Raw genomic sequence first — 57,671 nt, 5'->3', positions numbered from 1 at the left:
CGCAAAGTGTTGCTGACGACGGGGCTTTTCCTCGTCTACGCGGAGCTGTTTCCCGGCCAGTTGTACGTGGCCGACTGGCAAACGGCACTGACAGGGGCCGTGATCCTTGGCGTACTCAACGGGTTGCTGAAGCCGGTGCTGAAACTGCTCACGTTCCCGCTGACCATTTTGACCCTGGGGCTTTCCTTGCTGATCCTGAACGCCTTAATGGTCAGCCTGATGACCCAGGTCGTGGCGGGGATCTCATTTTTCACCTTCGGCAGCGAGTTGGTGTTTGCACTTCTCGTCAGCGTGGTCAACGCCACGTTGGGGGAGCCGCACCAGCGCCGCTAACCCCAAGCCAGGCACAGCGCCTGGCTTTTTGTGTGGCCCGGCCACCTGTTAAATGACGGGCAGTGATGATACACTATTAGCAATGAGTGAAAGGCGGGGTAGAGCCGATGGCAGATCGAGTCTCAGTCAAGCAGCTGGTTAAAGATGTGAACTTGCTGGTGTATAGCGGTGAAGCGTACCTAGCGGAGCGACAGGTGGTCGTGAGCGACATTTCACGGCCTGGCCTGGAGCTGACCGGGTACTTTAATTACTATCCGCACGAACGGATCCAGCTTTTTGGCCGCACGGAAAGCGCGTTTGCGCGCAACATGACGGCGGCGGAGCGGCTGGTGATCATGCGGCGGATGGCCGCCGAGGACACCCCGGCCTTTCTGGTGTCGCGCGGCATTGCGCCGCTGCCGGAGATGCTGACGGCGGCCGATGCGGCCCACGTGCCGGTGCTGGGCTCCCAGCTGCCGACAACGCGGCTGTCCAGTCTGCTGACGGATTACCTGGAAAGTCGCTTGGCAGAGCGGCAGAGCATGCACGGCGTCCTCGTCGACCTGTACGGCTTGGGGGTCATGATCACTGGAGACTCTGGCGTTGGGAAGTCCGAAACGGCGCTGGAGCTGATCCAGCGGGGCCACCGGCTGATCGCCGACGACCGCGTTGACGTTTACCAGAAAGACGAACAAACCATCGTGGGCGAGGCGCCGGCAATTTTGGCCCACCTGCTCGAGATCCGCGGCTTGGGGATCATCGATGTGATGAACCTCTTTGGGGCCGGGGCCGTGCGCTCCCATGCCAATATCGACCTGATCGTTCACTTAGAGAACTGGACCAAGGACAAGCAGTTTGACCGGCTGGGTTCAGGCACCCAAAGCCAGCAGATCTTCGACGTTGCCGTGCCGAAGATCACGATCCCCGTTAAGGTCGGCCGCAACTTAGCCTCGATCATTGAAGTGGCGGCGATGAATTTCCGTGCCAAGTCGATGGGCTACGACGCGACCAAGACCTTTGAGGACAATTTGAACAATCTGATCAAATCAAATGAGCAGGCGGATCAGGCCAAGCCCGAAACGCCCGATAGTGAGGGATAACATGATTGCAGCTTTAAATCCGATCGCGCTGCGGCTTGGCGGCCTCGAGGTCCACTGGTACGGCGTGATCATCGCGTGTGGGGTCCTGCTGGCCGTTTGGCTGGCGACCCGGGAAGCAAACGCCCGCGGGATTGGGGAAGATCACATCATCAACCTCGTCCTGTGGGCGTTGCCGTTTGCCCTGATCGGGGCCCGGCTTTATTACGTGGCGTTTGAGTGGCCATACTACAGCGCCCACCCCAGCCAAATCATCGCCATTTGGAACGGCGGCATCGCGATTTACGGGGCGCTGATCGCCAGCGTGATCGTGTTTCTGATTTACTGCCGGAGCAAGTGGCTGCCGGCGTGGCTGGTGTTAGACATTGCCGCCCCGACGGTGATGATTGCGCAAAGCATCGGCCGGTGGGGCAACTTCATGAACCAGGAGGCCTTTGGCGCGAAGACGACCCTGACCTACCTGAGAGGCCTGCACTTGCCAGAGTTCATCATCCAACAGATGAACATTGCGGGGGCCTACCGCCAGCCGACGTTCCTGTACGAATCGCTCTGGAACCTGATGGGGTTTGCGCTGATCATGAGCGTGCGCCATCACAAGGGGTGGTTCAAGCGCGGAGAGATCTTCCTGGGCTACGTCATGTGGTACAGTTTCGGCCGTTTCTTTGTTGAAGGAATGCGCACGGATAGTCTGTACCTGATGCCGGGGCTGCGGGTCTCGCAACTGCTGTCGGTCGTGCTCTTCCTGGGCGCACTGGGAATGGTCGTGTACCGCCGGCGCCAAAGCGTGCCGTGGTACATGGACGGCTTTTCACTGAACAACTTATAGGAGTGATCTTGTGACTGAAAAAATCGCCGTACTAGGCGCCGGCTCTTGGGGCACGGTGCTGGCCAACTTACTCGTAGAAAACGGAAAGACGGTCGCGCTGTGGACGCATGATCCAAAGCAGGTGCCGGAGATCAATGAGCAGCACCGCAACCAGCATTACCTGCCGGAGTTTGCCTTGCATGATGACTTGAAGGCCACCAGTGACCTGAAAGCGGCGATCAACGGGGCCGCGGTCATCCTGTTTGTGGTGCCGACCAATGCGATCCGCAGTGTGGCCGAACAGGTCGGCCCGCTGCTTGAAGGGACGCAGCCGATCATTGCCCACGCGGCCAAGGGGCTGGAGCTCAACTCCAAGTTGCGGGTCTCTCAGGTCCTTCAAGCGGTGCTGCCGGCAGGGCAGTACCGCGGGCCAGTGGTGATCTCCGGGCCCAGCCACGCCGAGGACGTGTCGACCAAGGACATCACCACGCTCACGGTGGCCGCGACGGACGTGGCCGCGGCCCAGGTCGTTCAGCGTTTATTCATGAATGATTACTTCCGCCTTTACACCAATACGGATGTGCTAGGGGTCGAACTGGGGGCCGCGCTTAAAAATGTGATCGCAATTGGTGCCGGGGCGCTCCACGGCCTCGGCTACGGGGACAACACGAAGGCCGCCTTGATGACGCGCGGGCTGGCGGAGATCACGCGCCTGGGGACGCACATGGGCGCCAACCCCATGACCTTCATCGGGCTCTCTGGCGTTGGCGATCTGATCGTGACCTGCACCAGTGTCCACAGCCGCAACTGGCGGGCCGGGAATGCCCTTGGGCAAGGCCAAGAGCTCGCCGATGTGCTGGCCAACATGGGCATGGTGGTCGAAGGCGTCTCCACTGCCAAGGTCGTCCACGAACTGGCCCGCGAGCAGGACTGCGACATGCCGATCTCAGAGGCCATTTACCAGGTGCTTTACCAAGGGGCCCCGATCAAGACGGTCATCACGGATCTGATGGCGCGGGAAGGTAAGCCGGAATTTGATTTTGGGCTGACTTTACAAACCGCTCCGAAGCAGGTATAGTAGCAGGAGACTTACAAAACGTAAGCAAAACTGCGTGAAGGAGTGTTTGCCATGGCAAAACAATATGATGTGATCGTGATCGGTGCTGGCCCAGGGGGCATGACGGCGGCGCTCTACGCCTCGCGTGCCAACTTATCGGTACTGATGCTGGACCGCGGGATCTATGGCGGCCAAATGAACAACACCGCCGCCGTGGAGAACTATCCTGGATTCAAATCCATCCTGGGGCCAGACCTTGGTCAACAGATGTACGACGGTGCGACGCAGTTTGGCGCCGAGTACGCGTACGGCAACGTGACGGATCTGACCGATGACGGTCCGCTCAAGACGGTGGTGACCGACGAAGGCGAGTTCCAAGCCAAGGCCGTGATCATTGCGACCGGCGCCGAGCACCGCAAGCTGGGTGTCCCCGGCGAAGAAGAATACGGCGGCCGTGGGGTTTCCTACTGCGCGGTCTGCGACGGGGCCTTTTTCAAGGGCCAAGAGGTGGCTGTGATCGGCGGCGGTGATTCCGCGGTCGAAGAAGGCCTTTACCTGGCCGGCCTCGCGTCCAAGGTCACGGTGATCCACCGGCGCGACCAGCTGCGCGCCCAGAAGATCATTCAGCAGCGGGCATTTGCCAATGACAAGATGCACTTCGTCTGGAACGCACAGACGGAGGAGATCCTCGGCGATGACAACAAGGTCACTGGGGTGCGCTACCGCGACAAAGTGACGGGCGAAGAGCACGTCCTGCCCGCCGCAGGGGCGTTCATCTACGTCGGCATCAAGCCGCTGACCGATAGTTTCAAGCACGCCGGCGTCCTTGATGAGGACGGCTGGATCCCGACGGATGAGCTGATGGCGACCAGGGTGCCGGGGATCTTCGCCATCGGTGACGTTCGGGCCAAGAACCTGCGCCAGATCGCCACGGCGGTCGGCGAAGGCGGCCAGGCCGGGCAAAGCGCCTTTAACTACATCCAGAGTCTTCAAGATGAGCAGCTCAAGGCCGGCGCCGTGCCGGAAGCAAAATAAGCGATCAAACACCGAAGGGACCCTTCGGTGTTTTTCTTTGGCCTTGGTGAGATTTACCTGGATTGGATTGAAACAGCCTGCCGCTATGCGATAATGAAAGGGATGTCAGGACCGTTGGGTGGGAATTGTTGACGCGGGCTTTATTTGAAATCCGGGAGTACAATGACCCTGTAAAATGCAGCCTGAACAAAGAACAGGAGCTGATCACATGGGATACAAGGAAAACTACCAGGCGTGGGTGCAGGCCCCAAACCTGGACGCAACGTTGAAGGCAGAATTGAGCACGATGGACGAGGCGACCCAGGAAGAGGCGTTCACCGCGCCAATGAGTTTCGGGACGGCGGGGATGCGCGGCATTATCGGGGCCGGCATTGGCCGAATGAACATTTACACCGTCCGGCAGGCCACTGAGGGCCTCGCCCGGTTCATGGACACCTTGCCGGCCGCGCAAAAGCAGCAGGGCGTGGCGATTTCATTTGATTCGCGGTATCAAAGTCAGCAGTTCGCCCAAGAGGCGGCGGCGGTGCTCGGCGTGCACGGCATCCCCAGTTACGTGTTCGACAGTCTGCGGCCGACCCCTGAGCTGTCGTTTGCTGTTCGTTACCTCAAGACATACGCAGGCATCATGATCACCGCCAGCCACAACCCGAAGCAGTACAACGGCTACAAGATCTACGGCCCTGATGGCGGGCAGATGCCGCCGGAAGCGTCCGATAAGATCACGGAATACGTCCGCAGCGTCACCGACCTTTTTGGCATCAAGGTGATGGACGTTCACGAACTGCGCGAACGTGATTTGATGCACATCATTGGCGAGGGCGTCGACGAGGCCTACTACAAGGCCGTCGCCTCAGTCACGATCAACTCAGAGCTGGTCCACACGGTGGGCAAGGGCATGAGCCTGATCTACTCGCCGCTCAACGGCACCGGCCGCATCCCGGCCCAGATGGTGCTGCGCAACGCAGGGTTTGAGAATTTCGAGCTAGTGTTGCCGCAAGCCACCGCGGATCCGGAGTTTCCAACGACGCCGTTCCCGAATCCTGAGTTCCCGCAGACCTTCGACCTGGCCATCGAAATGGGAAAAAAGAGCCACGCCGACGTGCTGATCGCCACGGATCCCGATGCCGACCGGCTCGGCACCGCGGTCTGGACTGGCAGCGACTATCAGCTGCTGACGGGCAATCAGATCGCCAGTCTCTTGCTGCACTACATTCTTGAAGCCCGCAAGCAGGCGGGCACGCTGCCGAAGAACGGGGCAGTGGTGAAGTCGATCGTGTCCACCGAGCTGGCAACGGCGATTGCCAAGGACTACGGTGTGGCCATGATCAACGTCGAGACCGGGTTCAAGTTCATCGGCGACCAGATCAAGCAGTACGAGGCCACCGGCAGCCACGAGTTCCTGTTTGGGTTTGAGGAAAGCTACGGCTACTTGATCAAGCCGTTCGTCCGCGACAAGGATGCGATCCAGTCGACCGTGCTGCTCGCTGAAGTGGCCGCCTATTACAAGTCACAGGGCAAGACCCTGTGGGACGGCATTCAGGCGTTGTACGACCGGTACGGCCACTTTGCCGAAAAGACGGTTGGCCTGGACTTCCCTGGCCTAGAAGGGCCAAAGGAAATGGCGGCCCTGATGACCAAGTTCCGGGAAGAAGCACCGGCGGCCTTTGCTGGCGTGAAGGTGGCCAAGACAGAAGACTACAAGCTGCAGAAGACCACCACGGCGGCTGGCAGCGTGACCCCGATCGACATGCCGGTCTCCGATGTGCTGAAGTACGTCCTCGAAGACGGCACGTGGATCGCGATTCGGCCTTCTGGCACCGAGCCAAAGGTCAAGTTCTACGTGGGCACCGTGGCTGATTCTAAGGACGCAGCGGACCAGAAGCTGGCGGCCTTTGAAACTGCACTGACAGAATTTAAGAACGCATAAAAGGCTGCTGACCGGGGCGCACTTAGCGAGATGGGTAGCCTAGGTGAGGGCATTGCCGCCGTTTTTTGGCGGCGAGGCCCTCACCGTAGCTAACCACTCTCGCGTTGCCCCGGGAAGCGCGACTAAGGAAGGCTGCTGACCGGGGCGCACTTAGCGAGATGGGTAGCCGCTACGCATGTCAGCCCGTATGCCATAAATGGCGACGGGCTGATCATAGCCTAGGGCATTGCCGCCGTTTCTTGGCGGCGAGGCCCTCACCGTAGCTGCTGCCGCATGTCAGCTTGTACGCGCTATGCGCTACAAGCTGAGCAAACCACTCTCGCGTTGCCCCGGGAAGCGCGACTAGGAAGGCTGCTTCCCGGGGCGCACTTAGCGGGCAAGGCAACCGCCAAGGCTTTCCGGTAGGCACTTAATCATGGCAATGAGGCGCTTTGCATTTTCTGCGAAGCGCTTTTGTCTGCCCCTTGAATCCTGGCGGCAGGCGTGGTAAGCTTTGACAAATTTGCGTGAGGAGGCCGTTATCATGGGCATGCATCAGTACATTCAGGGACTGGGGAACTTGGAGACATTGCGGCGCGCCCCAGGGTTCTTCAAATACGCCGAGCACAGCGTCGCGGCCCATTCGTTCAAGGTCGCCGAGATCGCCCAGATGCTGGGCGACATCGAAGAGCATGCAGGCAACACCGTGAACTGGCAGATGCTTTACGAGAAGGCGCTCAATCACGATTATACGGAGCGCTTTATCGGCGACATCAAGACGCCCGTGAAGTACGCGACGCCGGCGCTGCGCTCGATGCTGGCCGACGTTGAGGAATCGATGACCGAGAACTTCATTCAAAACGAGATCCCCGCGGAGTATCAGGACACCTATCGCCGCCGCTTGGGTGAAGGCAAGGACGCCACGCTGGAGGGCCAGATCCTCAGCGTGGCGGATAAAGTGGACCTGCTGTACGAGTCCTTTGGCGAGATTGAAAAGGGCAACCCTGAGCGCGTGTTTGTTAATATTTACACCGAGAGCCTGAGCGTGATCATGAGTTTTGAGGCCATGCCAAGCGTGCAGTACTTCCTGGCGGAGATCCTGCCGGACATGTTGAACGAGGAATTTGCCGACCGTGATATGCTTAAGAAGTTGACCCGGTCGGTGATGGCGAAATAATCGTTGCCGCCGACGCGAATGTTTGTTCGCTATGGTATAATAAGTGTCAGTCAAAAAGTTGGGATCTCGATTCCGACTTTTTTGTTGCACGACGCCCGCAGCGGTCTTGCGGCGCAGAAGTGGAGGTAAGCCAATGATCACACGAATCGCAGATAAAAAATTCGACCTGGTTTCGCCGTACAGTCCAGCCGGTGACCAGCCCGAGGCCATTGCCAAGCTGACGAAGGGCTTTGAAGAAGGCAAAAAGGAGCAGGTCCTCTTAGGGGCGACCGGGACCGGGAAGACGTTCACGATGAGCAATGTGATCGCCAACCTGAACAAGCCGACGCTGATCTTGTCGCACAACAAGACGCTGGCCGGCCAGCTCTACGGGGAATTCAAGGAGTTCTTCCCGCACAACGCGGTGGAGTACTTTGTTTCGTACTACGACTACTACCAGCCCGAGGCCTATGTGCCGAGCTCAGACACTTACATTGAAAAAGACTCGGCCATCAACGACGAGATCGATAAGCTGCGCCACAGTGCGACCTCAGCGTTGCTGGAGCGCAACGACGTGATCGTGGTGGCGTCCGTGTCCTCCATCTTCGGCCTGGGCTCCCCGACGGAGTACCGCGACCACGTGCTGTCACTGCGCAAAGGCATGGCGATCGACCGCAACACCCTGCTGCGGCAACTGGTGGACATTCAGTTTGACCGCAACGATATTGATTTTCAGCGCGGGCGCTTCCGGGTGCGCGGCGACGTGGTGGAGATCTTCCCGGCCAGCCGCGACGACCACGCGATCCGCGTCGAGTTCTTTGGCGATGAGGTCGACCGCATCACCGAAGTCGACGCTTTGACCGGCGAAGTCATCGGCGAGCGCGACCAGGTCTCGATTTTCCCGGCGACGCACTTTATGACCTCTGACGACGCGCTGGAGCGGGGGATCGATAGCATCGCTAAGGAGCTGACCGGCCGGCTGAAGGAGCTGCGCGATCAGGGGAAGCTCCTGGAGGCGCAGCGGCTGGAGCAGCGCACGAACTACGACATCGAAATGTTGCGCGAAATGGGTTACACCAACGGCATTGAGAACTACTCGCGGCACATGGAAGGGCGCAAGGCGGGCGAGCCGCCGTACACTCTGCTGGACTTTTTCCCGAAGGACTTCATGATCATGGTCGACGAAAGCCATGTCACCATGCCGCAGGTCCGCGCCATGTACAACGGGGACCGGGCGCGCAAGCAGACGCTGATCGATTACGGGTTCCGGCTGCCGAGCGCCTTGGACAACCGGCCGCTTAAGCTGAACGAATTTGAGCAGCACGTCAACCAGATCCTCTACGTCAGCGCGACGCCTGGCCCGTACGAACTGGACCGGGTGCCAAAAGAGGACATCGCCGAGCAGATCATTCGGCCGACGGGGCTGCTGGATCCAAAGATCGAGGTGCGGCCGATCATGGGCCAAATCGATGACCTGACCTCGGAGATCAACAAGCGCATCGAGCACAACGAGCGGGTCTTCATCACCACCTTAACGAAGAAAATGGCCGAGGATCTAACAGATTACCTCAAGGAAGAGGGCATCAAGGTCGCCTACCTGCACTCCGACATTAAGACGCTGGAGCGCACCCGGATCATTCGCGATTTACGGCTGGGCAAGTACGATGTGCTGGTCGGCATCAATCTGCTACGGGAAGGGATCGACGTACCGGAAGTGTCTTTGATCGCGATCCTGGATGCGGATAAGGAAGGCTTCCTGCGCGCGGAGCGGTCGCTGATCCAGACCATTGGCCGCGCGAGCCGCAACGAGCACGGCAAGGTCATCATGTACGCGGATCACGTCACCGATTCGATGCGAGCGGCGATCGACGAGACCCAGCGGCGGCGGACGATTCAGATGGCCTTTAACGAGAAGCATCACATCACGCCGAAGACCATCATCAAGCCCATCCGCGACGCGATCTCGGCGGTCGATACCAGCGGCACCGCGGATCCGGACAAGGGCCGCAGTTTTGCCGAAGTCGACCTGCACGACATGAGTGCGGCCGATCGCAAGCAGCTGATCGCCAACCTGCGGACTCAGATGCAGGCGGCGGCCAAGAAGCTGGACTTTGAGCAGGCCGCCACGCTGCGGGACACCATTTTGGAACTAGAGGCAGAAAAGTGAGGATTTATGGCGAACGATAAAATTGTGATCCACGGGGCAAGAGCCCACAACCTGAAAAATATCGACGTGACGATCCCGAAAAACAAACTGGTCGTCATGACCGGGCTCAGTGGTTCGGGTAAGTCGAGCTTGGCGTTTGACACGCTGTATGCAGAGGGCCAGCGCCGCTACGTCGAGAGTCTGTCGGCCTATGCCCGTCAGTTCCTGGGGCAGATGGATAAGCCGGACGTGGACTCGATCGACGGGCTGAGTCCCGCCATTTCGATCGACCAGAAGACCACGTCGAAGAACCCCCGCTCGACGGTGGGGACGGTCACCGAGATCAATGACTACCTGCGCCTACTGTGGGCGCGGATCGGGACGCCGATCTGCCCTAATGACGGGACAGTGATCTCCAGCCAAAGCGTGGAACAAATGGTCGACCGGGTGCAGAAGCTGCCGGATAAGAGCCGCATTCAGATCCTGGCGCCGGTGGTGCGGCGCAAGAAGGGGGGCCACAAGAAGGTCCTCGAGAAGATCGTCCGCGAGGGCTACGTGCGCATGCGCGTGGACGGCGAGATCATGGACGCCTCGGCGAGCGTCGAGCTCGATAAAAACAAGAACCACGACATTGATATCGTGATCGATCGCATCGTGGTCAAGCACGGGGATGCCGACAACCGCTCGCGGCTGTTTGACTCCTTTGAGGCGGCGCTGCGGCTGGCTGACGGCTACGCCAACGTCGACGTGATCGGCGGCGAACCGTTGGTGTTCTCCGAGCACTTTGCCTGCCCACTTTGCGGGTTCACCATTGGGGTGCTGGAGCCGCGCCTGTTTTCCTTCAACGCGCCGTTTGGGGCCTGCCCGGAGTGCGATGGCCTCGGCGAAAAGCTTACCGTCGACGTGGACTTAGTCGTGCCTGATCCCACCAAGTCGATCCAGGAGGGGGCCATTGCGGCATGGTACTCGGCCACCTCGACGTACTACCCGGCCATGCTGGAGCAGGCCTGCAAGGCGTTTAAAATTCCTATCGCCAAGCCGTTCAACAAGCTCACCGACCGCCAGCGGGACATTGTCCTGAACGGGAGCCACGGCAAACCGTTCCACTTTCACGCGGATTCCGATTTCGGCGGCGTGCGCGACGTCACGGTGCCGTTTGAAGGGGTCTTGCCGAACATCGAACGCCGCTACCGGTCGAACAATTCGCCGTTTGGCTCCGACCAAATGCGCCAGTACATGACCGCGCTGGTCTGCCCGGTGTGCCACGGCAAGCGCCTGAATCGGCAGGCCCTCGCGGTGAAGGTCGCCGGCAAGGACATTGCCGAGGCCTCGGCGCTTTCAATCAAGGACGCGCTGCCGTTTTTCCAAAGCGTCAACTTGACACCGACCCAGGCCGTGATCGCCAAGCCCATCGTCAAAGAAGTGGACGACCGGCTGTCGTTTCTGGAGAACGTGGGGCTGGACTATCTGACCTTGTCGCGGTCCGCCGGCACCTTGTCCGGGGGGGAAGCGCAGCGCATTCGGCTGGCGACGCAGATCGGTTCGAACCTGTCCGGCGTGCTTTACATCCTTGACGAGCCGTCGATCGGGCTGCACCAGCGCGATAATGACCGGCTGATCGCCTCACTGAAAAAGATGCGCGATTTGGGCAACACCCTGATCGTGGTCGAACACGATGAGGACACGATGCTGGCGTCGGATTACCTCATCGACGTCGGCCCTGGTGCCGGCGACAACGGCGGCCGCATCATGGCTGCCGGCACGCCTAAGCAGGTGATGCATTCGCGGAAGTCGCTGACGGGGCAGTACCTGGCCGGCAAGAAGTTTATTCCGGTGCCGGCTAAGCGGCGCGCCGGCAGCGGCAAGGTGATCCGGCTGGAAGGTGCGGCGGAGCACAACCTGAAGCACATCAACGTCGATTTCCCTCTGGGCAAGTTCATTGGGGTGACCGGGGTCTCAGGGTCCGGTAAGTCGACCCTGGTCAACTCGATCCTGAAACGGGCGCTGGCGCAGAAGTTGTACCGCAACTCGGAAAAGCCGGGTCAGTACACGAAGCTTCAGGGCTGGCAGAACATTGAGAAGCTGGTCGACATCGACCAGAGTCCGATCGGCCGCACCCCGCGCAGCAACCCGGCAACCTACACCGGTGTGTTCAATGACATTCGGGCTTTGTTTGCCCAAACCAATGAGGCCAAGCTGCGCGGCTACACGCAAGGCCGCTTCTCCTTTAACGTGAAGGGCGGCCGCTGCGAGCACTGCAAGGGCGACGGGATCATTAAAATCGAGATGAACTTCCTCCCAGATGTGTACGTGCCCTGCGAGGTCTGCCACGGCACCCGCTACAACTCCGACACGCTGGAAGTGACGTACAAGGGCAAGAGCATCGCCGACGTGCTCAACATGACCGTCGACGAGGCGGTGAAGTTCTTCGCGGCGATCCCCAAGATCGCGCGCAAGCTGCAAACCATCGTGGACGTCGGCCTCGGCTACGTCCAGATGGGCCAAAGCGCGACGACCCTGTCCGGGGGCGAAGCGCAGCGGATGAAGCTGGCTTCCGAGCTCCAAAAGATCTCCACCGGCCGTAATTTCTACATTTTGGACGAGCCGACCACCGGGCTGCACACGGACGATATCCGCAAGCTGCTTGAGGTCCTGCAGCGGCTGGTCGATGAGGGCAACACGGTGCTGGTGATCGAGCACAACCTTGACGTCATCAAGACGGCGGATTGGCTGATCGATCTTGGGCCGGAAGGCGGCGACGGCGGCGGCCAGGTCATCGCGACCGGAACGCCGGAGACCGTGGCGAAGGTCAAGGCCTCTTACACGGGCCAGTACCTCGGCCCGATCCTTAAGCGGGACAAGGCCAGGGCGGCAGCCCAGGCCGCCGAAGGGTAGCCATGCGGGTTTTGCTTGTCTATTCTTAAACCGGCCAGTATGATTGACTCAAGAGGTGGCAGATATGTTTAGACAAACTCATTTTGGCTTCGACTGGGGCGAGCTTTTCACGGGGGTGGCCCTCATCATCGCCGGCATTGTCGTCCTGCATCATCCGGGGGCGACGATGGCGGCCTTGACGTTCCTCTTCGCGCTAGTCGCGATCATCCGCGGCATTGCGACGCTCGCTAGCTTCTCGCGGCTGCGGGCGCTGACGGGCGGCTTATCCTGGGTCAGCCTGGTGGCCGGGGTCTTGGACATCCTGCTGGGCATTGTTTTCTTGTTCGATCTTCAGGCGGGGGCAATCACGTTGGCGTACTTGTTCGCCATCTGGTTCCTGATCGACAGTGTCGCGGGGCTGATCAACGCGGGGCACATGCGCAGTGCCGGCACGGGCTGGTTCATTCTGACGCTGGTCCTTGACGTCTTTGCGGTAATCGTCAGCCTGCTGTTGATCATGCAGCCGGTCGTGGCCGCGGTCGGCATGATCGTGCTGCTGGCTGCGGACTTCCTGATCCTGGGACTCAACGCGATCTTGGTCGCGTTCGCCCGGCGGCAAATTTAAGCAGGATTATCGATGCGTCGCCCTAAAGGGGGCGGCGCTTTTTTGTAAGGTGCAGAGAGCTCGCGCATTTAGCGGGATGGGCGGCGAGGCCTCAGGCGTAGCTGGCCACTCCCGCGTTGCGAGCTCGCCGCCCGATTAGCCAAGGTACGCAGAAGCCTTGCTCTTAGCCCAGTTACCAAGGGCGGGAATCACTGTTTTTGACCGGCCGACACGCCAGGACTGTTGATGGCACGCCCGGCATGCTACAATGGACCAAGAAAGAAGGGATACGATGGCAGAGACTTTGAATCTCGTGGTGATCACTGGCATGTCTGGCGCCGGCAAGACCGTCGCCATGCAGTCGTTTGAGGACCTGGGCTACTTCACCATGGATAATATGCCGCCCGCTTTACTCCCTAAGTTCTGGGAGCTAGTCAAGGAAAGCGGCAAAATCACGAAGATCGCCCTAGTGATCGATCTGCGCAGCCATGCGTTTTACGACCAGATCAACGACATGCTGGCGAACCTAGACAACACTGCGTTTGTGACCACCAAAATTGTGTTCCTTGACGCGACGGACGCCGAGTTGGTGTCGCGCTACAAGGAGACCCGCCGCAGCCATCCCTTGGCGCAAGAGGGCCGGCTGATGGACGGCATCAGAAAAGAACGTGGCCTGTTGACGGAGCTGCGCAACCGGGCGCAGATCGTGATCGACACCACCAACCTTTCGCCGCGGCAGCTGCGCGAGAAGCTGTTTGTGACGTTCAAGTCGGCGGATCATCCGACCTTCCACCTGGAAGTGATGTCGTTCGGCTTTAAGTACGGGCTGCCGATCGATGCCGACATCGTCATGGACGTGCGCTTCTTACCCAATCCCTACTACGTCCAGAAGTTTCGGGACCGCGACGGCCGCGACCGGGAAGTTTACGATTACGTGATGGACAACCCGGCGGCGGAGCAATTCTACCAGCAGTTCTACACCATGCTCGCCAGCATCATGCCCCAGTACCAAAAAGAGGGTAAAAGCAGCGTGACGATCGCGATCGGCTGCACCGGCGGCCAGCACCGCAGCGTGGCCTTTACCGAGCGCGTGGGCAAAGCGTTTCAGGCGGCGGGCTACCCCGTCGACATCACCCACCGCGACGTGGACAAGCGGAAAGCGACGGTGAACCGCTCATGACCCTCAATGAAGCCAAAACGATCCGCGTGATCCGCGGGCGGCGGCCCAAGGTCGTCGTGATCGGGGGCGGGACCGGCCTGCCGGTGATCGTTAAGAGCCTGCGCGAGCAAAACGCGGACGTCACCGCGGTGGTCACCGTGGCTGATGATGGCGGCTCAAGCGGCGTGATCCGCAACTACATTAACGTGGTGCCGCCTGGCGACATTCGCAACGTGCTAGTGGCCCTGTCCGACCTGCCAGAAGTGGAAAAACAGGTGTTTCAGTACCGGTTTGATAGCGGGGACAGCTTCTTTGCCGGCCACGCGATCGGCAACCTGATCATTGCCGCGCTGTCCGAAATGGGCGGCGGCATCTTCCAAGCCGTGCAGACCCTGTCGTCGATGATGAAGGTCGATGGGCACGTCTATCCCGCCAGCAACCGCCCGCTGACCCTGCACGCCGCGTTCAGCGACGGCACGACGCTGTCCGGCGAGGCCGAGATCACGGCTGCGGGCAAGCACATCAAGCGGGTCTGGGTCACCGACACGGACGATGCGGTGGCCCCTGAGGCCATGCCGCAGGTGGTCGATGCGATCATGGCGGCGGATGTCGTCGTGATGGGGCCCGGCAGTCTGTTCACGAGTGTGCTGCCGAACCTGATGATCAAGAATCTGGGCCAGGCTGTGTTGGCTACCTCGGCCGAGGTCATCTACGTCGTCAACATCATGACCCAAAAAGGGGAGACGGAGCACTTCACCGATGCCGACCACGTGCGCGTGCTCAATCAGCACCTCGGCGCCAACTTTGTGGACACGGTCCTGGTGAACATCGCGCCGGTGCCGAAAAATTACCTCGACGAGCAGAAGTACAACGAGATCCTGGTGCCGGTGCGGCCTGATTATCAGGGGCTGCGCGATCTGGGCTGCCGCGTGATCTCGGCTGATTTCCTCAAGCTGCGCGACCGCGGCGTCTTCCACGACGGCGACAAGGTGGCTTCTGAGATCTTGAACCTGGCGTTTCAAGTCGGGACGATGAAAAAAAGAGGGCGGTGAACTAATGGCCAGTTTTGCGAGTACGGTAAAAAAAGAACTGACCCAACTTGAGGTCCACCCCGAACACGCCAAGGCGGAGCTGTCGGCGTTGATCCGCATGAACGGCAGCGTGGCCATCCAGGACCACCAGTTCGTGCTGAACGTCCAGACGGAAAACCCGGCGATCGCCCGCCGCATCTACGGGCTGATCCGCCAGGTGTACCACCACGAGGCCAATCTGATCGTGCGGCGGAAGATGAAGCTGAAGAAGAACAATCAGTACGTGGTGCGCCTGGCCACCGGCGTGAACGCCGTGCTGGAAGACCTTGAGATCCTTGACGGCAGCGACATGACGATCCGCACCGCGGTGTCACCAAAGATCCTCGATGAGCCGCAGCGCGAGCGATCCTACCTCCGCGGCGCCTTTTTGGCCGGGGGTTCGGTCAACAATCCCGAGACCTCGCGCTACCACCTGGAGATCTACTCACTGTACCGCGACCACAACGACGGCCTGCTGAAGATGATGAACGATTTTAACCTCAACGCGCGCACCGTGGAGCGCCGCAGCGGCTGGATCGTCTACCTGAAAGAGGCGGAGAAAATCGCGGATTTCCTGCAGGTGATCGGCGCGACGACCGCCATGCTGAAGTTCGAGGATGTGCGGATCGTCCGCGACATGCGCAACTCCGTTAACCGGCTGGTCAACTGCGAGACGGCGAATCTGAACAAAACAATCGATGCCGCCCAAAAACAGATCGAAAATATCAACTACCTGAAAGGTCACGGCATGCTTGAGGGCTTGCCGCCCAAGCTGCGGGAAATCGCAGAGCTCAGGCTGGCGCACCCGGACGTGTCCTTGAAGGAGCTGGGGGAAATGGTCCCCAGCGGGGTCATTTCCAAGTCCGGGATCAATCACCGGTTGCGCAAGTTGAATCAAATTGCTGAGGGCAGTCAGCAGCCCGCCGAAAGTTAGGACTTCCATTACCTAATTAAATCGTCTACAATAAGCTCGATAATAGAGATTGATATGACGTCAATGGAGGCGAGCATATGACTAAACCGATCCGTTTGAATGAACAGTTGTGTTTCTCTATCTACAAGGCGCAAAAGCAGTTTAACCACTTCTACTCTCAGGCCCTAGCGAAGTACAAGTTGACCTATCCGCAGTACATCACGCTGCTTTCGCTGTACGAGCACGGCACCATGTCGGTCAAGGAAGTCGGCCAGACCCTGAACCTGGATTCTGGCACCCTGACCCCGCTGATGAAGCGCATGGAAAAGGACGGGTGGATCTCACGCAAGCGCTCTGCCCAAGACGAACGGCGCGTGGATGTCAGCTTGACCAAAAAGGCGACGGATATGCGCGATGAAATCTATGAACACGTGGGCTCGTGCATGACCTACTTGCGGTTTCCCGATGAAGTCTACGATGCCATCAAAGCCCAGGTCGACTCGGTCGATGAACACTTGGCGGCGATCCCAGACGAAGAGCTTCAGTAGCACAAAAGGTGGGCCAACGCGGCGCACCTTTTGTTTTTGCCGTGGGGCCTTGCATCTTTGGCGCGGCTCCTGTAGAATAATTGAGTACTTGCGCGGTTAGTGTAATGGATCGCACGTGAGATTCCGGTTCTCGAAATCCGGGTTCGACTCCCGGGCTGCGCAGAAGAAACCCAGAAACGCCAATCGTTGGCGTTTTTTTTTTAAACAAAAACAGGGACTCATCTGCCCATCGGCGGAGGGAGTATGCTAAACTGGCTCTGCAATAAAAGTTTGGTCAAAGTCTTTGACCTTTTTTGACGTTAGTGCTAAGCTTAGCACTGTACTTTAAAGAGTGCTAAGACTCGTGAGGAGGTTCCGCTATGTTAGTTCCGACAGTTATTGAACAAACCAGCCGCGGCGAGCGTTCGTATGACATATACTCGCGTCTGCTTAAAGACCGGATCATCATGCTGTCCGGGGAGATCAACGACCAAGTGGCAAACTCAGTCATTGCTCAACTCCTGTTTTTGGACGCGCAAGATCCTGATAAAGACATCTACCTTTACATCAACAGTCCTGGTGGCGTGATCACCTCTGGGCTGGCGATGCTGGATACCATGAACCTGATCCACGCCGACGTGCAGACGATCGCCATTGGCATGGCGGCGTCCATGGCGTCTGTCTTGCTTGCTGGCGGGGCAAAGGGCAAGCGGTTCGCGCTGCCCAACTCCGAGATCCTGATCCACCAGCCGTCTGGCGGTGCCCAGGGACAGCAAACGGAAATCGAGATCGCCGCGGAGGAGATCTTGAAGGCCCGCAAGAAGCTGAACAAAATCTTGGCTGACGCCACTGGCCAAACGGAGGCTAAGATCAAGAAGGACACCGAGCGTGATAACTACCTCACCGCTCAGGAGGCCAAGGACTACGGTTTGATCGACGACATCCTGACCAGCAAGGCTGACCAGAAGTAATTTTCATTGAGGCACTCATGTGAAAGCATGGGTGCTTTTTTTGAAGGTGCGTAGAGTTCGCGGTTTTAGGGGGACAGCTAGCCTAGCTCCAGGCATTGTCGGCGTACTTTGCCGGCGAGGCCTGGGGCGTAGCTAGATGCGCCCCCGTTGCGAACTCGAAGCACAGTTAGAAGGTGCGGAGAGTTCGCGGTCTTAGCGGGATGGGCAGCCTAGCTTGAGGCATTGCCGGCGTCTTTTGCCGGCGAGGCCTCAGGCGTAGCTGACCATTCCCCCGTTGCGAACTCGAAGCCCAGTTAGAAGGTGCGGAGAGTTCGCGGTCTTAGCGGGATGGGCAGCCTAGCTTGAGGCATTGCCGGCGTCTTTTGCCGGCGAGGCCTCAGGCGTAGCTGACCATTCCCCCGTTGCGAACTCGAAGCCCAGTTAGAAGGTGCGGAGAGTTCGCGGTCTTAGCGGGATGGGCAGCCTAGCTTGAGGCATTGCCGGCGTCTTTTGCCGGCGAGGCCTCAGGCGTAGCTGACCATTCCCCCGTTGCGAACTCGAAGCCCAGTTAAGGTGCGCCGAGTCCGCGGTTTTAGCGGGCCAGCTAGCCTCTCTTCATGGCACCCTGAACGCGGCAAATGGCTACAGGTTGATTACACTGCGCGCCGTCATCTAACGATATGTGCGCCACTTGGCTGGGTCGAACCCTGGCCCGCTGGTTTTACAGCCTCATCGGTGGGCTCTTACAAACGGCCCGGCCAGCTCAGCATCCGCTGCACGCGACCAGCAAAAGATGAAAAAAGCGTGAGCGGCGAGGCGAATAAGCCCGATTGAGAATGCCTGATCCAAAAATGGCAACCGGTTTCTTTCCGAAAAAAGCCGGACGCTCTTCGCACATTCTTCCATAATTGGAAGAGTTTTCGGCAATTGAGCAAATCGCTTGCACCGTTTTCAGCGGGTGGCTATAATAGAAAACGTTGGTAAGGGTGACCAGGAAAGATTTGGGGCCCAAAATTTTTTTGCCATTACCGGGTCATCAGGTGACACGGTAGGACACAAACCGACCCACAAGAAGGACAATGAGTGATGCATTCTGAGTTCGCCTGGATCGAAGCAATCGCCCCGGATTTCATGGGCGTGATCACCAAACGGTATCAGATTCTCCAGTTCATCTCTTGGATGGCGCCGGTCGGCAGACGGGCGCTGGCCGAGCAGATGAAGTTGAGTGAACGGGTCCTACGCACGGAGACCGAGTTTCTTCGTAAGCAGGGCCTGATCGAAAGTTCAAAGTCTGGAATGGTCCTTACCAGCCAAGGAATTGATGTTTTTCAAGGCCTTGAGCAGTTTATGAACCGGCTGCTCGGGTTCAAGGAAGACGAGAAACGCCTCGCTGAGAAGCTCGGCATCGACCACTGCCTGATCGTCAGTGGGGATGCCGATCAAAGCAGCCGGGTCATGGATGAGATGGGCAAAGAGTTAAACTCGACGCTGCAGATGATCCTCCCCAGCGGCCGCTTGACGATCGCCGTGATGGGCGGCACGACCATGGCGCGCGTGGCGCAGCAGATGAGCTATAAGCTGTCTGCCGGCCGTGAGCTAACCTTCGTGCCGGCGCGTGGCGGGGTCGGTGAGGCCGTCGCCATTCAGGCCAATTCCGTGGCCGCCAGCATGGCGGAAGCGACGGACAGCCAGTACCGCGTCTTGTACATTCCAGAAAATGTCAGCGCGGAAACTTACCAGCCGTTGCTCCGTGAGCCCTCGGTGCAAGCGGTGCTTCAATTAATTGACAATGCCCAGGTTGTGATACATAGTATAGGTGATGCGTTGGTCATGGCGAAACGCCGGTCGATGTCACCGGAAGCGATCACAAAATTGCGGGAACAACATGCAGTTTCAGAAACATTTGGCACGTTTTTCGATGCATCAGGCAACGTCATCTACAAGATCCCAAGAATCGGCCTTCAGATCCCGGATCTCGATCATATTCCTTATGTGTTTGCTGTCGCAGGCGGCCGCTCCAAGGCCAAAGCCATCGCAGCATACATGAAAAATGCGCCGAGCCGGACGTGGCTTATCACGGACGTCGGCGCCTCAAATGCGATTTTAACTGGGGAAACCCGTTAGAATAAAACTCTTATTTCCTAAAGGAGGAAATTTTAGCATGACTGTTAAAATTGGTATCAATGGTTTTGGCCGCATCGGTCGCTTGGCTTTCCGCCGCATCTTCGAATTGGGCGCAAAGAGCAACGATATCGAAGTTGTTGCGATCAACGATCTGACCAGCCCAGCGATGTTGGCTCACCTGCTGAAGTACGATTCTACTCACGGCACATTCCCTGGTGAAGTCAGCGCTACCGACAACGGTATCGTTGTTAACGGCAAGGAATACCGCGTTTATGCTGAACCTCAGGCTCAGAACATTCCTTGGGTTAAGAACGACGGCGTTCAGTACGTTCTGGAATGCACAGGCTTCTACACCTCAGCTGAAAAGGCTCAGGCTCACTTGGATGCCGGCGCAGAACGTGTTCTGATTTCCGCACCTGCTGGCAAGATCAAGACCATCGTTTACAACGTTAACGATGACACCTTGGACGCAGACGACAAGATCGTTTCTGCCGGTTCTTGCACGACCAACTGCTTGGCACCAATGGCTTACTTCCTGAACAAGGAATTCGGCATTGAAGTTGGTACCATGACGACGGTTCACGCTTACACCTCCACTCAGATGCTGCTTGACGGCCCTGTTCGCGGTGGCAACCTGCGCGCTGCGCGTTCTGCTGCTGTTAACACCATCCCTCACTCAACTGGTGCGGCTAAGGCGATCGGCATCGTTATCCCAGAACTGAACGGCAAGCTTCAGGGCCACGCACAGCGTGTCTCCGTTGTTGACGGTTCCCTGACCGAATTGGTTTCCATCCTGAAGACCAAGAACGTTACGGCTGATCAGGTTAACGAAGCCATCAAGAAGCACACTGACGGCAACCCTAGCTTCGGCTACAACGCTGACGAGATCGTTTCGTCCGACGTTATTGGCACGACCTTCGGCTCAATCTTCGACCCTACCCAGACCGAAGTTACGACCGCCGGTGACTACCAGCTGGTTAAGACGGTTGCTTGGTACGACAACGAATATGGCTTCACTTGCCAGATGATTCGTACCCTGCTGAAGTTCGCGACCCTCTAATTTAAAACCTTAGAGTTTAGCTAATTTCAACCGTTATGAAGGGGGCGGAGGGAGTATCTCCCTCCGCCTTCTTTTTATGACAGAATGTGTGAAATCACACACGTGCATTCCCCCGGCCGCATGGGCTGGGCTTGCCGTGCCAAACCGCGCGTTTGGTAGGGCAAACCTAGTCCATTCTGGGCGGGTGAATGTGCCGACAGCATTCCAACTTTTAGGAGGGTTTTATTCAATGGCTAAATTGATCGTTTCTGATCTTGATGTGAAGGACAAAAAAGTCCTGATCCGCGTTGACTTCAACGTGCCGATCAAAGACGGCGTCATCGGTGATGACAACCGTATCGTCGCGGCGCTGCCAACGATCCAATACGTGATCGACCACGGCGGCAAGGCGATCCTGCTGTCACACCTGGGCCGAGTAAAGACCGAAGAAGACAAGGCTAAGCTGAGTCTTCGTCCGGTTGCTGAGCGTCTTTCCGAACTGCTGAAGAAGCCGGTAACGTTTGTTCCGGCAACCCGCGGCAAGGAACTGGAAGACGCCATCGCCAAGATGAACGACGGCGACGTGCTCGTCATGGAGAACACGCGTTTCGAAGACCTTGACGGCAAGAAGGAATCCGGCAACGATCCAGAGCTTGGCAAGTACTGGGCATCCTTGGGTGACCTGTACGTCAACGATGCGTTCGGGACCGCTCACCGCTCCCACGCTTCCAACGTCGGCATTGCCTCCAACATGCCTCAGGCTGCTGCAGGCTTCCTGATGGAGAAAGAAATCAAGTTCTTGGGCGACGCGGTTCAAAACCCGAAGCGCCCATTCGTTGCCATCCTGGGTGGCGCGAAGGTTTCCGACAAGATCGGCGTGATCCGCAACCTGGTTCCTAAGGCTGACAAGATCATCGTCGGCGGCGGCATGACTTACACCTTCTACGCAGCCAAGGGCCTGTCCATCGGCAAGTCACTGGTTGAAAAGGATAAGATCGAGCTTGCTAAGCAGATCATGGACGAGGCCGGCGACAAGCTTTTGCTGCCAGTTGACAACGTGGTCGCTACCGAGTTCTCCAACGATGCGCCTCACAAGGTCGTCGAAGGGGCAATTCCTGATGGCTACATGGCCCTTGATATCGGCCCGAAGTCCGTTCAGGACATTAAGGACGCACTGAAGGGTGCCAAGACGGTGGTTTGGAACGGGCCAATGGGCGTGTTCGAAATGCCTAACTACGCCAAGGGTACCCTGGAAGTTGGGACTGCGCTTGGCGACTTGGCCGGCGCAACCACGATCATCGGTGGTGGCGATTCCACCGCTGCCGCAAAGCAGCTTGGCATCGCGCCGAAGATCACCCACATCTCCACTGGCGGTGGCGCAAGCCTGGAATACCTGGAAGGTAAGACACTGCCAGGGATCGCGGCAATTTCCGACAAGTAAACTCGCTTTGAAAGGAAGTTAATTATGCGCACACCAATCATGGCCGGGAACTGGAAAATGAACAAGAACCCGGAAGAAACACAAGCATTCCTGGACGGCGTTAAGGGCAAGCTCCCTGAATCCAGCAAAGTCCAGACCGTTATCGCCGCACCGGCGATCGATCTGACCACGCTGGTTGCCGGCGCCAACGGGACGCCGCTTCAGACCGCAGCAGAAAACTGCTACTTCGAAGATGCGGGTGCCTTCACTGGCGAGACCAGCCCGAAAGCCCTTAAGGACATGGGCCTGGACTACGTCGTGATCGGCCACAGCGAACGCCGCGGCTACTTCCACGAAACTGACCAGGACATCAACAAGAAGGCCAAGGCCATCCTGAAGAACGGTCTTTTGCCAATCATCTGCTGCGGCGAAAGCCTTGAGCAGCGCGAAGCTGGCCAGACGAACGACTGGGTCGCTTCACAGGTTGAAGCCGCTTTGGCCGGGATCTCTGCGGAAGACGTTAAAAACAGCGTGATCGCGTACGAACCAATCTGGGCCATCGGCACGGGCAAGACTGCCTCTGCTGACCAGGCGCAGGAAGTCGTTGCGCACATCCGCTCGATCGTTGCAAAGCTGTACGATGCCGCAACGGCTGACGCAGTGCGGATCCTTTACGGTGGCTCGGTCAAGCCAGCCAACGTCAAGGAACTGATGGCGAAGCCTGACATCGATGGCGGCCTTGTCGGCGGCGCATCGATGGATCCAGAAAGCTTCGTTGCCCTGGCTAACTACCAGGACTAATACCGCAGCTTTGCGGTGGTAAACTAATTACGATAAAACCTGCCTGTATCAGGCACAAAAGGAGAAAACATATGTCTATTATTACAGATGTTTTGGCTCGCGAAGTCCTCGACTCTCGTGGCAACCCGACTGTTGAAGTTGAACTTTACACGGAAGACGGCGGCTTCGGCCGTGCGCTTGTTCCGTCAGGCGCATCCACCGGTGAACACGAAGCCGTTGAACTGCGTGACGGCGACAAGTCCCGTTTTGGCGGCAAGGGTGTTCTGAAGGCCGTTGCTAACGTCAACGACGTGATCTCCAAGGCTGTCATCGGCCTGGATGCCACCGAGCAGCGTCTGATCGACCAGACCATGATCGACCTTGACGGCACCCCGAACAAGGGTAAGCTTGGCGCCAACGCCATCTTGGGCGTTTCCCTGGCCGCAGCCCGCGCTGCTGCTTCCGAAGTTGGTCTGCCGCTGTACCAGTACCTTGGCGGCCCTAACGCGCACGTGATGCCAACACCAATGATGAACGTCCTGAACGGTGGCGCGCACTCCACGAACACCGTTGACTTCCAGGAATTCATGATCATGCCTGTTGGTGCGAAGTCCATGCGCGAAGCGATCCGCATGGGTTCTGAAACCTTCCACGCCCTCCAAGCAGAGCTGAAGGCAAAGGGCGACATCACTTCCGTCGGCGACGAAGGCGGCTTTGCGCCTAACCTGAAGGACAATGAGGAAGCCTTCGAGCTGCTTGTTGAAGCCATCCAAAAGGCCGGCTACAAGCCTGGCGAAGACGTTGCCATCGCCTTTGACGTTGCTTCTTCTGAGTTCTACGACCCAGAGACCAAGAAGTACACCCTCAAGTGGTCTGACCCTGACACGTCGTACACGACCGACGAATTCATCGATCTGCTTGCGACCTACATCGACAAGTACCCGATCGTTTCTGTCGAAGATCCGATCGACGAAAACGACTGGGAAGGCTGGCAGAAGTTCACTGCCAAGCTCGGTGACAAGGTTCAGATCGTCGGCGACGACCTGTTCGTTACCAACACCGATTACCTGAAGAAGGGGATCGACATGGGCGTTGCCAACTCCATCCTGATCAAGCTTAACCAGATCGGGACGTTGACCGAAACCTTCGAAGCCATCGAAATGGCTAAGGAAGCCGGCTACACCGCCGTTGTTTCCCACCGTTCCGGTGAAACCGAAGACACGACCATTGCTGACCTGGTTGTTGCAACCAACGCCGGCGAGATCAAGACTGGCTCAATGAGCCGCACCGATCGCATCGCGAAGTACAACCAGCTGATGCGGATCGAAGACGAACTCGGCAAGTCTGCGCAGTACAAGGGCCGCAAGTCCTTCTACAACGTTAAGGCGATCGACTAGTCTAATCCAACGTTAAGGTGCGCCGTCCTCAGGGACCCGGCGCACCTGGCAGAGGCCCTCATCACCTTTTGCGGTGGTGGGGGCTTTTTTATATAAGATGCGCAGAGTTCGCGCACTTAGCCCGACAGCTAGCCTAGCTCCAGGCATTGCCGCTGGTCTTTAGCGGCGAGGCCTGGAGCGTAGCTAGATGCTCGGGCGTTGCGAACTCGGAGCTCAGTTGCAGCACGGTGCGCAGGGTCGACGCACTTAGCCCGACGCCTAGGCCGCTACGCATGTCAGCTTGTACGCGCAATGCGCTACAAGCTGATCATAGTTCCAGGCATTGCCGCTGGTCTTTAGCGGCGAGGCCTAGAGCGTAGCTAGATGCTCGGGCGTTGCGAACTCGGAGCTCAGTTGAAGTACGGTGCGCAGAGTTCGCGCACTTAGCCCGACAGCTAGGCCGCTACGCATGTCAGCTTGTACGCGCAATGCGCTACAAGCTGATCATAGCTTAGGGCATTGGCGCTGGTTTTTAGCGCCGAGGCCTTAAGCGTAGCTAGCTGCTCGGGCGTCGCAGGGCACTCGGCCGTTACCAGACCGGAGCCCGACTTGCGTTTCGGCCACCGGCATGGCGGGCTGGGGCAGCGACCACATTTTTCCGGTCAGCCAGCCAATATTCACAAATTCTTCACATTTTGACTGCAAACTGGTATATGCTTGTTTTTATCTGAAAAGCGACGCGAAAGGAGCATGGTAAAATGGATGAAGAGCAGCGAGAAAAGAGCCCGTGGCGGCGCAACCTCAGCGTTCTGTGGGGGTGCACCTTCATTGCCGGCGTGGCGTTTTCTGAAATCACGCCATTCATGTCGCTGTTCGTCGCCGAGCTGGGCCATTTCAGCAAGGCCGAGGTCTCCTTTTACTCCGGCCTAGTCTTTGCGGCGACCTTCCTGGTGACGGCGATCGTGTCGCCGTTATGGGGCGCGCTGGCCGATCGCAAGGGCCGCAAGATCATGCTGATCCGGGCCAGTGTCGGCATGGCGGCGGCGATGTTCCTGATGGGCCTGGTCACCAACGTCTGGCAGCTGATCGCGCTGCGGGCGCTGCAGGGGCTGTTCTCCGGCTTCATCTCCAACGCGCAGGCGCTGATCGCCTCGCAGACCCCGCGCAGTCACGCCGGCAAGGCCCTGGGGACGCTGGTCACCGGGTCGACTTCTGGCATGCTGATGGGGCCGGTGATCGGCGGGCTGCTGGCGCAGTTCATGTCGATCCGGGTGACCTTCTTCATCACGGCCACGCTGCTGCTGATCGCGGGGCTGGCTTCGGGCCTGTTCGTTAAGGAGTATTTTGTGCCGGTGGCCAAAACAAAAGGGGCCAAGCCGGGCCTCAAGGGGCTGCTCAGCCAGTTTGCCAACCCCAAGCTGATCATTGTGCTGCTGGTGTCGACCATGATCGTGCAGCTGGGGAACGCCTCCATTTCACCGATCGTCAGCCTGTACATCAAGGAACTAATGCACAACGCCGGGCCTTACGCGCTGGTGGCCGGCATCATTGCTGCCTTGCCGGGGCTGTCGAACATTTTGGCCGCCCCGCGGCTGGGCGATTACGGCGATAAGCACGGCTCCGGTAAGGTGCTGATCGCCGGCTACCTGTTTGCGGTGATCATGTACTTCCCGCAGGGCTTTGTGACCAGCGTGGTCGTGCTGGGGGTCCTGCGCTTTGCCATCGGGATCTCAGACGGGGCGCTGTTTCCCACGATTCAGACGCTGCTCACCAAGAACTCACCGGCGTCGGCCACCTCGGCCATTTTCTCCTGGAACCAGTCCTTCCAGGCGCTGGGCAACATGTTTGGCGGGCTCGTCGGCGGCTTTTTGGGCGGGTTGTTCAACTACAACGTGGTCTTCATTTCCACCGCCGCGCTGCTGCTGCTGAACTTCATCCTGCTGTGGTTCACCGAACCGTCGTTGCGGCAAGAGTAGGTCCGCTTCTGGCGGGCCTTTTTGCTGTTGTATAATGGAGTCAGTTTCTTTGGAGGTGTGTCATGCAAAAGCCTAGTGCGAATCCCGTTGACCCCACGCGGCTCAAATTTGTGCTCTTCGGCCTGCTCGTCGGCCTGCTGACCGGCGGCGTGGTGGCGGCGTTTCGCTTTTCGATCGAGCGGATCCTGGCCGTGATGCAGGGGCTGTACCGCGGCGCGACGCCGGGGCTGATCGCCCTGATCGTGCTGGCCAGCGTGCTGGCGGGGCTGGGGGTCGCCTGGCTGCTGAAAAGTGAGCCGAATATTTCCGGGTCAGGGATCCCGCAGGTCGAAGGCCAGCTGCAGGGGGAAATGGAGTTCTCCTGGTGGTCGATCCTGTGGAAGAAGTTCGTCGCGGGGATCGTCAGTATCGGCCCTGGCCTGTTTCTGGGCCGGGAAGGGCCGTCGATCCAGCTGGGCGCGGCGGTTGGCCAAGGCGTGGCTCAAGGGTTCAAGAAACACGGGGCCGACCGGCGCATCATGATCGCGGCCGGGGCGGCCGGTGGGCTGGCCGCGGCCTTCAACGCGCCAATCGCCGGGACGATGTTCGTGCTGGAAGAGGTCTACCACAACTTTAGTCCGCTGGTCTGGATCACTAGCCTTGCCAGCGCGGTCGGGGCCAACTTCATCTCGCTGTACGTGTTCGGCGAGGTGCCGGTGCTGCACCTGATCTACTCGCGGCCGCTGCCGATCACCTTGTACTGGCACCTGCTGCTGCTTGGGGTCCTGCTCGGTGTACTCGGGTTGGCCTACCAAAAGGCGCTGCTCGCCATGCCCAAGCTGTTCAGCTACACCCACATCCCGCGGGCGCTGCAAGGGCTCGTGCCGTTTCTGCTGGTGATCCCGATTGGGCTGATCGACCCGGCCGTGCTGGGCGGCGGCAACGGGCTGATCACCGGCTTCAACCACAGCATCCCGGCGCTCGGCGTGTTGGTCGTCATTTTCCTGCTGCGGTTCACGTTTTCGATGGTGTCATACGGCTCCGGGCTGCCCGGCGGCATCTTCCTGCCGATCCTGTCCTTGGGGGCGGTCATCGGCGCCGTGTACGCGGTGTTCATGGCCAACGTGGGCTGGCTCCCGCGGATCTATGAGATCAACTTGATCATCTTTGCGATGGCGGGGTACTTTGCCGGTATCGGCAAGGCGCCGTTCACCGCGATCCTGCTGATCACCGAGATGGTCGGCAACCTGACCAACTTAATGGCGATGGCGGTGCTGGCCCTGGTGGCCTACGTGGTGGTCGATCTGCTGGGCGGCGCGCCGATCTACGAGTCGCTGCTGCGGCGCATGACGACGCAAAATCGCCTGGAGGCCATCCACCGCATGGACCGGCTGGAGCTGCCGGTGTACGCCGGCAGCGTGCTGGACGGCATGGCGGTGCGCGACTTCATGTGGCCCAAAGAGACCCTGCTGATGGCGATCCGCCGGGGGGAAGACAGCGTGCTGCCGCACGGCGACACGGTCATCCACGGCGGCGATACCTTGGTGATCCTGACTGACACCAGCAAGCGCGCGGCGGTGCGCAAACGGCTGCACGAGCTGGCCGCACAGTTGGCCGAACGCGCGGACGAATAAAGCGGCCGCCGGCAAAACCGCTGCTCGTGCCACGCGGCAAAGCCAAAGATGGCTGGTCTTGACCGCCGCTTTGTGATACCCTATTTCTAGTAACCATTTGCAAGGGAGGGAAAAACTTGCAGAGTCTTTTTACGAATTTACTTATAATCGATTCGATCCTCATCGTGATCGCCACCCTGATGCAGCCGAGCAAGCAGCAAGACGCCTTGAGCGCTTTGTCCGGCGGCGCCACTGACCTCTTCGGTAAGCAAAAATCGCGGGGCTTTGAAGCGTTTATGGAAAAGGTGACCGTCGTGTTAGGCGTCCTTTTCTTCGCCTTCTCGCTCGTCTTAGTGTATCTAGCATCCCACTAACGAAGGTCTCCTGGTGAACAGGGGGCTTTTTTTCGAGGCGGCGCCTTGCAGCGGTGAGCCTAAGCGACTGCCGCTTATTCGGTATCTGAAACATTTTGTGCAAAAGAAAACGAGGGACATATATGACCACAGTCGGCCACTTAAGAAATGAATTACTGGCGACGTTTCGCCGCAATCCGCAGGTCGGATTCTCGACCACGTCGCTGAACCGCGCTTTGAAGCTGAATGCTGCCGAGGACTTTAAGCTGATGGTCCAGGCGCTTGCGGGTCTGGAAAACGATGACCTGATCCACCAGGATGACAATCAGCGCTACCAGCTCGGCGGCAAGCCCCAGCAGCTTGAAGGGGTGTTTCACGGCAACGAGAAGGGCTTCGGCTTTGTTGCCATCGACGGCCAGGACAACGATATGTTTATCGCGCCGCCGAACACCAAGTTCGCCATGGACGGCGACACGGTCGCAGTGACCGTGGTGCACCAGGCGCGCCCTGGCGACTCCCGCGGTCCCGAGGGCGCCGTGGTCAAGGTGCTGGCCCGCAAGAACACGCGGATCGTGGGCGAGTATGCCCCACTGTCTGACGCAGAGCACCGCCGCACTGGGTTCATCGGCACAGTGACGAGCCACGAGAAAAAACTTGCCCGCTACCCGATCTACATCAAAGATAACGGGACCGTGCCTGAGCTTGGCGACATGATCATGGCCGAAATCACCGAATTTCCCACCGCCGACCGCCCGGCCAGCATGGTGGGGCTGCTGGTGCAAAACCTTGGCAACAAGAACGCGCCTGGGGTCGACATCATGTCCCTGGTGCTGGCCAACGACATTTACGTTGACTACCCGGATGACGCTATGGCCCAGGCCAACGCGATTCCGGATCACGTCACGGCCGAGGATCGCCTTGGCCGCCGCGACATCACGGACCAGCCGGTCGTGACCATCGACGGGGACGACTCCAAGGACTTCGACGACGCGGTCGTGGCCTGGAAGCTCCCGAACGGCAACTACCACCTGGGCGTGCACATCGCCGACGTGTCCTATTACGTCACTGAAGGCTCACCGTTGGATCAGGAGACCTACAAGCGTGGGACCTCGACGTATTTGGTCGACCGCGTGATCCCGATGCTGCCGTTCCGCCTCAGCAACGGGATCTGCTCGCTGAACCCGGACGTTGACCGCTTGGCGATGTCCTGCGATATGGAGATCGACGCGACGGGCCACGTGGTTAGCCACGACATCTACCAGAGCATCATCCGCTCCCACGGCCGGCTGACCTACAACAAGGTCAACCAGGTGCTGGCCGGCGATCCCGATGCGACCGCCGAATACGGCGACTTGGTCCCGATGCTAAAGCTCATGGCCGAGATGCACAAGATCCTTTACAAGATGCGCCACGGCCGCGGGGCCATTGACTTCGAAGAAAACGAAGCCAAGATCATCGTGGACGAAGAAGGTCACCCGACCGACATCGTGCTGCGCGAGCGCGGCATTTCCGAGCGCATGATCGAAAGCTTCATGCTGCAGGCCAACGAAACGGTGGCGGAGCATTACAACCGCATGCACGTGCCGTTCTTGTACCGGGTCCACGAAACCCCCGACGAGGACCGCATCAAGGACTTCGTTGATTTTCTGGCCACCTTTGGCCTTCAGGTCCCAATCAAAAAGGGGCAGCCAGTCACCCCGATGATGCTGCAAAACGTCAATACCGAAGTGGCGGGCACACCGGAAGAAATGATGGTCAACGTCAAGATGCTGCGCAGCCTGAAGCAGGCGCGCTACTCGGACGAGCCGCTGGGCCACTTCGGCATCGCGGCCAAGTACTACTGCCACTTTACCAGCCCGATCCGCCGGTACCCTGACCTTGTCGTGCACCGGCTGATCCGCACCTACGCGGCGGAAGGCACCGGCGATGCGGTGCAGACCAAGTGGGCGGAGAAGCTGCCGGACATTGCGGCGCAAGCCTCTACGCGCGAGCGTCATAGCGTGGACGCCGAGCGCGCCGTGGACGACCTGAAGAAGGCCGAGTTCATGGCGGACAAGGTCGGCGAAGAGTTCGACGCCGTGGTTTCCGGGGTGGCGGGCTTTGGGATGTTCGTGGCCCTGCCGAACACCGTCGAAGGGCTGGTCCACATCACCCGCATGACCGACGACTACTACGGCTTTTTGGAAAGCCAGATGGCGCTGATCGGCGAGCGGACGCACCACATCTTCCGCATTGGCCAGCCGGTGCGCGTCAAGCTTGAAAACGTTGACGTCGAGCAGCGGCAGGTTGACTTCTCGCTGGTCCCAACCGCCGAGACGCCGACCACCGATCTTGAGGTGCCAAAGCAGCCGCGGCGAGGGCCACGGCGCGAGGAGCCCAAGAGTGGGGCGCCGAAGCCTGGTGAGCGCGGTAAGCGGCACAACGCCAAGCGCCCGACCGGCCAGCCGAAGCCGTTCCGCAACACGATTGGGAGCCAAGTCAAGGGTCACGCGACCCGGGGCGGCAACAAAGGAAACAGACATTAGCCAAAGAAGGTGAGCCGATGGCCAAAAAAATGAAGCCGAAGCCCGATAACCTACTGGCCCAAAACAAAAAGGCCCGGCACGATTACAACATTCTGGAGACATACGAGGCGGGCATCGCCCTGACCGGGACCGAGATCAAATCGGTGCGCGACGGGAAGACCAACCTGCGCGACGGGTTCATCCGGGTGACCAACAACGAGGCGTGGCTGGTCAACGTTCACATTAGCCCTTACAAGGAGGGCAACCAGTTCAACGTGGACCCGCTGCGCACCCGCAAGCTGCTGCTGCACAAAAAGGAAATTGCCAAGCTGCTGGCGGCCTTGACCCAGCAGGGGAAGACCGCGGTGCCGCTGCGCATGTACCTGAAGCACGGTTACGCCAAGGTGCTGATCGGCGTGGCGGAAGGCAAGAAGCTGTACGATAAGCGCGAATCCCTCAAGAAGAAGGATCAGAACCGCGAAATTGCCCGGGCAATGAAGGACCGGTACTAAAAAATCCAAGCCAGTAATGGCTTGGATTTTTTTATCAAGGTGCGCAGAGGTCGCGCACTTAGCCGGTTAGAAGGTGCGCAGGGTTCGCGCACTTAGCGGAATGGCTAGCCTAGGTTGCGGCTTTACTCGCAAAGCGAGTGAAGTTGCGACCGTAGCTAGCCACTTCCGCGTTACGAACCCGGAGCCCGATTAATGGGCTTAAAGGCGCAAGAACAGGTCGATGCGAATGTACGGCCAGGTGCCCTTCATGGTCCAGTTGGTCACCTTGGCGTAGACGTTCAGGCCGGCGTCCAGGAGGCGGGCGATGACCACGTTTTCCCCCTTGGGGAGGTAGCCCAAGTCGCGGCCGGTCGGCGTCATCACCTTGACGGCAAAGGCATCGTAGGCGTTGTTTTCCCGCAGCAGGCGCACCTGCATGCCCAGCGTCAAGTCGGCGGTCAGCGTTTCTGGGTGCGCCACATGGGCCGTGCCGGCGACGTGATGGTTCACCAGCAAGATCTCATCGCCGCCGGCCTGGGCCGGCTGGTGGGGCGAATTGCCGGGCCACGGAGTCAGGCCGCCGCCCCCGGCGGGTTTTAGTTCAAAATCACCCATGTGCTTCACCTCCTAGATCGCCGACCAGCTGGCCGTACTCGACGCTTTTGGCCGCGACCTGCTGCTTGAGCTGCAAGAGCGCCTGCTGCAGGTCAGCTTCGTGCTGGGCCAGCCAGGCCGCATCCGCTAGCTCATCTTCGATGGTCAGCGGCCACTGCTGGTGCAGCGCGCGCTGGTGCTGTCGCGCCTGCGCCAGATCAGCGACCAGCCTGGCCAGCTGAAGGCGCAGGGCCGCTGGGCTAAGCACGTCTTCGGTGCGGCCAGCTAGGAGCGCCGCGATCGTGCGCAAAAGCCCTAGCAGGCCGTTGGCGTAGGCTGTGGTCACGAGCAAGAACATCCGCTTGTCGGCCGCGCTCTGGTGGGGGTGCAAATCCGGGTGCAGCGCCTTGACCAGCTGCTTGTACAGCGTGCTCAGCTCGGCGCTTTCGGCTTCAGTCAGGACGGGCAGGGCCAGGTACTGCACCGCCGCGCTCAGCTTGGCGTGCATCGCAGTCAGGGCCTGGTGCCGAGCGGCGAATTTAAGCGCGGTTTGCGTCTGAATGGCAGGCAGATCCGGCGGCAGTCCCCGGTTTAGGTACTGGCGCGTGAGTCGGATCCGGTAAACCAGTTGGTCGCGACTCAGCTCAGTTTCGTAGAGCTGAATTTCAAGCGGGCCGAATTGGCTCCAGTAAAAGGCTGACAGGGTGGGGAGGCGGTGGTTAGCCAGCGCGTCGGTTTGCTCAACGGCGTCCAGCAGCAACGTTCGCACCACCGCCAGCCGGCGCTGCAGCAACGCGGCTTCCGGGGAAATCATGAGCGCAAACACGACTGATCACCTCCTTGTTCCATATTATCCGACTGCGCAAAACTGGTTGCAAGCGGATACTGATTCAAGGTGCGCAGGGTTCGCGCACTTAGGGGGACAGCCAGCCTAGGCCGAGGCATTGCCGGCGTTCTCTGCCGGCGAGGCCTTGGCCGTAGCTGGATGCTCCCCCGTTGCGAACCCGGAGCCCAGTTAAGCCAAGGTGCGCAGGGTTCGCGCACTTAGGGGGACAGCTAGCCGCTACGCATGTCACCCTGTATGCCGCAAGCGGCTACAGGGTGATCATAGCTGTTGGCATTGCCGCCGATCTTTGGCGGCGAGGCCAACAGCGTAGCTAGATGCTCCCCCGTTGCGAACCCAGAGCCCAGTTAGTTCAAGGTGCGCAGGGTTCGCGCACTTAGCAGGTCAGCTAACCTAGGTTGCGGATTTACCCGCAAAGCGGGTGAATTCGTGACCGTAGTTAGATGCACCTGCGTTGCGAACCCAGAGCCCAGTTAAGCCAAGGTGCGCAGGGTTCGCGCCCTTAGCCCGACAACTAGCCGCTCCGCATGTCAGCTTGGACACCGGCGCCCCGGCGTCCGCTTAAGCGTAGATGTAATCGCGGGTCAGCGGCAGGCCAGTGCCGGACGGGGCCTTGGTCACCAGGTACTGGATGACATCGATGTTGCCGGAAGCAAACGAGGCAGCGGCCGCCTGCAGGTAGACGTCCCACATGCGGGTGAACGAGTAGCCGAACTTTTGTTGGATCACGTTGCGGTGGGCGTTGAAGTTCTCGTCCCAGTGCTCCAGCGTGCGCTGGTAGTGCCGGCGCAGCGGTTCGAGGTCGGAGACTTGCAGATTGGCGTCGATGATGTGCGTGATGTTTTCGCTGAGGCCGGGGATGTAGCCGCCGGGGAAAATGTACTTGTTCAGCCAGGCGTTAGTGGCGCCGCCTTGCTGGCGCGTGATGCCGTGAATCAGGGCCGAGCCGCCCGTCTTCATCAGCTTGGCGACGTCCTTGAAGTACAGCCCAAGGTTTTCTTGGCCGACGTGTTCGAACATGCCGATCGAGGTGATGTAGTCGTAAGGGCCGTCCGTCAGCTCGCGGTAGTCCTCCAGCAGCACCCGGGCGTGGTCCTGCAGGCCGAGCGCCTGGATCCGTTCGTTCACAAAGTCGTATTGCTCCTGCGACAGCGTGATACCGGTGACGTCGAGGTGGTAGCGCTTGGCCGCCGTCAGCATCAGCGTGCCCCAGCCGCAGCCAATGTCCAAGAAGCGCCGGCCCGGTTGCAAGTCGAGCTTGCGCAAAATGTGGTCGACCTTGTTTTGCTGCGCGTGGGTCAGATCATCGTCCCAGTCATCGAAATAGGCGCAGGAGTAGGTCATCGTGTCATCGAGCCACAGCTTGTAGAAGTCGTTGCCCAGGTCGTAGTGGGCCTGGATGTCGGCCTTGCTTTTCTTTTCGGTGTGAGACTGCTTGGGAATGACGCGGATCAGCTTCTTGTTGCGCATGAACGACCCTGCGCTTTCGTAGGCGGCCGTGAGAAGCGCCTGGAGCGGGAATTGGCCGCCGCCGGTCACATCGATGTCGCCGCGCATGTAAGCCTCACCAAGGGCCAAGGAGGCGTTTTTCAGCAGGGCCTTGATCGGGACGGCCTTTCTGAGGTGGATCGTGAGGCTCGGGGTCCCTTCGCCGTAAGTCTTAGTGGTATGGTCCCAGTACTGCACGGTGATGGGAATGTTAAACGAGTGCGCAAACATTTGGTCATAGAATTGCTTTTCGAGCATGGTGGTCCTCCTTATCAAGTGACGTCACCAGACTATACTTTTCACGGGGAAAAGGACAATCTGACGACTTGCAAAAGCCGGCGCCAGCCGCATCCGGCAGGCCTTGGTGAAGGCCTGCGGGGGCGGGTGGTGCCGGCCCTTTTCAGTAGCTTTGGGGCTACTTTCAGTCCTGGCCGTCCGGCTCGTCCAGGGTGTAGTACAGGTCTTTTTCCGGCAGTAGGAGCTCGGCGCGCGTCGTTTCGTCCAGCGCTTTGGCCTCGCGCTCCGGGTGGAAGCTGTGCCACGGGGCGATGATCCGCGGGGCGACCATTTGTGCCAGCTTGATCAGGTCCGTGCGCGTCGCGTGGCCCGAGCAGGACAGGAAGGTCAGCGGAATGGCGGCGGCACCCAGCGTCTCTGTTAACGTCTTGAACCGCGGATCGTAGTCGCCCAGCGGCTCGCCGTTGGTGTGCACGTACTGCGAGACCGGCAAGTCCTGGAGCCAGTTAAGGTGGGTAAAGGCGTTCTCCAGCAGGTACTGATCCGGATGCTGGCGCAGCGCCTCGCGGGAGATCGTTTCCTCGATGACCTGGTCGGGCTTGAGGCCGGTCATGGTCTCAAGCACGACGGCATCGGGGTGCTCCCACACCATCTGGCGGCCGGCGCGGTGGGCGGATTCCTGCAGCCCGGCCAGCCGCTCGTAATTGCGGATGTACGGGTTGATCGCGACTAGCTGCGGGCTGGCCTGAAGCACATCCAGCAGCTTGGCCTGCATGCCCGTTTCCGTCAGCGGCTCGCTGGGGTGCTGCTGGTCCTTGACCGGTGTTTCGGTGTCAAACGAGAAGGTGGTGCCTTCCAGCATGAACATCGCCAACTTTTTTTCGCGGAACACTTGGGCCCAGTGGTCAACGCGTGCGCGGTGCGGGCCGTTCAGCCGGACGTCGCCCGAGTGCGCGTACCACCGCTGGCCATCGCCGACCAGCAGCGCCATGATGCCCGGTTCGTCGTGGTCGGAGGCAAAGCCCTGGACGGAGAAGTCGCCGACCGTGACCGGCGTTTCAAACGGCATTGGGTGCAGGTTGGCGACCGGCTTTTCGATGCCCAGCGCAATGAGCGTCTGGTAGAGGCGATAACTTGGCGCGGACAGGTACACCGGGATGTCCTGCTTCAGGTACTGCAGTGCGCCCATGTGGTCGATGTGCAGGTGCGAGATGAAAATTGCCTCGTGCGCCCAGTGGTCTTCGGCCAGTCCAAAGAGTTCCGGCACGTTGGGCAGTTTCCCGTTTGCGATGGCCGAGGCCACCGTTTCGTTCGTTAGGTCTGCGGCCACGCCAAAATCCATGATCACCCGGCTGCCTGCTTGAGAAAATTCCACTATGTTGCCGCCAATGGTCCTCAGTCCGTTCAAAAATCTGATTTGTGTCATCGTGTCCTCCTGAGTGGCGGTGAGCCGGTAAGACCGGTGCCGCTTAATCGTAACTGGTTATTTTACGCCTCTTTTGCCGTGGCGTCACGTGGCGGGCATACGGCCGTCTGAGTCCTTCGGTGATGACGGGCATGTAATCGGGCTTGCGAATTTTGGCCGAACAAAAAGAGCCGACTGCTCAGCCGACTCTTCTTGGAAAAGCTGTTTACTTCGCGTCCTTCAGGATCGTTTCGGTCTTCTTTTGCAGGGCGCCCATGGCATCTGCTGGCTTCGTGTGCTTAGTCGTCATCGAATCAACGGCATCCAGCAGATCGTTGCGGTACTCGGTGAAGCCCTTGAACGCAGTGGATTGGAAGCCGGCGTCCAGAGAATCAACGGCCGCCTTGTTCACTTCGTGCTGCTTCAGGTAGGACTGGAAGGCAGAGTCTTCCACCGCCGACTTGCGCAGCGGCACGTAGCCCGTCTTTTCGGCCCACTTGATGGTTTCCTTCTTGGAGGTCAGGAACTTCATGAAGGCCCAAGCGCCTTTTTGCTGATCCGTGGAAGCGGACTTGAACATGACCAGATCGTTGCCGGCCAGTTCGGTCGCTTTTTTGCCCTTGTAGGAAGGCACCGTGGTGGTGTTCCAGTCAAAGCCCTTTGGTGCGTTTTGCTGCATCGAGGAAACGCCCGCAGAGGAGCCAATGTAGAAGAGAGTCTTACCAGAGGTGAAGTTCTTGTCGCCGTAAATATCTTCACCGGCGGTCTTGGCTTCACCGTCTTGCAACATGTTGAAGATCATGTTGGTAACTTGCAGGGTCTTCTTGGAGTTCAAGTTCGCCTTCAGGTCTTTGGAGACTAAAGCGTTGCCGTTCTGGCGAGCCAGTGCTTCAAGTTCCATGTCGAATGAGGCATCGAAGCCGACAGCTGCCACGCCCTTGCTCTTAAGCGTCTGACCGAGCGTTTGCAGCTCTTCCCAGCTGGTTGGGACCTTGTTGACCCCGAGCTTCTTCATCAGTGCTGGCTGGTAGTACATGATCCGGGTCGATTTAGAAAACGGCATGGAGTAGTACTTACCCTGATACTTCGAGCTGGAGATAAAGGCCGGGTAAATATCCTTCAGTGAGCTTTGGCTCAACTTGTCGCTGCCTTTGAGCATGTATGGGTCCAGCGGGGTGATGAAGCCGTTGGAGACATAGTCAGGGACGGTCGTGTAAGTCGTTTGCGCCATGGTTGGCAGGGACTTTGATTTGGCCCCCGCCATGATCTTTTGCTGCAGGGCGGTGTAGTTGCCCTGCGCGGTGCCTTTGACGACGTACTTGCTCTGGGACTTGTTGAAATCGGCAATGATCCCGTCGAGCGCAGTCTTGTAAGGGCCGTTCATGCCGTGCCAGAAAGTGATCGTCACTTTCTTGTCACTGGTGCTGCTTTTGCTTGAAGAATTTGAATTGCCGCAAGCAGCCAGGGTCAGGCCGACTAATACCGCGGCTGCCCCAATTAATGATTTGCCCCAAACACTCTTTTTCATGAGATGAACTCATCCTTTCAATCCAGCTTTAGAGATACCAGCAATAATGTACTTCTGCAGGAACATGTAGACGATGACCATGGGAATGATCACGAACGTCGAGGCCGCCATCAGCAGCTGATACTGCGTGCCAGCGTCGGTCGTGAAGGCTTGCAGCCCGACCGGCAGGGTCCGCATGTGCTCGCTGTTGGTGACGATCAAAGGCCACATGAAGGAGTTCCACGAGCCGATGACCTCCAAGACGGTGACGGCGGTGATGGTCGATTTGCTCATCGGCACCAGCACCGTCCACAAATACTTCCAGTCCGAGGCGCCATCCATTTTGGCAGCGTAATAGATTTGATCAGGCGTGGACTGGAAGGTCTGACGCAGGGTGAAAACGGTGAAGAAGCTGGCCAGCCAAGGGATGATCAAGGCGCCGTACGTGTTGACCAGGCTCAACTTCGACAGGGTGACGAAGTTGGGGATGATCAGCATTTCGCCGGGGATCATCATGGTGCCCAGGAAGATCATGAACAGGAAATTCTTGCCCCAAAACCGCAACCGCGCAAAGGCGAACGCGGCCAGGATGGAGGTCAGCAGTTGGCCGACCGTCGTGACCACGGTGACGATCACCGAGTTGATGAAGTAGCGCGCGAACGGGGCGGCGTGAAACGCCGTCACGTAGTTGTGCCACCGCAGCACCTTAGGGATCCAGACCGGCGGGACCTTAATGGTTTCCGGACCGGACTTCAGCGAGGTGGAGATCATCCACAGGAAGGGGACCAGCATGGTCACGGCGCCCAGGATGACGATCAGGTACAAAAGGACGCGACTAATTTTTTTTGCCATGGCAGCGCCCTCCTAGTAGTGCACGTGCTTGCGGGAGTACCACAATTGCACGAGCGTGACGAGCAGGATCAAGACGAAGAGAACCACTCCACTGGCGGCAGCGATCGGGTACTTGTACTCGGTGTAGAACTTCTCGTACAGGTAGTAGACGATGGTCAGATCGGCCTTCCCGGGGCCTGGAGTGCCCTGGAACAGGGCAAAAATCTGATCAAAGACCTTGAACGAGCCGATCACCCCGTTGACCGATACCAAGAAGGTGATCGGTGAGATCATGGGGATCGTCACGTTCCAGAACCGCTGCCAGGCGTTAGCCCCGTCGATCTCGGCCGCTTGGTAGTAGCCTTTGTCGATGTTGTTGAGCCCGACCAGAAACAGGATGATGTTAAACCCAAGGTTCTTCCAGATGCTCATGATGATGAGCGCCAGCAGGGACCAGTGGGGATCGGTCAGCCAGTTGATGGGGTGCAGGCCCACCAGGCTCATGAAGTAATTCATCAGCCCGTAGTCGGAATGGTAGATCCAGTTCCACACCATCGCGATCGCCACGGTCGACGTGACAAACGGGAGAAAGTACACGGTGCGGAAGAAGCCGGACAGCCATTTGATCTGGTTGAGCAGCAGCGCGATCACCAAGGACAGGACCACGGTGATCGGCACCACGCCCGCCACGAAGATCAGTGTGTTGCGGACGGCCAGGTGGAAGTCGGGATCGTTCCACAGGTACAGGAAGTTGTCCAGCCCCATGGCGCTGACCTTGTCGGTGTAGAAGTTGTACTTCGTGTACAGGCTCATGAGCAGCGAGGAGATGATCGGCCAGATGTTGAACACCAGCGAGATCACCAGCATCGGCAGCAAGTACAAGTAAGCCTTAAGGGATGATTTTAGCGTTGGCTTCTCATTCAGCATGGGCATCACCGCCAAAGATCAAAGCCCCTTGGTCGTCGAACAGGAAGAACCCCGCTTTCGTCAGGAAGAAATCGCCTTCCGTTTGATCGGCGGGCAGGCCAGCCATTTCGGTTGAAAGGAGCGTCTCCCCGTTGTAGGAAAGGTTGGCAGTCGATTCGCGGCCGTACTTGGCGGCTTGCACGAGCCCGGCGTGGATCGTGGCGACCATGCCTTGGCCGTTATCGAACGGCACAATGGCCTCACTGCGGATCCCGGCGGTCTTGGCCCTAGCCAGCACGCTGGCCGGCACCGTTGCCACCAGGTCGGCTTTCAGCGCCTCGGCGGGCACCGTGTTGATCACGGGTTCACCGATGAACTTAGCCACAAACAGGTTGGCCGGCCGCTCGTAAAGGGCGGTGGGCGTTGAGAACTGCTGGATCGTGCCGTGCGCTAGTACCATGATGTTGTCCGAGATGTGCAGCGCCTCGTCCTGGTCGTGGGTCACGAAAATGGTCGTGACGCCAGTTTCCTGCTGGATGCGCCGGATCTCCTGGCGCATTTCGATGCGCAGGCGGGCATCCAGGTTGGACAGCGGCTCATCGAGCAGCAGCAAGGACGGCGCCTTGGCCAACGCGCGGGCAATGGCCACGCGCTGCTGCTGGCCGCCGGACAGGCCGCCGGGCTTTTTGTCCAGCTGGTCGTCGACGTGCACGAGCTTTGCGAGCTCCTCGGCGCGCTTGTACCGCGCCGCCTTCTTCACCTTCTGCATCTTGAGCGGGAAGGCGATGTTGTCGCGGACCGTCAAGTGCGGATAAAGCGAGTAGTTCTGAAAGACCATGCCGACTTTGCGCGCCAAGGCGTCCTTTTTCGTGACGTCTTCGTCGCCGAAGTAGATATGGCCTGAAGTCGCCGGCAACAAGCCGGAGATCAGGTTAAGGGTCGTGGTTTTACCCCCGCCGCTTGGCCCCAGTAGGGAAACAAGGGTACCATCAGGGATCTCAAAGTTCAGATGCTTGAGGGTATCTTTCTTTCCGTCGTAGGACAAAGTGACGTCTTTAAACGTTACTTTCAACCCAGTTACGCTCCTTCAACTGTTTTCGCGTGCCGCCACTGCCATGAAGCGACACTAGTCACATCGTAGCAAATAACGGCCTTAGTCACAAGATAGAGTGTCATGACAATGCCGACTCACAAGATATGGCAGACAAGAGGTATTTCTCTGTTTCTATCGCTTTTATCGAATAAAGGGTGCTTCTTCGCGCTTTGACGAGTGGGAGCCATCAAAGCGGGATTTTAAAACTCTTTGACCATTTTTGCTAAACCCGCGCGGCGGCCATTCGCGGTCAAAATAATAACAAGAGGAGAAGCGGCTTATGCTTGTCATCAAAATTTTTGCCGACTTTTGGAACGGATTTTAACTATCTGGCAGACAACTGGCCGCCGGGTGGACTTTGCCAATAATAAAAACCTATCCTGGCGGCGCTTGGCGGCGCGGCCAAATTTGGTATACTAGGGTGGTTCTGATCGGCGCTCAAGGAGGGGAAGTTGCGGCCGCGTCGATCAGCATTTAGCTGGCCGCAACCCACATGATCCGTCCAAGTAAACCCGAGGACGCGGCGCAAGTCGTGCCACTCATTGATCTCGTTTTTGAAGAAATGGAGATCCCCACGTTGATGAAAATGGCCAAGCCCGACCTCTACAAGGTCTTCGAGCAGGCCTTCCTGCTGCCCACTTACCGCTACGGGTACCCGCAAACCACCGTGCACGTTGGCGCCCGCGGCGTCGATGGCATCCTCGTCGGCTACCCGCACGAGCTTGAGGCCCACATTGACGACGCGTTTAAGCCGCTGCTGCCAAGCGTTGGCCTGCCGGTCGATCACGAACTGTTTCCGGACGTCGAGACCGATCCCGGCGAGTGGTACATCGACACGCTGGCGGTCGCCGAACAGGACCAGCGCCACGGCATCGGCACCGCGCTTTTGCAAGGCATCGAGGCCCCGCTCAAACAGCGCGGGGTGACGCTGCTTTCGTTGAACGTCGATCAAACTAACCCGCACGCCGAGCAGCTGTACCGCAAGGTCGGCTTCACCAAGACGCGCGAGCTGATGATCGGCTCCCACCGCTACAACCACATGACCAAGAGGATATAAGTAAGAGGCTGAGAAACAAAGCGGTTTTAGCCCAAAACGCAGGCGTCCCGCCATCACGATTCTTTGAATCGCGGTGGCGGGACGTTTGCGTGTCTGGGCGTTGCTTTGTTGAACGCGACTAGGGCGATTGTGGCTCGCGCATTTTTTGAATGCCCGCTTAAACCGTCGTGCCGTAAGCCAGGCTGCCGCGCGTCAGCGGGTTGGCCAAGTGGACGAAGCGCCACCGGTCGAGCACGGCCGCGACCAGCAGGCCGGCGTGGACGTTGCGCGGGTCGGCGATGTCGATCTTGAACGTGGTCGAGGTCGCGGCGCCGACCGCGGCGATCGTCGTCACGGTTTTGACGCCGTGGTAGATGTGGTACTCGTTGGCTAGCAGGTTGCCGAAAATCAGCCAGTTGAGGTCGCTCACGAAGACGAACTCGTGCCACACGCCCAGCATTTTCTTGACGCTCCCGGCTTTTTGCCCCGCCAGGAACAGGTCGTAGCGCGGCGACACGCCCATAGTCTTCTGCCGGATCTCGCCGAGCTCCTGGCCGGAGATGGTGTGCAGGTTGAAGCTGTCGTTGGTCAGGCCGTGGCGGCCGTTCAGGATAAATGCAGGCTGGGAGTGGTCGTCTTTGACCACGGTCATGCCTGAGTCATGCAGTGACAGGGCATCAATGTAATACAGCATCGCGTTCGCCGCCTTCCTCCTGCTGGTTCAGCAGGATGGCCTGGTGGATCGCCTGGGCGACCCCGTCGTCCGTGTTTTTGCCGGTGGTGCGCCAAGCAAGCGCCTTGATCTGCGGCACCGCGTTGGCCATCGCCACGCTGTACTTGGCCATCCGGATCATCGACTCGTCGTTCAGGTTGTCGCCAATGGCCATCACTTCGGTCATCGGGATCTGCTTGAGCGCGGCGTAGGCGGCCAAAGCCGGCCCTTTTTGGGCGTCCTCGGCGTTGATCTCCAAGTTGTTCTCGCCGCTTGAGGTGACGGCCAGGCCGCCCAAGGCCAGCAGGCGCTGCTTCAGCGGGGCCAGTGCCGCTTGCCCGCCATCAGCGAAGACCACGACCTTCAAGATCTCGGGGTCTGCCGCCAGAAAGGTGCGGTAGTCGGTGACGTACTTGGTGAACAGGTACTTGATGTGCTCCTCGGCCTTGGCCTTCGCCTCGGCGGCGGTAAGCCCGGGCTGCATGTGCTTCATCGCGCGCGTCATATCATTCAGCCGGTGCGTGTAGGAATTGGAGACGACCCCGTCGGCAATCACTAGCTCGCAGTAAAAACCGGCGGCGTCGATCGCGTCAAGGACGCGCAGCAGGCGCTCCTTGGCGAGGGGCACGTGCACCTTGATCTGGCCGGTCTCGTTGTAGACGAGGCCGCCGTTGATCGTGATGTAGGCGGGCTTGAGGCCGTGCCGGTCCAGCCGGGGCTTGGCCTGCGGCAGGTTGCGCCCGGTGGCGACGATGAACTCGATGCCCGCTTGTTGGGCATCACGGATCGCCTGGGCGTTGCCTGCAGATACTTCAGAGTCAGCGTTGAGCAGGGTCCCATCCAGATCGGATGCGATCAGTTTGATCATGACATTCCCTCCAATCACCGCAATTCTACCATAAAAGCGGATGCAAAGCGGGCGCGGCTTGAGTACACTAGAGCGGGAGGCTGAGAATGAAAACATTGATTCATAACGACTGGCAGACTGTGCTGGCCCCGGTGTTTGCCGGCCCGGAGTACGCGCGGCTGCACCAGTTTTTGAAAACAGAGTACCAGACGCAAACCATTTATCCGGAGATGCACCACATCTTTCAGGCGTTTGAATGGACGCCGTTTGACCAGGTCAAAGTGGTGATCCTCGGCCAGGACCCCTACCACGGGCCCAATCAGGCGGTCGGGGCCAGCTTTGCCGTGGCGCCGGGGATCCCGCTGCCGCCGTCTTTGCAAAACATCTACAAGGAGCTGCAAGACGACCTGGGCTATCCGCCGGTGCGCCACGGCTACCTCAAAAGCTGGGCCGAGCAGGGCGTGCTGCTGCTCAACGCGGTGCTCACCGTGCGGGCCGGCCAGGCCAACTCGCACCGCGGCCAGGGCTGGGAGACGCTGACGGACGCCGCCATTGCCGCCTTATCGGACCGCGGCGGGGTGGTCTTCATCCTGTGGGGCAGCGCGGCGCGGGCCAAAAAACAGCTCATCGACCTGAGCAAAAACGCGGTGGTCGAGTCGCCGCACCCGAGTCCCTTGTCGGCTTACCGCGGCTTTTTCGGCAGCCGGCCGTTCTCGAAGACCAACGCGCTGTTGGCCAAGATGGGCGAGGCCCCGATCAATTGGCAGCTGCCCGCAACGCCGGAAGCATAATTTAGGTGCGAGCGCGTAAAAAAATTGCTATGATAGACCCTGAACGTTGTATGCGCTAACATTTTGGCTAATGGAGGGATAACGTTGGACTTAATTCAGAGCTTGGAGCAAAAGGTCAAAGGCAAGAACTACCGCATTGTTTTTCCTGAAGGAACTGATCCCCGAGTGCTCGGCGCGGCCGTGCGGCTGGCTGCCGACGGCTTGATCCAGCCGATCGTGCTGGGGACGGCAGACGCAGTGGCCGCAGTGGCCAAGGAGAAGGGTTTCACCCTGAGCAAGGTCATCATTCGCGACCCGCAAACGGATGCCATCCTGCCGCAAATGGCCACGGCCTTCTTCGACCGGCGCAAGGGCAAGGCGACCGAAGAACAGGCGACGGCCATGGTTAAGGATCCGAACTACTTCGGCACGATGCTGGTCTATATGGGGGAGGCCGATGGCATGGTCTCCGGGGCGGTGCATTCGACCGCCGACACCGTGCGCCCGGCGCTTCAGATCATAAAGACGCGCCCCGGGGTCTCGCGGACGTCCGGCGCGTTCATCATGCAGCGGGGCCGCGACGAGCGCTACCTGTTTGCGGACAACGCGATCAACATCGACCCGGACGCGCAGACCCTCGCGGAGATCGCCATTGAGTCCGCCAAGACTGCCAAGCTGTTTGACATTGATCCGAAAGTCGCCATGCTCAGCTTTTCCACCAAGGGCTCGGCAAAAGCCCCGCAGGTCGACAAGGTGGTCGAAGCGACGGCGCTGGCCCAAAAGCAGGCGCCGGACCTGGCCCTGGACGGCGAGCTGCAGTTCGACGCCGCCTTCGTGCCGACCGTGGCCAAGCTTAAGGCGCCGGCGTCGAAGGTCGCCGGCAACGCGAACGTCTTCATCTTCCCTGACCTGCAGTCTGGCAACATTGGCTACAAGATCGCACAGCGCCTCGGCAACTTCGAGGCCATTGGTCCGATCCTGCAGGGCCTGAACAAGCCGGTTTCGGATTTATCGCGCGGCGCCAACGAGCAGGACATTTACCAAGTGGCCCTGATCACCGCGGCGCAGAACCTGATCGATTAATTATGCTAAAATAGCGGTAGTCATTTGGACCGCAGAGCAGTTAGAAGGTGCGCAGAGTTCGCGTACTTAGCGGGATGGGTAGCCTAGCTCAGCGCCTTACCGCCGTACTTTGGCGGTGAGGCGCTGAGCGTAGCTAGCCACTCCCGCGTTGCGAACCCGTAGCCCAGTTAGAAGGTGCGCAGACTTGGCGGTTTTAGCGGGATGGGTAGCCTAGCCCATGGCATTGCCGCCTGGTCTTGGCGGCGAGGCCGTGAGCGTAGCTAGCCACTCCCGCGTTGCCAAGTCGAAGCCCAGTTAGGCCAATCAATCGTTGGAGGCGAAGGATGAAATTCGATAATGAAACGGCGCTGCAGGCGTTTGCGGCGCAGGTGGCGCCGCACCTGGCGCCCGGCGACGTGCTGCTGCTGGACGGCGATCTGGGCGCTGGCAAGACCAGCTTCACCAAGGGCCTCGCGCGCGGCTTAGGCATCACCGATTACATCAAAAGCCCGACCTTCACGCTGATCCGCGAGTATCCGGCCGGCCGACTGCCGCTTTACCACATGGACCTGTACCGGCTCGAAGACGGTGGGGCCGGTGATTTGGGCCTGGAAGAATACTTCGAAGGCGACGGGGTTTCGGTCGTCGAGTGGCCCGATTACTTAGGTGAGGCCCTGCCAGACGGGTACCTGCTGATCCATTTTCTCAAGGATGATTTCGATGATAACAAGCGCACCTTGACGTTTGAAGCCGTTGGCCCGCGGGCGCAGGCGCTGCTGGCCGCACTGAACGTCGCTTAACGCAAAACATCCCCACCCAAAACCTTGGGCGGGGATGTTTTGCGTTAGGCCGTCATCTTTAACATGGGCATTAAGGCGGCCGTACCGAACTGGTGGGCCTGGGCGATCAGGATGCGCGCGCAGGCGTAGCTGTCCTGCAGGGCGTTGTGGTGGTGCGCCAGGGGGATGTGCATGGCCGCGCTGACCGTGTCGAGCCGGTGGTTCGGCAGGTTCGGCATCAGCTTCTTGGCCGTCCGCACCGTGTCGATCACTTGGTAGTGGGGCACCGCGATCTCGTAGCGCTCAAGCGTGCGGCGCAGCACCGAGACGTCGAAGGGCGAATTGTGCGCCGTCACCAGCTGCGTGGGCGTGAAAAAGCTTTGGATGTGCGGCCACACCGCCGGAAACGTCGGCTGGCCGACCACCTGCGCCGCGGTGATGCCGTGGATGCGCACGTTTTGCGGTTCAAACGGGGCTTCCGGGTCGATCAGCGTGTAAAAGGAATCCGTCACGCGGTCCGCGCGCACCACGACGATGGCCAGGGAGCAGGCACTGGCCCGCTGGCGGTTGGCGGTTTCAAAGTCCATTGCGATAAAATCCATGTCAGTCTCCTAATAAGTCTGCAGTCTCAAGTTCAACCGGGCAGTGGTCCGAGCCCATGATCTCGCTATGGATCTTGGCGTCCTGCATGTAAGGCACGAAGTCGGCGCTGCCGACGAAGTAGTCGATGCGCCAGCCCGCGTTGCGCGAGCGGGCGTTGAACCGGTAGCTCCACCAGGAATACGCGTCGGTCAGATCCGGGTAAAAGTGGCGGAAGGAATCCGTGAAGCCGGCGGCCAGCTGGGCGGTGAAGTCCTTGCGCTCCTCGTCCGTAAAGCCCGCGTTGTGGTGATTGGACGCCGGGTTTTTCAAATCGATCTCGTGGTGGGCGACGTTCAGATCGCCGCAGTAAACCAGTGGCTTCTTGGCGGCCAGCTGCTTGGTGTAGGCGAGAAACGCCTGGTCCCAGCCCTGGCGGTAATCCAGGCGCTTGAGCTCGCTTCCTGAGTTCGGGGTGTAGACCGTCATCAAGTAGAACTTGGGGTACTCCAGCGTGATGACGCGGCCCTCGTCGTCGTATTCAGGCACGCCGATGCCGTAAGTGACGCTTACCGGCTCGTGCTTGGTGAAAATGGCCGTGCCCGAATACCCCTTGCGCTCGGCGTAGTTGAAGTACTGGTGGTAGCCGGGCAGGTCCAGCGTGGCCTGGCCTTCCTGCATCTTGGTTTCCTGAATGCAGAACCAGTCGGCGTCTAGGGCGTTGAATGTGGTCATAAAATCGTGCTTCAAAACGGCCCGTAAGCCGTTAACGTTCCATGAGATCAACTTCATAGTGGTTGCCTCCGTTCGTATTGCCCTCAGTATATAAGAAAAAGGCGTCCGCCTCAAACCGCCACCCGGGGGTTTGTATGTTAAAATCAAACGGTAATTTAATCCTGGGAGGCAGATCATGACGGCAGCCGTTATTGATGGCATCACGATTTTAAACAACGAACCCCTGAGTAAATACACCTTCACCCGCACCGGCGGGCCAGCCGATCAGCTGGCGTTTCCGCACACGGTGGCCGAGGTCCAGGCGCTGGTTCAGTACGCCGATGAGGAAGGCCTGCCGCTCACGGTGATCGGCAATGCGTCCAACCTCATCGTGCGCGACGGCGGCATTCGCGGGCTGACCATCATTTTGACGGCGATGGACCACATTGAAGTCAGCGGCGATCAGGTGACGGCCCAGGCGGGGGCGCGGCTGATCGACACGACCGAGGCCGCCTACCGGGCAGGCCTGTCGGACTTTGAGTTTGCGTGCGGCATTCCGGGCAGCGTTGGCGGAGCGGTTTACATGAACGCCGGGGCGTACGGCGGCGAGATCAAGGACATTTTGACCGCGGTGGTCGTCCTCACGCCGGCCGGTGAGCTGCGGCACTACGACAACGCGGCCATGGCGTTTGCTTACCGGCGCAGCTTGGTTCAAGAAACCGGTGACGTGGTCCTGGAGGCCACGTTCCAACTGACTCCAGCGCCCAAACCCGATATTCGGGCCCGCATGGACCGGCTCAACGCGCGACGCGCCAGCAAGCAGCCGCTGGAGTACCCGTCGTGCGGCTCGGTGTTCAAGCGGCCAAAGGGGCATTACGTCGGGCCGATGATTCAGCAGGCGGGACTGCAGGGGCACAAGATCGGCGGCGCGCAGATCTCAATGAAGCACGCCGGGTTCATCGTCAACATCAACCACGCCACCGCGACGGATTACATGGCGATGATCCGCTACGTGCAAAAAAACGTGCTGGCCAGATTCGGGGTCCAGCTGGAGCCTGAGGTGCGGATCATCGGCACCGAGGAGGCCCTCTAAGCCCCGCTTTTGAAAGGAGGCGCTGCCGATGCAGCTTGTAGAAGCCGTACTGCTCCTGATCGCACTGGTGATCGTCTCCAATGTGATCAGTCATTACCTGGTGGCCGTTCCGGTCTCCCTGATTCAAGCAGCGCTTGGCCTGGCGGCGGCGCTGTTTTTCAGCTTGAGCTTGGACATGGAAACGGACTGGTTCATGCTGCTGTTCACGGCGCCCCTGCTGTACAACGACGGCCGGCGCTTTCCCAAGCGCGAGCTCTGGGAGCTGCGCGGGGCGATCGCGGGTAACGCCATTTTGCTGGTGTTCATCATCACCTTCCTGGGCGGGTTCTTCCTGCACTGGCTGGTGCCGGCAATGCCGCTGGCGGCCAGCTTCGCCTTGGCGGCCATCCTCGCGCCGACGGACCCGATCGCGGTCCAGTCGCTGGCCAGCCGGGTGCACCTGCCGGCGGGGCTCATGCACCTGATCGCCGGGGAAAGTCTGATCAACGACGCCAGCGGGTTGATCGGGTTCAAGTACGGCATCGCCGCGGTGATGACCGGCACGTTCGTGTGGACCCAGGCCATCGGCGATTTCGTCTACATCGCCGGCGTTGGGGCCTTGGCCGGGGCGCTGTTGATGGGGCTGATCAACCTCCTGCGGCTGTGGCTGCTGCAGCAAGGCATCAACGACACCATTTTGCACGCGGTGCTTCAGCTGATCACTCCGTTTCTCATTTACCTGCTGGTCGATGAGGTGATCGGCGCGTCCGGCGTCATTGCCGTGGTGGTTGCGGGGCTGTTGACCAACGCGAGCGGCAACCGCTTCATCTCGGCGCTGCCGGAGCTGCGGATCGTGACGGAGAAAACCTGGGACATCGTCGTCTACGTGCTCAACGGCCTGATTTTTATTCTGCTGGGCCTGGAGCTGCCGGTCGCGATGCGCGCCACCATTCAAAGCCGGGCCGTTTCGACCTGGCAGGCCCTCATGGACGTCGTGCTGGTCTACCTGGTCATGCTGGCCATTCGCGTCGGCTGGACCTACGGCTACATGCGGCTGACGGCGTGGCAAAAGGCCGAGGCTGACCGGCCCAGCCTGCACTTGGCGCTGTTAAACGGGATCGCCGGGGTGCGCGGGGCAATTTCGCTGGTCGCGGTGCTGGCGATTCCCGTCCTGTTGCCCAGCGGTGCGCATTTTCCCGAGCGGGCGCTGATGTTGTTCATTGCCGCCGGCTACATCGTGCTTTCGATGATCGTCGCAACGGTGCTGCTGCCGATCATGACGCAAAACCGCACGCCGCTGAAGCTGCGCGGCTCGGCGATCGAGGACGATGACGACGGCGACGACGAGCCGCAAGCGGCCCCGGGCGGCGTCCGCCTGCTCGATCAGGCGCAGGCCCAGCGCTACCTTTATCAGATGGCGGTGCGCAAGCTGGAAGGCGAGCGGCGCGAGGACAACCAAAAGCCCGTGCTGGATCTGATCGACGAGTACCAGCACCTGCTGCGGCGCCTGGATCTGCAGGCGGATGACAGCGGCGAGCTGCCGCCGTTCGTCCAAGACGAGATCGACCTGCGCGCGGTGGGCGTGGCCGGTGAGCTGGCGCGGCTGGAAGAGCTGCATGCGGCCAATCAGGTCAGCGACCGCGTTTACCAGAAGACCAAACGCCGGCTGCACACCCGCGAGAACTCGCTGGTGGCGATGGCTCAGAACCACGGCCGCCTGACCTGGTCGGACGTGCTCGCCCGCGCCAAGGCGGCGCTGCCGCACTGGTGGCACAAGGTCGCGGCCGAACGGCTCGGCCAAACCGGGGAACCCGAGCGCCTGTTTGTCGAAAAAGAAATCGCCAAGGGCGGCCTAAAGACGCTCAGCGAGTACCTGCGGCAGCCGGAGCACCGCAAGCGCCAGTTCAACCGGCAGGTGATTTACGCGCTGATTGTGCAGTACCGCGGCCGGATCGCGACGGCCAAGGCGAATGCCAACCGTGCGCACAAGTCGGTGCAGTACGAGCAGGAAATGGCGCGACTGCGCACCTTGGCGCTTGCGGCCGAGCGCACGGCGATCCACGACCTGCTGGAGCAGGGCCACATCACCACCGGCACCGCGCAGCGCCTGTCGCAGATCGTGAACTACACCGAAAACGCCGCGACCCTGGCTGCTTTGGAAGAGGCCTAACGCCGCATCAATAAAATGATAGAATAGACAGGTAAGCGGGTTCACCGAGCAAGGAGGGTGAATCCAGGCTGCCTGTTTTTTTGAAGGTGCGCAGGGGCGACGCACTTAGCCCGACGGCCAGCCTAGCATAGGGCATTGTCGGCGTACTTAGCCGACGAGGCCCTATGCGTAGCTGGACGCTCGGGCGTTGTCGCCCCGGAGCCCAGTTAAGCCCAAGGTGCGCAAGGTTCGCGCACTTAGGGGGACAGCCAGCCTAGGCCGAGGCATTGCCGGTGATCTTTGCCGGCGAGGCCTTGGCCGTAGCTGGATGCTCCCCCGTTGCGAACCGGAAGCCCAGTTAGAAGGTGCGCAGGGTTCGTGCACTTAGCGGAATGGCTAGCCTAGGTTGCGGCTTTACTCGCAAAGCGAGTGAAGTTGCGACCGTAGCTAGCCACTTCCGCGTTGCGAACCGGAAGCCCAGTTAGAAGGTGCGCAGGGTTCGCGCACTTAGCAGGTCAGCTAACCTAGGTCACGGATTTACCCGCAAAGCGGGTGAATCCGTGACCGTAGTTAGATGTACCTGCGTTGCGAACCCGGAGCCCAGTTAGGCCCCGCCCATCCAGCGCACTTCAGCCCGCCTCACACCAGGCAGCCACAAGGGGGATGCAGACATGGAAACCATTCAAGATCAATTTTTCGACGGCGAGCGGCCGCTGTTCGGCAAGCAAGACGCGCGCCTGATCCGCACGACTTTCGGCGAGGGCGAATCGCCCCTGAAGGAGAGTCGCAACATCACCTTGCGCGATAGCACGTTCACCTGGAAGTACCCCTTGTGGTACAGCAAGCACATTGACGTGATCAACACGATCTTTGAGACGATGAGCCGCAGCGGGATTTGGTACACCGAAGACATTTCGCTGCGCAACTGCAGCTTTCAGGCGCCCAAGCTGTTTCGCCGCAGCCGCCACATCACGCTGCAAAACGATCACTTCGCCCACGCCGAAGAGACGCTGTGGACCTGTGCGGACATCGACATCGAGAACGTGGACGCGTGCGGCGATTATTTTGCCAAGGACAGCGAGAACATTTACGTCGACCACCTGAACCTCATCGGCAACTACGCCTTTGACGGTTGCAAGTACGTCGAGGTGCATAATTCGACGCTGGTCACCAAGGACGCCTTTTGGAATTGCGACAACGTCACGATTTTCGATTCGGTGCTCTCCGGTGAGTACCTCGCCTGGAACACGAAGCACCTGACGCTGGTCAACTGCACCATCGCCAGCGACCAGGGCCTGTGTTACTGCGACGACCTGACGCTGAAAAACTGCCGGATGATGCAGACGGACCTCGCGTTTGAGTACTGCACCAACATCGACGCCGAGATCACGACGCCGATCCTCAGCGTGAAGAATCCGCTTTCTGGCAAGATTCACGCGCAGGCCATCGGCACGCTGATCCTCGATCCCACCAAGATCGACCCACGGCAGACGCAGATCACTTACGCCAATCAGCCCAAGGTGGTGACAGAATGACTCAGTTTGACCAACAAATCGACCGCACCGGCACCAACTCGATCAAGTGGGCCGTCAAGCCCGGCGAGTTGCCGATGTGGATCGCGGACATGGACTTCAAGACGGCCCCGGCGATCATTGCGGCGATGACCAAGAAGGTCCAGTTCGGCGTGTTCGGCTACGAGGAGCCGCCGGCCGCGTACTTCACCGCGGTGGCTGACTGGTACGCTCAGCAGCACGGCGCGCGCCCCGAGCCGGCCTGGATGCTGTACTGCACCGGCGTGATCCCGGCGGTGTCCTCGCTTGTGCGGCGACTCTCGCACCCCGGCGACAACGTCGTGGTGCAGGCCCCGGTGTACAACATGTTCTACCACTCGATCGAAAATAACGGCCGCCACACGCTGTCCTCGGACCTGGTTTACGACGCGGCGGCTGGCCGGTACCACATCGACTGGGCGGACCTGGAGCAAAAGCTCGCCGCGCCGCTCAGCACCCTGATGATCCTGTGCAACCCGCACAACCCGATCGGCAAGGCGTGGTCAAAAGCCGAACTGACGCACATCGCGACCTTGTGCCTGAAGCATCACGTGGTGCTTTTGTCAGACGAGATCCACGGCGACCTGGTCTTCGGGGCGCCGGCCTACACGCCGGTGTTCGCCTTGCCCCAGCCGCTGCGGGACAACGCCGTGATCTGCGTGTCACCGTCCAAGACGTTCAACGTCGCGGCCCTGCACGCGGCCACGGTCATTGTGCCGGGGCAGGCGCTGCGCGACTCCGCGACCCGTGCGCTCAACAACGACGAGCTGGCCGAGCCGAATCTGCTGTCTTTGCCCGGCAGCATCGCCGCGTACACGCAGGGGGCGGCCTGGCTAGCGGCGCTCAAGCAGGTGCTGGCGGCCAACCGCGCCCACGTCCAGGATTTTCTGGCCGCCAAAGTGCCGCAAATTCGGCCGGCGTTTGAAAACGCGACGTACCTGCTGTGGCTGGACATCTCGGCGCTGGGCACCACCAGCGATGCGTTCTGCGCCTTTCTGCGTGAACACACCGGCCTCATCCTGTCTGCGGGCGGCGAGTACCGCGGCAACGGCGCCCAGTTTATCCGCATGAACATCGCCTGTCCGGCCGCCATGCTGGACGACGGCCTGGCGCGGCTTGCGCGCGGAACGCAATTGTTTTTGGAACAAAATCAATAGGAGGCATTACAATGGCATCTTCGATTTTGACTGAAACGTATACATTGGCAAATGGGGTCAAGATCCCCAAGGTCGGCTTTGGGACCTGGCAGATCCCCCAGGACCAGGCGCAAGAAGCTGTGGCCAACGCGCTGATGCTGGGGTACCGCCACGTCGACACGGCGCTGGCTTACCGCAACGAACAAGGCGTGGGTGAGGCCATCCGCGAATCCGGCATTCCCCGCGAGCAGATTTTCCTGACCACCAAGCTGCCGGCCGAGACCAAGACTTACGAGGGCGCTAAGCAGGATTTTGAGACCTCGCTGAAAAACCTCGGCCTGGATTACGTCGACTTGTACCTGATCCACGCGCCGTGGCCATGGGCCAAGCGCGGCAACTACGACAAGGAGAACAAGGACGTCTGGAAGGCCATGGAGGAGATCTACCAAAGCGGCCGCGCCAAGGCCATCGGCATCTCTAACTTCGGCGTGCCGGAGATGAAGAACATCTTTGACGGCGCCACCGTTAAGCCGATGGTCAACCAGATCCAGTACCACGTCGGCTACACGGAAAAGCCGATCACCAAGTTCGCCGAGGATAACGGCTTGGTCGTTGAAGCCTACTCCCCGCTGGCCACCGGCCGCCTGCTGCAGGATCCGGACCTCACGGCGATCGCCGAGCAGTACAACGTCTCCATCGCCCAGCTGGCCATCAAGTTCTGCCTGCAAAACGGCGTGCTGCCGCTGCCAAAAGCGACGCACCGCTTCCACGCTCAAAGCAACGCCGAGCTGGACTTCACCATCAGCGACAAGGACATGGACAAGCTCAATCAACTAGAAGAAGAATAAATCTAACACGAATCACGTCTTTGCGATTAGGCCGCTGCCTCCGGGGAGCGGCCTTTTTGTACCCCAGCCCGTTTGGGTGGACAGGGCATACAGGCGACCATTTAAAATTAATATTGTAGGGAGTTATGAAACTAATAAGCATAAACGAAAGGAAGTGCATCGATGAGTCAATCGGAGCGGCGCAAAAGCCGCGTGGCGGCTTCACTGGGCCTGACCGTGTTGATGAGTTCAGTGGTCTTAGGGGGGATGGGGCCAGTCCTCACCCACGCGGCCACGAACACTGGACGCAAGGACCCGGAAACAAGTGAGGTGGCCTCGCAGTTCACCGTCCCGGATAGTCCCAGTGACGCGGTGAGTCAGCTGCCAACTGGACAGCAGGCGGCAGCCGCCACCGTGGAAGAGGGTGAGGAAGCAAAGCCGGTGGAAGGGCAACCAGCTGAGGAAGCTGGCGCTGAGGGCGATACCGCAAGTGGGGAGAATACTACTCCAGGCGAAACCCCTGCGCCAGACACAGCACCAGAAAGCACGCCGGGTGAAGGCACTGAGACCAGCCCTGAAGGTCCGCCTATAGTCCCGGAAGCTGAGACGTCGGAGGCGCCAGAGCCAGCAGAAGGTGCAGCCGCTGCCGCCGAGGATGAAGCGGAAGTGGCAGAAGTCAAGGCGGACGAAGAAGGCACTTGGGGCACCGTGCCTTGGCGGCTGGAAGATGGGGTGCTGACTTTAGAAAGCGGGGAAGGGGCTGACACGGGCAGGGTGTCACCGTGGATTAACATATCTAACCAAATCGAAAAGGTAGTTGTGGCTGGGCACGTGGTTGCACCAAGGGATGCTAGCTGGCTCTTTGATCGGTTAGGGAACGTCAAGGCTTATGAAGGATTAGAGAACCTAGATTTGAGCACCACTGAGGATATGTCAGATTTCTTCTATGGTAATTTTAGTTTAGAAGAAATAGACGTTTCAAGTTGGGACGTTTCATCCTGTCTCAACTTCGACGGATTGTTTTCTTATTCCAGTTTAAAGACGCTCGATCTGTCTTCTTGGGCGACAAATCCCGAAGCCTCTTGGTTCAATTCGTTTGCCTCTATGAATCAATTAGGAACTGTCAATTTATCGGGCATTCACTCGAACAGTTCTCAAGCTTCATTTGCCGGAACATACTCTGAACTTGAAGAGCTTGTGTTGGGTGATGAGACCAAACTAAAGGAATTCCCCACTCCAGGTGGTGCGAAATGGCTGGGGGACTCAACTAGCTTCAGCTTTGTTGACGAGTATCCTGGCGGTCATGCCGACACTTATCGGTTGGTGGTTACGAATCAGGGAACTTGGGGGACGGTGGCTTGGCGTCTCGAAGATGGTATCTTGCATTTGGACGAGGGTGAAGGGAAAAATACAAATTATCAATCTCCTTGGGGGGTAATTGCCGACCAAGTTGAACGGGTTGTTGTAGATGGCGATATTGTGATGCCAACGAACGCTTCTAACCTGTTTGCAAACTTTACTGCGGTTACGGCATACGAAGGTCTCGAGAAGATGGATATGAGTCAGGCGGGGAGCTTAGATCACCTCTTTTATAATAATCAGAGCTTGCAAAATCTTGATGTCGCCAGTTGGAATGTTACTAACTGTGACTCTTTTTACTCGATGTTTGCTAGAGCGGGTATCCAGAACTTAGATCTTTCGAGTTGGCAGCCAAAACAAGACGCGAATTTCCAATCTGCCTTCGAATACATGATCCAGTTAGGAAGTGTGAACCTGTCGAGCCTTAGCATGACTTCACCGCAGTCTGTATTATGGGGTGGGTATGACAGGCTTGAAGAGCTTGTTCTCGGTGATCAGACTTTGCTAAAGGATGTTCCCACCCCAGACTATAAGGAATGGCGTGGGGTTAACTCCAGCCATAGCTTCAAGGATGAATATGAAGGTGGTCATGGCGATACCTATCACCTTGTATGGTCAACCGAAGCTGAAACTGGTACTTGGGGCACTGTGCCATGGCGCTTTGAGGAAGGCGTGCTTTATTTAGAAGGCGGGGAGGGTGCTGAGACAGATTTGTGGTCACCATGGAGACATTTTTCAGATGCGGTGTCCAAGGTAGTCGTCGAGGGGAAAATTAATGCTCCCCAAGATATATCGTACCTCTTCGAAGACTTCACATCTGCTACCAGCTATGAGGGTCTGGAAAACATTGATACAAGTCGAGTTGAAAATATGTCTGGCGTATTTTATAACAACTCGAAACTGAGTAGTGTAGATTTGGCTGATTGGGATGTTTCGCATGTAAAGAGCATGGGGCAGATGTTTGATGGATCAGGCCTAGTGAGTTTGGATTTGTCTCAATGGGCCCCTAACCCTAAGGTGGACGTTACCCTTGCGTTTGGCAGCATGAGCAATCTGAGAGAGTTAAACTTGTCTTCCTTCAATCTGGACGACTCGGCGGATTTCGGAGACGGAACTGACCAATTGGAGGTTTTGATTTTAGGTGATCGTACCCTTCTCTGTGGGATACCTAACGTAAGCGGAAAGAACTGGGTCGGTGAGAAGACGGGTCATTCATTCTTCCAAACATACGGTGGTGGCCATGCAGATACTTACCGCCTTCAAGATGCGACAATGGAAGGCGAGTGGGGGTCGGTGAACTGGCAACTGGAGGATGGAATCCTAAGCCTGAATGAAGGTGTTGGGACAGATACGCATGGGGAATCTCCGTGGGCATCCATTAGGGAATTGATTGATGAGGTTGTGATTAATGGCAAAGTCGCTGCACCAGTTGATAGTAGCCGGCTCTTCTATGACTTACGTAGTGTTATTTCCTACGTAGGGTTAGAGCACTTGGACGTGGGCGCAGTCCAGAGCATGAACTCAATGTTTGGATACAATGTGAACGTGCAGAGTTTAGACGTTTCCAACTGGGATACGAGCAACGTGAAAACAATGTATGGAACATTTGAGGACTGCCATCGCTTGGAGCAGCTTCCGATTGAAGCGTGGGATGTTTCTACTGTTGATGACATCTGCTATTTCCTTTATGGCACCAACTTATCGACCTTAGATTTGAGCGGCTGGCAATACGCTGGAAGGTACAGTAACTGGGCATTCGAAGATATGGAGAATCTTCGTGAACTCGACATCTCCAACTTTGACACCCCCACTAATGCGTCGATGTTTTATGGTAATTCAAGCTTGGAAGTTCTGACTCTCGGCGCAAATTCCAAAGCTCGCGGTCTCGATCGGGAGGATGGCAAAGTTTGGCAGGGCGAAAAGACAGGACATCAATTTAGCCATTCATACGGTGGTGGGTATCCGGATACATACAGATTGGTTGAGGACAAGGTCCATTATCTGAAGGTTGACCTGATAGACGAGGACCTTGATCGGAATGTAAGTTATGACCTGGTTTATGGCCAGGTTGGCGATGAGATATCTGTTAAGGAGTTATCTTTGCCTTCTGGTTATGAGTTAGTTGATAAAGATCAGATTCTCACCATTCTTGAAAATGATTCGCCGAATTCTTGGGAGATGCCTGCAACAACCGTTGCGATTCGTCAGGTGCCAAAGACCACAACGCGGACGATCATACTTGTTGGTCACCCCGATGGGGATCGGGAGGTCAAACAGACAATTAAGTGGAACTGGGATTGGAAAGCAGAGTCCTTAGAGAATCTTAGGTTGGTTTACCTCCCGCAAAGTGGCTATGAGGCCTATCAGGTGCCGGTGATGGAAGGCTACAAAGCCAATTTTGAAGTGGTCGAGGCGAAGTCGTTCGATGGTGAGTACACTGAGTTACCTGAGGATGAGTTATTCGTCGTGACTTACGAAGCTGAATCACCCGTTGACCCCGATCCGGACGACTCCAGTGAACCGGAAACGACAGAACCGCCAGTTGACCCGAATCCGGGAGAATCGGGAGAGCCAGAACCGCCAGTTGACCCGAATCCGGGAGAATCGGGAGAGCCGGAACAGCCAGTTGACCCGAATCCGGGAGAATCGGGAGAGCCGGAACCGCCAGTTGACCCGAATCCGGGAGAATCGGGAGAGCCGGAACCGCCAGTTGACCCGAATCCGGGAGAATCGGGAGAGCCGGAACCGCCAGTTGACCCGAATCCGGGAGAATCGGGAGAGCCGGAACCGCCAGTTGACCCGAATCCGGGAGAATCGGGAGAGCCGGAACCGCCAGTTGACCCGAATCCGGGAGAATCGGGAGAGCCGGAACCGCCAGTTGACCCGAATCCGGGAGAATCGGGAGAGC

General features: G+C 58.9%; 47 protein-coding genes and 1 tRNA gene (1 of these 48 running past the window's edge). 36 read left to right on the top strand and 12 right to left on the bottom strand.

Annotated elements, in window-relative coordinates; translation table 11 throughout:
• The 26 genes from EKM85_RS03015 to smpB all read left to right on the top strand — a co-directional run.
• Nucleotides 1-333, top strand: partial view of a phage holin family protein gene (locus EKM85_RS03015; protein WP_125584793.1) — the 3' portion only. 12 nt of this gene lie to the left of the window's left edge; only the last 333 of its 345 coding nucleotides appear in the window; its start codon lies beyond the left edge, outside the window; the stop codon is at nt 331-333.
• A gap of 107 nt (nt 334-440) precedes the next feature.
• Nucleotides 441-1,412, top strand: coding sequence for an HPr(Ser) kinase/phosphatase (hprK, locus tag EKM85_RS03010; protein ID WP_125584792.1), 972 nt, complete (start codon nt 441-443; stop codon nt 1,410-1,412).
• A 1-nt stretch (nt 1,413) separates the two neighbouring features.
• The gene (gene lgt / locus EKM85_RS03005) at nt 1,414-2,235 is read left to right on the top strand and encodes a prolipoprotein diacylglyceryl transferase (RefSeq protein ID WP_125584791.1); all 822 of its coding nucleotides are present in this window, start codon (nt 1,414-1,416) and stop codon (nt 2,233-2,235) included.
• Between the two features lie 10 nt (nt 2,236-2,245).
• Nucleotides 2,246-3,292 (top strand): NAD(P)H-dependent glycerol-3-phosphate dehydrogenase, encoded by a 1,047-nt coding sequence (locus EKM85_RS03000; RefSeq protein WP_125584790.1) that lies wholly within the window; start codon nt 2,246-2,248, stop codon nt 3,290-3,292.
• A 51-nt stretch (nt 3,293-3,343) separates the two neighbouring features.
• The gene (gene trxB / locus EKM85_RS02995) at nt 3,344-4,306 is read left to right on the top strand and encodes a thioredoxin-disulfide reductase (protein ID WP_125584789.1); all 963 of its coding nucleotides are present in this window, start codon (nt 3,344-3,346) and stop codon (nt 4,304-4,306) included.
• Nucleotides 4,307-4,514: 208 nt separating this feature from the next.
• Nucleotides 4,515-6,233 (top strand): phospho-sugar mutase, encoded by a 1,719-nt coding sequence (locus tag EKM85_RS02990; protein WP_125584788.1) that lies wholly within the window; start codon nt 4,515-4,517, stop codon nt 6,231-6,233.
• A 523-nt stretch (nt 6,234-6,756) separates the two neighbouring features.
• Nucleotides 6,757-7,389 (top strand): YfbR-like 5'-deoxynucleotidase, encoded by a 633-nt coding sequence (locus EKM85_RS02985; protein ID WP_125584787.1) that lies wholly within the window; start codon nt 6,757-6,759, stop codon nt 7,387-7,389.
• Nucleotides 7,390-7,522: 133 nt separating this feature from the next.
• Nucleotides 7,523-9,535 (top strand): excinuclease ABC subunit UvrB, encoded by a 2,013-nt coding sequence (uvrB, locus tag EKM85_RS02980; RefSeq protein ID WP_125584786.1) that lies wholly within the window; start codon nt 7,523-7,525, stop codon nt 9,533-9,535.
• A gap of 6 nt (nt 9,536-9,541) precedes the next feature.
• On the top strand, nt 9,542-12,409 hold the full coding sequence (uvrA, locus tag EKM85_RS02975) for an excinuclease ABC subunit UvrA (protein ID WP_125584785.1): 2,868 nt from the start codon (nt 9,542-9,544) through the stop codon (nt 12,407-12,409).
• 64 nt (nt 12,410-12,473) lie between these two features.
• Entirely contained in the window at nt 12,474-13,013 is a 540-nt protein-coding gene (locus EKM85_RS02970) for an HdeD family acid-resistance protein (protein WP_125584784.1), read from the top strand.
• Nucleotides 13,014-13,284: 271 nt separating this feature from the next.
• Entirely contained in the window at nt 13,285-14,172 is an 888-nt protein-coding gene (gene rapZ, locus EKM85_RS02965; protein WP_125584783.1) for an RNase adapter RapZ, read from the top strand.
• On the top strand, nt 14,169-15,203 hold the full coding sequence (locus EKM85_RS02960) for a gluconeogenesis factor YvcK family protein (RefSeq protein ID WP_125584782.1): 1,035 nt from the start codon (nt 14,169-14,171) through the stop codon (nt 15,201-15,203). The genes rapZ and EKM85_RS02960 overlap by 4 nt, the downstream gene beginning before the upstream one ends.
• A 4-nt stretch (nt 15,204-15,207) precedes the next feature.
• Complete coding sequence (gene whiA, locus EKM85_RS02955) at nt 15,208-16,155, top strand: DNA-binding protein WhiA (RefSeq protein WP_125584781.1); 948 nt, start codon at nt 15,208-15,210, stop codon at nt 16,153-16,155.
• A 77-nt stretch (nt 16,156-16,232) separates the two neighbouring features.
• A complete protein-coding gene (locus EKM85_RS02950; protein WP_125584780.1) occupies nt 16,233-16,682 on the top strand; it encodes a MarR family winged helix-turn-helix transcriptional regulator in 450 nt (149 codons plus the stop codon).
• A 90-nt stretch (nt 16,683-16,772) separates the two neighbouring features.
• Nucleotides 16,773-16,844 (top strand) — tRNA-Arg (locus EKM85_RS02945).
• Between the two features lie 197 nt (nt 16,845-17,041).
• The gene (clpP, locus tag EKM85_RS02940; RefSeq protein WP_125584779.1) at nt 17,042-17,632 is read left to right on the top strand and encodes an ATP-dependent Clp endopeptidase proteolytic subunit ClpP; all 591 of its coding nucleotides are present in this window, start codon (nt 17,042-17,044) and stop codon (nt 17,630-17,632) included.
• Between the two features lie 1,065 nt (nt 17,633-18,697).
• Nucleotides 18,698-19,735 carry a sugar-binding transcriptional regulator gene (locus EKM85_RS02935; RefSeq protein ID WP_125584854.1) on the top strand — a complete coding sequence of 346 codons (1,038 nt, stop codon included), beginning with the start codon at nt 18,698-18,700 and terminating at the stop codon, nt 19,733-19,735.
• 37 nt (nt 19,736-19,772) lie between these two features.
• Nucleotides 19,773-20,795, top strand: coding sequence for a type I glyceraldehyde-3-phosphate dehydrogenase (gap, locus tag EKM85_RS02930; RefSeq protein ID WP_125584778.1), 1,023 nt, complete (start codon nt 19,773-19,775; stop codon nt 20,793-20,795).
• A 229-nt stretch (nt 20,796-21,024) separates the two neighbouring features.
• Entirely contained in the window at nt 21,025-22,215 is a 1,191-nt protein-coding gene (locus EKM85_RS02925; RefSeq protein WP_125584777.1) for a phosphoglycerate kinase, read from the top strand.
• 24 nt (nt 22,216-22,239) lie between these two features.
• Nucleotides 22,240-22,995 carry a triose-phosphate isomerase gene (tpiA, locus tag EKM85_RS02920; protein ID WP_125584776.1) on the top strand — a complete coding sequence of 252 codons (756 nt, stop codon included), beginning with the start codon at nt 22,240-22,242 and terminating at the stop codon, nt 22,993-22,995.
• 71 nt (nt 22,996-23,066) lie between these two features.
• Nucleotides 23,067-24,371 (top strand): phosphopyruvate hydratase, encoded by a 1,305-nt coding sequence (gene eno, locus EKM85_RS02915; RefSeq protein WP_125584775.1) that lies wholly within the window; start codon nt 23,067-23,069, stop codon nt 24,369-24,371.
• A 737-nt stretch (nt 24,372-25,108) separates the two neighbouring features.
• The gene (locus EKM85_RS02910; protein ID WP_125584774.1) at nt 25,109-26,326 is read left to right on the top strand and encodes an MFS transporter; all 1,218 of its coding nucleotides are present in this window, start codon (nt 25,109-25,111) and stop codon (nt 26,324-26,326) included.
• Nucleotides 26,327-26,388: 62 nt separating this feature from the next.
• Entirely contained in the window at nt 26,389-27,939 is a 1,551-nt protein-coding gene (locus tag EKM85_RS02905; RefSeq protein ID WP_125584773.1) for a ClC family H(+)/Cl(-) exchange transporter, read from the top strand.
• Nucleotides 27,940-28,055: 116 nt separating this feature from the next.
• Nucleotides 28,056-28,292 (top strand): preprotein translocase subunit SecG, encoded by a 237-nt coding sequence (gene secG, locus EKM85_RS02900; protein ID WP_125584772.1) that lies wholly within the window; start codon nt 28,056-28,058, stop codon nt 28,290-28,292.
• A 122-nt stretch (nt 28,293-28,414) separates the two neighbouring features.
• Nucleotides 28,415-30,796: a ribonuclease R gene (rnr, locus tag EKM85_RS02895; RefSeq protein ID WP_125584771.1), complete on the top strand. Its 2,382-nt coding sequence runs from the start codon at nt 28,415-28,417 to the stop codon at nt 30,794-30,796.
• Nucleotides 30,797-30,813: 17 nt separating this feature from the next.
• The gene (gene smpB, locus EKM85_RS02890; RefSeq protein WP_125584770.1) at nt 30,814-31,287 is read left to right on the top strand and encodes an SsrA-binding protein SmpB; all 474 of its coding nucleotides are present in this window, start codon (nt 30,814-30,816) and stop codon (nt 31,285-31,287) included.
• A gap of 198 nt (nt 31,288-31,485) precedes the next feature.
• On the opposite strand, the gene EKM85_RS02885 is transcribed toward smpB, so the two are convergent.
• The 8 genes from EKM85_RS02885 to EKM85_RS02850 form a co-directional block, all read right to left on the bottom strand.
• Nucleotides 31,486-31,881, bottom strand: a complete 396-nt coding sequence (locus EKM85_RS02885) for an HIRAN domain-containing protein (protein WP_125584769.1) — start codon at nt 31,879-31,881, stop codon at nt 31,486-31,488.
• The gene (locus tag EKM85_RS02880) at nt 31,874-32,686 is read right to left on the bottom strand and encodes a J domain-containing protein (RefSeq protein ID WP_125584768.1); all 813 of its coding nucleotides are present in this window, start codon (nt 32,684-32,686) and stop codon (nt 31,874-31,876) included. Before EKM85_RS02880 ends, EKM85_RS02885 begins: the two co-directional genes overlap by 8 nt.
• Nucleotides 32,687-33,265: 579 nt before the next feature.
• The gene (locus tag EKM85_RS02875) at nt 33,266-34,450 is read right to left on the bottom strand and encodes an SAM-dependent methyltransferase (protein ID WP_125584767.1); all 1,185 of its coding nucleotides are present in this window, start codon (nt 34,448-34,450) and stop codon (nt 33,266-33,268) included.
• A gap of 163 nt (nt 34,451-34,613) precedes the next feature.
• Entirely contained in the window at nt 34,614-35,855 is a 1,242-nt protein-coding gene (locus tag EKM85_RS02870; protein WP_125584766.1) for an MBL fold metallo-hydrolase, read from the bottom strand.
• Between the two features lie 205 nt (nt 35,856-36,060).
• On the bottom strand, nt 36,061-37,362 hold the full coding sequence (locus EKM85_RS02865) for an ABC transporter substrate-binding protein (protein ID WP_125584765.1): 1,302 nt from the start codon (nt 37,360-37,362) through the stop codon (nt 36,061-36,063).
• A 9-nt stretch (nt 37,363-37,371) separates the two neighbouring features.
• On the bottom strand, nt 37,372-38,193 hold the full coding sequence (locus EKM85_RS02860; RefSeq protein ID WP_125584764.1) for a carbohydrate ABC transporter permease: 822 nt from the start codon (nt 38,191-38,193) through the stop codon (nt 37,372-37,374).
• Nucleotides 38,194-38,205: 12 nt separating this feature from the next.
• Nucleotides 38,206-39,099: a carbohydrate ABC transporter permease gene (locus EKM85_RS02855; RefSeq protein WP_125584763.1), complete on the bottom strand. Its 894-nt coding sequence runs from the start codon at nt 39,097-39,099 to the stop codon at nt 38,206-38,208.
• Nucleotides 39,089-40,150 carry an ABC transporter ATP-binding protein gene (locus tag EKM85_RS02850; protein ID WP_125584762.1) on the bottom strand — a complete coding sequence of 354 codons (1,062 nt, stop codon included), beginning with the start codon at nt 40,148-40,150 and terminating at the stop codon, nt 39,089-39,091. The genes EKM85_RS02855 and EKM85_RS02850 overlap by 11 nt, the downstream gene beginning before the upstream one ends.
• A gap of 514 nt (nt 40,151-40,664) precedes the next feature.
• Here EKM85_RS02850 and EKM85_RS02845 point away from each other — a divergent pair.
• Entirely contained in the window at nt 40,665-41,228 is a 564-nt protein-coding gene (locus EKM85_RS02845; protein ID WP_125584761.1) for a GNAT family N-acetyltransferase, read from the top strand.
• A 157-nt stretch (nt 41,229-41,385) separates the two neighbouring features.
• Here EKM85_RS02845 and EKM85_RS02840 read toward each other — a convergent pair whose 3' ends face one another.
• Together EKM85_RS02840 and EKM85_RS02835 are read right to left on the bottom strand one after the other, a co-directional pair.
• The gene (locus EKM85_RS02840) at nt 41,386-41,901 is read right to left on the bottom strand and encodes an LURP-one-related/scramblase family protein (RefSeq protein ID WP_125584760.1); all 516 of its coding nucleotides are present in this window, start codon (nt 41,899-41,901) and stop codon (nt 41,386-41,388) included.
• A complete protein-coding gene (locus EKM85_RS02835; RefSeq protein WP_164510639.1) occupies nt 41,885-42,787 on the bottom strand; it encodes a Cof-type HAD-IIB family hydrolase in 903 nt (300 codons plus the stop codon). The genes EKM85_RS02840 and EKM85_RS02835 overlap by 17 nt, the downstream gene beginning before the upstream one ends.
• 86 nt (nt 42,788-42,873) lie before the next feature.
• On the opposite strand from EKM85_RS02835, the gene EKM85_RS02830 reads away from it, so the two are divergent.
• The 3 genes from EKM85_RS02830 to tsaE all read left to right on the top strand — a co-directional run bounded on the left by EKM85_RS02830 (nt 42,874) and on the right by tsaE (nt 45,398).
• Nucleotides 42,874-43,557 (top strand): uracil-DNA glycosylase, encoded by a 684-nt coding sequence (locus tag EKM85_RS02830; RefSeq protein ID WP_125584758.1) that lies wholly within the window; start codon nt 42,874-42,876, stop codon nt 43,555-43,557.
• 84 nt (nt 43,558-43,641) lie between these two features.
• A complete protein-coding gene (gene pta / locus EKM85_RS02825; protein ID WP_125584757.1) occupies nt 43,642-44,619 on the top strand; it encodes a phosphate acetyltransferase in 978 nt (325 codons plus the stop codon).
• 323 nt (nt 44,620-44,942) lie between these two features.
• A complete protein-coding gene (gene tsaE / locus EKM85_RS02820; protein ID WP_125584756.1) occupies nt 44,943-45,398 on the top strand; it encodes a tRNA (adenosine(37)-N6)-threonylcarbamoyltransferase complex ATPase subunit type 1 TsaE in 456 nt (151 codons plus the stop codon).
• 44 nt (nt 45,399-45,442) lie between these two features.
• On the opposite strand, the gene EKM85_RS02815 is transcribed toward tsaE, so the two are convergent.
• A complete protein-coding gene (locus EKM85_RS02815; RefSeq protein WP_125584755.1) occupies nt 45,443-45,979 on the bottom strand; it encodes a 3'-5' exonuclease in 537 nt (178 codons plus the stop codon).
• Between the two features lies 1 nt (nt 45,980).
• Nucleotides 45,981-46,748 (bottom strand): exodeoxyribonuclease III, encoded by a 768-nt coding sequence (locus EKM85_RS02810; RefSeq protein WP_125584754.1) that lies wholly within the window; start codon nt 46,746-46,748, stop codon nt 45,981-45,983.
• Nucleotides 46,749-46,866: 118 nt separating this feature from the next.
• Here EKM85_RS02810 and murB point away from each other — a divergent pair, with 118 nt between their 5' ends.
• From murB to EKM85_RS02780, 6 genes are all read left to right on the top strand, one after another.
• A complete protein-coding gene (gene murB / locus EKM85_RS02805; RefSeq protein WP_125584753.1) occupies nt 46,867-47,763 on the top strand; it encodes a UDP-N-acetylmuramate dehydrogenase in 897 nt (298 codons plus the stop codon).
• A gap of 28 nt (nt 47,764-47,791) precedes the next feature.
• Complete coding sequence (locus EKM85_RS02800) at nt 47,792-49,912, top strand: cation:proton antiporter (protein WP_125584752.1); 2,121 nt, start codon at nt 47,792-47,794, stop codon at nt 49,910-49,912.
• Nucleotides 49,913-50,562: 650 nt separating this feature from the next.
• A complete protein-coding gene (locus EKM85_RS02795; RefSeq protein WP_125584751.1) occupies nt 50,563-51,426 on the top strand; it encodes a DUF3737 family protein in 864 nt (287 codons plus the stop codon).
• Nucleotides 51,423-52,598, top strand: a complete 1,176-nt coding sequence (locus EKM85_RS02790; RefSeq protein WP_125584750.1) for a MalY/PatB family protein — start codon at nt 51,423-51,425, stop codon at nt 52,596-52,598. Before EKM85_RS02795 ends, EKM85_RS02790 begins: the two co-directional genes overlap by 4 nt.
• A gap of 11 nt (nt 52,599-52,609) precedes the next feature.
• On the top strand, nt 52,610-53,425 hold the full coding sequence (locus tag EKM85_RS02785) for an aldo/keto reductase (protein WP_125584749.1): 816 nt from the start codon (nt 52,610-52,612) through the stop codon (nt 53,423-53,425).
• A 162-nt stretch (nt 53,426-53,587) separates the two neighbouring features.
• Nucleotides 53,588-57,671: BspA family leucine-rich repeat surface protein (locus EKM85_RS02780; protein ID WP_125584748.1), on the top strand; the 4,084-nt coding region annotated here is incomplete at its 3' end.

This window comes from Lacticaseibacillus jixianensis (genome assembly GCF_003946485.1).
GTDB lineage: Bacteria > Bacillota > Bacilli > Lactobacillales > Lactobacillaceae > Lacticaseibacillus > Lacticaseibacillus jixianensis.
The sequence above is the reverse complement of the archived record's forward strand: the minus strand, read 5'-3'. Positions and strand labels throughout refer to the sequence as shown.

Bases quoted from the DNA above. Each gene is read 5' to 3' on its own strand.
- EKM85_RS02785 (WP_125584749.1), top strand. From the start codon at position 52,610: ATGGCATCTTCGATTTTGACTGAAACGTATACATTGGCAAATGGGGTC.
- EKM85_RS02985 (WP_125584787.1), top strand. From the start codon at position 6,757: ATGGGCATGCATCAGTACATTCAGGGACTGGGGAACTTGGAGACATTG.
- hprK (WP_125584792.1), top strand. From the start codon at position 441: ATGGCAGATCGAGTCTCAGTCAAGCAGCTGGTTAAAGATGTGAACTTG.
- EKM85_RS02815 (WP_125584755.1), bottom strand. From the start codon at position 45,979: ATGGATTTTATCGCAATGGACTTTGAAACCGCCAACCGCCAGCGGGCC.
- EKM85_RS02905 (WP_125584773.1), top strand. From the start codon at position 26,389: ATGCAAAAGCCTAGTGCGAATCCCGTTGACCCCACGCGGCTCAAATTT.
- EKM85_RS02970 (WP_125584784.1), top strand. From the start codon at position 12,474: ATGTTTAGACAAACTCATTTTGGCTTCGACTGGGGCGAGCTTTTCACG.
- EKM85_RS02845 (WP_125584761.1), top strand. From the start codon at position 40,665: ATGATCCGTCCAAGTAAACCCGAGGACGCGGCGCAAGTCGTGCCACTC.
- smpB (WP_125584770.1), top strand. From the start codon at position 30,814: ATGGCCAAAAAAATGAAGCCGAAGCCCGATAACCTACTGGCCCAAAAC.
- EKM85_RS02925 (WP_125584777.1), top strand. From the start codon at position 21,025: ATGGCTAAATTGATCGTTTCTGATCTTGATGTGAAGGACAAAAAAGTC.
- EKM85_RS02790 (WP_125584750.1), top strand. From the start codon at position 51,423: ATGACTCAGTTTGACCAACAAATCGACCGCACCGGCACCAACTCGATC.
- murB (WP_125584753.1), top strand. From the start codon at position 46,867: ATGACGGCAGCCGTTATTGATGGCATCACGATTTTAAACAACGAACCC.
- EKM85_RS02910 (WP_125584774.1), top strand. From the start codon at position 25,109: ATGGATGAAGAGCAGCGAGAAAAGAGCCCGTGGCGGCGCAACCTCAGC.
- EKM85_RS02865 (WP_125584765.1), bottom strand. From the start codon at position 37,362: ATGAAAAAGAGTGTTTGGGGCAAATCATTAATTGGGGCAGCCGCGGTA.
- rnr (WP_125584771.1), top strand. From the start codon at position 28,415: ATGACCACAGTCGGCCACTTAAGAAATGAATTACTGGCGACGTTTCGC.
- gap (WP_125584778.1), top strand. From the start codon at position 19,773: ATGACTGTTAAAATTGGTATCAATGGTTTTGGCCGCATCGGTCGCTTG.
- EKM85_RS02870 (WP_125584766.1), bottom strand. From the start codon at position 35,855: ATGACACAAATCAGATTTTTGAACGGACTGAGGACCATTGGCGGCAAC.
- rapZ (WP_125584783.1), top strand. From the start codon at position 13,285: ATGGCAGAGACTTTGAATCTCGTGGTGATCACTGGCATGTCTGGCGCC.
- clpP (WP_125584779.1), top strand. From the start codon at position 17,042: ATGTTAGTTCCGACAGTTATTGAACAAACCAGCCGCGGCGAGCGTTCG.
- EKM85_RS02935 (WP_125584854.1), top strand. From the start codon at position 18,698: ATGCATTCTGAGTTCGCCTGGATCGAAGCAATCGCCCCGGATTTCATG.
- EKM85_RS02960 (WP_125584782.1), top strand. From the start codon at position 14,169: ATGACCCTCAATGAAGCCAAAACGATCCGCGTGATCCGCGGGCGGCGG.
- trxB (WP_125584789.1), top strand. From the start codon at position 3,344: ATGGCAAAACAATATGATGTGATCGTGATCGGTGCTGGCCCAGGGGGC.
- EKM85_RS02830 (WP_125584758.1), top strand. From the start codon at position 42,874: ATGAAAACATTGATTCATAACGACTGGCAGACTGTGCTGGCCCCGGTG.
- EKM85_RS02835 (WP_164510639.1), bottom strand. From the start codon at position 42,787: ATGATCAAACTGATCGCATCCGATCTGGATGGGACCCTGCTCAACGCT.
- lgt (WP_125584791.1), top strand. From the start codon at position 1,414: ATGATTGCAGCTTTAAATCCGATCGCGCTGCGGCTTGGCGGCCTCGAG.
- EKM85_RS02860 (WP_125584764.1), bottom strand. From the start codon at position 38,193: ATGGCAAAAAAAATTAGTCGCGTCCTTTTGTACCTGATCGTCATCCTG.
- uvrB (WP_125584786.1), top strand. From the start codon at position 7,523: ATGATCACACGAATCGCAGATAAAAAATTCGACCTGGTTTCGCCGTAC.
- EKM85_RS02875 (WP_125584767.1), bottom strand. From the start codon at position 34,450: ATGCTCGAAAAGCAATTCTATGACCAAATGTTTGCGCACTCGTTTAAC.
- EKM85_RS02885 (WP_125584769.1), bottom strand. From the start codon at position 31,881: ATGGGTGATTTTGAACTAAAACCCGCCGGGGGCGGCGGCCTGACTCCG.
- tsaE (WP_125584756.1), top strand. From the start codon at position 44,943: ATGAAATTCGATAATGAAACGGCGCTGCAGGCGTTTGCGGCGCAGGTG.
- EKM85_RS02950 (WP_125584780.1), top strand. From the start codon at position 16,233: ATGACTAAACCGATCCGTTTGAATGAACAGTTGTGTTTCTCTATCTAC.
- whiA (WP_125584781.1), top strand. From the start codon at position 15,208: ATGGCCAGTTTTGCGAGTACGGTAAAAAAAGAACTGACCCAACTTGAG.
- EKM85_RS02795 (WP_125584751.1), top strand. From the start codon at position 50,563: ATGGAAACCATTCAAGATCAATTTTTCGACGGCGAGCGGCCGCTGTTC.
- tpiA (WP_125584776.1), top strand. From the start codon at position 22,240: ATGCGCACACCAATCATGGCCGGGAACTGGAAAATGAACAAGAACCCG.
- EKM85_RS02840 (WP_125584760.1), bottom strand. From the start codon at position 41,901: ATGCTGTATTACATTGATGCCCTGTCACTGCATGACTCAGGCATGACC.
- EKM85_RS02855 (WP_125584763.1), bottom strand. From the start codon at position 39,099: ATGCTGAATGAGAAGCCAACGCTAAAATCATCCCTTAAGGCTTACTTG.
- EKM85_RS02800 (WP_125584752.1), top strand. From the start codon at position 47,792: ATGCAGCTTGTAGAAGCCGTACTGCTCCTGATCGCACTGGTGATCGTC.
- eno (WP_125584775.1), top strand. From the start codon at position 23,067: ATGTCTATTATTACAGATGTTTTGGCTCGCGAAGTCCTCGACTCTCGT.
- uvrA (WP_125584785.1), top strand. From the start codon at position 9,542: ATGGCGAACGATAAAATTGTGATCCACGGGGCAAGAGCCCACAACCTG.
- EKM85_RS02810 (WP_125584754.1), bottom strand. From the start codon at position 46,748: ATGAAGTTGATCTCATGGAACGTTAACGGCTTACGGGCCGTTTTGAAG.
- EKM85_RS02990 (WP_125584788.1), top strand. From the start codon at position 4,515: ATGGGATACAAGGAAAACTACCAGGCGTGGGTGCAGGCCCCAAACCTG.